The 55,432-nt window shown below is 63.7% G+C and carries 59 protein-coding genes and 3 pseudogenes (1 of these 62 cut by a window edge); 33 read left to right on the forward strand and 29 right to left on the reverse strand.

What is annotated here, in order from left to right; all coding sequences use genetic code 11:
- The first annotated feature begins 67 nt into the window (after positions 1-67).
- From D6860_RS15020 to D6860_RS15070, 11 genes are all read left to right on the forward strand, one after another.
- Positions 68-724 (forward strand): DUF6927 domain-containing protein, encoded by a 657-nt coding sequence (locus D6860_RS15020; RefSeq protein WP_076625853.1) that lies wholly within the window; start codon positions 68-70, stop codon positions 722-724.
- 112 nt (positions 725-836) lie between these two features.
- Positions 837-5,096, forward strand: coding sequence for a bifunctional class I SAM-dependent methyltransferase/DEAD/DEAH box helicase (locus D6860_RS15025; RefSeq protein ID WP_076625854.1), 4,260 nt, complete (start codon positions 837-839; stop codon positions 5,094-5,096).
- A gap of 124 nt (positions 5,097-5,220) precedes the next feature.
- Entirely contained in the window at positions 5,221-5,607 is a 387-nt protein-coding gene (locus D6860_RS15030; RefSeq protein WP_076625855.1) for a DUF6878 family protein, read from the forward strand.
- A 1-nt stretch (position 5,608) separates the two neighbouring features.
- Entirely contained in the window at positions 5,609-6,046 is a 438-nt protein-coding gene (locus D6860_RS15035) for a DUF6915 family protein (protein ID WP_076625856.1), read from the forward strand.
- A 2-nt stretch (positions 6,047-6,048) separates the two neighbouring features.
- Positions 6,049-6,327 (forward strand): DUF5983 family protein, encoded by a 279-nt coding sequence (locus D6860_RS15040; RefSeq protein ID WP_076625857.1) that lies wholly within the window; start codon positions 6,049-6,051, stop codon positions 6,325-6,327.
- Positions 6,328-6,408: 81 nt separating this feature from the next.
- Positions 6,409-6,687, forward strand: a complete 279-nt coding sequence (locus tag D6860_RS15045) for a hypothetical protein (RefSeq protein WP_076625873.1) — start codon at positions 6,409-6,411, stop codon at positions 6,685-6,687.
- A gap of 117 nt (positions 6,688-6,804) precedes the next feature.
- Entirely contained in the window at positions 6,805-7,533 is a 729-nt protein-coding gene (locus D6860_RS15050) for a DUF736 family protein (protein ID WP_076625858.1), read from the forward strand.
- 219 nt (positions 7,534-7,752) lie between these two features.
- Entirely contained in the window at positions 7,753-7,983 is a 231-nt protein-coding gene (locus D6860_RS15055) for a hypothetical protein (protein WP_076625859.1), read from the forward strand.
- A gap of 23 nt (positions 7,984-8,006) precedes the next feature.
- On the forward strand, positions 8,007-8,390 hold the full coding sequence (locus D6860_RS15060; protein ID WP_076625860.1) for a hypothetical protein: 384 nt from the start codon (positions 8,007-8,009) through the stop codon (positions 8,388-8,390).
- The gene (locus tag D6860_RS15065) at positions 8,374-9,126 is read left to right on the forward strand and encodes a phosphoadenosine phosphosulfate reductase domain-containing protein (protein WP_076625861.1); all 753 of its coding nucleotides are present in this window, start codon (positions 8,374-8,376) and stop codon (positions 9,124-9,126) included. The genes D6860_RS15060 and D6860_RS15065 overlap by 17 nt, the downstream gene beginning before the upstream one ends.
- On the forward strand, positions 9,123-9,629 hold the full coding sequence (locus D6860_RS15070; RefSeq protein ID WP_083697988.1) for a JAB domain-containing protein: 507 nt from the start codon (positions 9,123-9,125) through the stop codon (positions 9,627-9,629). Before D6860_RS15065 ends, D6860_RS15070 begins: the two co-directional genes overlap by 4 nt.
- Here D6860_RS15070 and D6860_RS15075 read toward each other — a convergent pair.
- Positions 9,626-9,961, reverse strand: coding sequence for a type II toxin-antitoxin system RelE/ParE family toxin (locus tag D6860_RS15075; protein WP_076625862.1), 336 nt, complete (start codon positions 9,959-9,961; stop codon positions 9,626-9,628). The genes D6860_RS15070 and D6860_RS15075 overlap by 4 nt on opposite strands.
- Entirely contained in the window at positions 9,961-10,236 is a 276-nt protein-coding gene (locus D6860_RS15080; protein WP_076625863.1) for a hypothetical protein, read from the reverse strand. The genes D6860_RS15075 and D6860_RS15080 overlap by 1 nt, the downstream gene beginning before the upstream one ends.
- Positions 10,237-10,859: 623 nt before the next feature.
- Between D6860_RS15080 and D6860_RS15085 the strand changes: the two genes are divergently transcribed.
- From D6860_RS15085 to D6860_RS15105, 5 genes are all read left to right on the forward strand, one after another.
- Positions 10,860-11,789 carry a DUF2493 domain-containing protein gene (locus D6860_RS15085; protein ID WP_076625784.1) on the forward strand — a complete coding sequence of 310 codons (930 nt, stop codon included), beginning with the start codon at positions 10,860-10,862 and terminating at the stop codon, positions 11,787-11,789.
- A 1,181-nt stretch (positions 11,790-12,970) separates the two neighbouring features.
- On the forward strand, positions 12,971-13,177 hold the full coding sequence (locus D6860_RS15090; RefSeq protein WP_068117809.1) for a hypothetical protein: 207 nt from the start codon (positions 12,971-12,973) through the stop codon (positions 13,175-13,177).
- Positions 13,178-13,744: 567 nt separating this feature from the next.
- The gene (locus D6860_RS15095) at positions 13,745-14,326 is read left to right on the forward strand and encodes a helix-turn-helix domain-containing protein (protein WP_076625785.1); all 582 of its coding nucleotides are present in this window, start codon (positions 13,745-13,747) and stop codon (positions 14,324-14,326) included.
- On the forward strand, positions 14,313-16,640 hold the full coding sequence (locus D6860_RS15100; RefSeq protein ID WP_076625786.1) for a relaxase/mobilization nuclease domain-containing protein: 2,328 nt from the start codon (positions 14,313-14,315) through the stop codon (positions 16,638-16,640). Before D6860_RS15095 ends, D6860_RS15100 begins: the two co-directional genes overlap by 14 nt.
- Positions 16,641-16,648: 8 nt before the next feature.
- A complete protein-coding gene (locus tag D6860_RS15105) occupies positions 16,649-18,664 on the forward strand; it encodes a type IV secretory system conjugative DNA transfer family protein (protein WP_076625864.1) in 2,016 nt (671 codons plus the stop codon).
- Between the two features lie 70 nt (positions 18,665-18,734).
- On the opposite strand, the gene D6860_RS15110 is transcribed toward D6860_RS15105, so the two are convergent.
- Entirely contained in the window at positions 18,735-19,298 is a 564-nt protein-coding gene (locus D6860_RS15110; protein ID WP_076625865.1) for a hypothetical protein, read from the reverse strand.
- 562 nt (positions 19,299-19,860) lie between these two features.
- On the opposite strand from D6860_RS15110, the gene D6860_RS15120 reads away from it, so the two are divergent.
- Together D6860_RS15120 and D6860_RS15125 are read left to right on the forward strand one after the other, a co-directional pair.
- Entirely contained in the window at positions 19,861-20,112 is a 252-nt protein-coding gene (locus D6860_RS15120; RefSeq protein WP_076625866.1) for a type II toxin-antitoxin system ParD family antitoxin, read from the forward strand.
- Positions 20,102-20,404: a type II toxin-antitoxin system RelE/ParE family toxin gene (locus D6860_RS15125; protein ID WP_076625788.1), complete on the forward strand. Its 303-nt coding sequence runs from the start codon at positions 20,102-20,104 to the stop codon at positions 20,402-20,404. Before D6860_RS15120 ends, D6860_RS15125 begins: the two co-directional genes overlap by 11 nt.
- An 89-nt stretch (positions 20,405-20,493) precedes the next feature.
- On the opposite strand, the gene D6860_RS15130 is transcribed toward D6860_RS15125, so the two are convergent.
- Both D6860_RS15130 and D6860_RS15135 read right to left on the reverse strand, forming a co-directional pair.
- A complete protein-coding gene (locus tag D6860_RS15130; protein WP_076625789.1) occupies positions 20,494-21,192 on the reverse strand; it encodes an RES family NAD+ phosphorylase in 699 nt (232 codons plus the stop codon).
- Positions 21,186-21,785 carry an MbcA/ParS/Xre antitoxin family protein gene (locus D6860_RS15135; RefSeq protein ID WP_229743336.1) on the reverse strand — a complete coding sequence of 200 codons (600 nt, stop codon included), beginning with the start codon at positions 21,783-21,785 and terminating at the stop codon, positions 21,186-21,188. The genes D6860_RS15130 and D6860_RS15135 overlap by 7 nt, the downstream gene beginning before the upstream one ends.
- Before the next feature lie 157 nt (positions 21,786-21,942).
- Here D6860_RS15135 and D6860_RS15140 point away from each other — a divergent pair, with 157 nt between their 5' ends.
- Positions 21,943-24,378: a TOTE conflict system archaeo-eukaryotic primase domain-containing protein gene (locus tag D6860_RS15140; protein ID WP_076625868.1), complete on the forward strand. Its 2,436-nt coding sequence runs from the start codon at positions 21,943-21,945 to the stop codon at positions 24,376-24,378.
- 24 nt (positions 24,379-24,402) lie between these two features.
- On the opposite strand, the gene D6860_RS15145 is transcribed toward D6860_RS15140, so the two are convergent.
- From D6860_RS15145 to D6860_RS15215, 16 genes are all read right to left on the reverse strand, one after another.
- Positions 24,403-24,585, reverse strand: a complete 183-nt coding sequence (locus tag D6860_RS15145; RefSeq protein WP_229743337.1) for a hypothetical protein — start codon at positions 24,583-24,585, stop codon at positions 24,403-24,405.
- A 260-nt stretch (positions 24,586-24,845) separates the two neighbouring features.
- Positions 24,846-25,925 carry a TrbL/VirB6 family protein gene (locus D6860_RS15150; protein WP_076625790.1) on the reverse strand — a complete coding sequence of 360 codons (1,080 nt, stop codon included), beginning with the start codon at positions 25,923-25,925 and terminating at the stop codon, positions 24,846-24,848.
- Positions 25,926-25,931: 6 nt separating this feature from the next.
- Complete coding sequence (locus D6860_RS15155; protein ID WP_076625791.1) at positions 25,932-26,336, reverse strand: hypothetical protein; 405 nt, start codon at positions 26,334-26,336, stop codon at positions 25,932-25,934.
- The gene (locus D6860_RS15160; RefSeq protein WP_076625792.1) at positions 26,333-26,524 is read right to left on the reverse strand and encodes a hypothetical protein; all 192 of its coding nucleotides are present in this window, start codon (positions 26,522-26,524) and stop codon (positions 26,333-26,335) included. The genes D6860_RS15155 and D6860_RS15160 overlap by 4 nt, the downstream gene beginning before the upstream one ends.
- A complete protein-coding gene (locus D6860_RS15165) occupies positions 26,521-27,510 on the reverse strand; it encodes an ATPase, T2SS/T4P/T4SS family (RefSeq protein WP_076625793.1) in 990 nt (329 codons plus the stop codon). Before D6860_RS15165 ends, D6860_RS15160 begins: the two co-directional genes overlap by 4 nt.
- 1 nt (position 27,511) lies before the next feature.
- Positions 27,512-28,906, reverse strand: coding sequence for a TraB/TrbI/VirB10 family type IV secretion system protein (locus D6860_RS15170; RefSeq protein WP_076625794.1), 1,395 nt, complete (start codon positions 28,904-28,906; stop codon positions 27,512-27,514).
- A complete protein-coding gene (locus tag D6860_RS15175) occupies positions 28,903-29,598 on the reverse strand; it encodes a TrbG/VirB9 family P-type conjugative transfer protein (RefSeq protein ID WP_128549246.1) in 696 nt (231 codons plus the stop codon). Before D6860_RS15175 ends, D6860_RS15170 begins: the two co-directional genes overlap by 4 nt.
- Complete coding sequence (locus D6860_RS15180) at positions 29,599-30,252, reverse strand: VirB8 family type IV secretion system protein (protein ID WP_229743338.1); 654 nt, start codon at positions 30,250-30,252, stop codon at positions 29,599-29,601.
- A 10-nt stretch (positions 30,253-30,262) separates the two neighbouring features.
- Positions 30,263-31,090 (reverse strand): type IV secretion system protein, encoded by an 828-nt coding sequence (locus D6860_RS15185; RefSeq protein ID WP_076625796.1) that lies wholly within the window; start codon positions 31,088-31,090, stop codon positions 30,263-30,265.
- Positions 31,090-32,178 (reverse strand): lytic transglycosylase domain-containing protein, encoded by a 1,089-nt coding sequence (locus D6860_RS15190; RefSeq protein WP_076625797.1) that lies wholly within the window; start codon positions 32,176-32,178, stop codon positions 31,090-31,092. The genes D6860_RS15185 and D6860_RS15190 overlap by 1 nt, the downstream gene beginning before the upstream one ends.
- 55 nt (positions 32,179-32,233) lie before the next feature.
- Positions 32,234-32,401, reverse strand: a complete 168-nt coding sequence (locus tag D6860_RS25280) for a hypothetical protein (protein WP_164845646.1) — start codon at positions 32,399-32,401, stop codon at positions 32,234-32,236.
- Positions 32,398-34,761 carry a VirB4 family type IV secretion/conjugal transfer ATPase gene (locus tag D6860_RS15195; RefSeq protein WP_076625798.1) on the reverse strand — a complete coding sequence of 788 codons (2,364 nt, stop codon included), beginning with the start codon at positions 34,759-34,761 and terminating at the stop codon, positions 32,398-32,400. Before D6860_RS15195 ends, D6860_RS25280 begins: the two co-directional genes overlap by 4 nt.
- Positions 34,751-35,029 carry a VirB3 family type IV secretion system protein gene (locus D6860_RS15200; protein WP_076625799.1) on the reverse strand — a complete coding sequence of 93 codons (279 nt, stop codon included), beginning with the start codon at positions 35,027-35,029 and terminating at the stop codon, positions 34,751-34,753. Before D6860_RS15200 ends, D6860_RS15195 begins: the two co-directional genes overlap by 11 nt.
- Before the next feature lie 12 nt (positions 35,030-35,041).
- A complete protein-coding gene (locus D6860_RS15205; protein ID WP_076625800.1) occupies positions 35,042-35,341 on the reverse strand; it encodes a TrbC/VirB2 family type IV secretion system protein in 300 nt (99 codons plus the stop codon).
- 5 nt (positions 35,342-35,346) lie between these two features.
- Complete coding sequence (locus tag D6860_RS15210) at positions 35,347-35,958, reverse strand: lytic transglycosylase domain-containing protein (RefSeq protein WP_076625801.1); 612 nt, start codon at positions 35,956-35,958, stop codon at positions 35,347-35,349.
- 43 nt (positions 35,959-36,001) lie between these two features.
- Positions 36,002-36,358, reverse strand: coding sequence for a hypothetical protein (locus D6860_RS15215; RefSeq protein WP_028288544.1), 357 nt, complete (start codon positions 36,356-36,358; stop codon positions 36,002-36,004).
- A gap of 144 nt (positions 36,359-36,502) precedes the next feature.
- Here D6860_RS15215 and D6860_RS15220 point away from each other — a divergent pair, with 144 nt between their 5' ends.
- A complete protein-coding gene (locus tag D6860_RS15220) occupies positions 36,503-36,823 on the forward strand; it encodes a hypothetical protein (protein ID WP_229743339.1) in 321 nt (106 codons plus the stop codon).
- A 157-nt stretch (positions 36,824-36,980) separates the two neighbouring features.
- Positions 36,981-37,238 (forward strand): helix-turn-helix domain-containing protein, encoded by a 258-nt coding sequence (locus tag D6860_RS15225; RefSeq protein WP_076625802.1) that lies wholly within the window; start codon positions 36,981-36,983, stop codon positions 37,236-37,238.
- Positions 37,239-37,479: 241 nt separating this feature from the next.
- Here D6860_RS15225 and D6860_RS15230 read toward each other — a convergent pair whose 3' ends face one another.
- From D6860_RS15230 to D6860_RS15255, 6 genes and pseudogenes are all read right to left on the reverse strand, one after another.
- Positions 37,480-38,226: a hypothetical protein gene (locus tag D6860_RS15230; protein ID WP_229743340.1), complete on the reverse strand. Its 747-nt coding sequence runs from the start codon at positions 38,224-38,226 to the stop codon at positions 37,480-37,482.
- Positions 38,227-38,337: 111 nt separating this feature from the next.
- Positions 38,338-38,586, reverse strand: a complete 249-nt coding sequence (locus D6860_RS15235) for a hypothetical protein (protein WP_076625803.1) — start codon at positions 38,584-38,586, stop codon at positions 38,338-38,340.
- Positions 38,587-38,825: 239 nt separating this feature from the next.
- Positions 38,826-39,920, reverse strand: a pseudogene (gene pcaF, locus D6860_RS15240) (3-oxoadipyl-CoA thiolase); the annotation flags it as partial.
- Between the two features lie 5 nt (positions 39,921-39,925).
- Positions 39,926-40,030, reverse strand: a pseudogene (locus tag D6860_RS15245) (electron transfer flavoprotein subunit beta/FixA family protein); the annotation flags it as partial.
- Positions 40,031-40,298: 268 nt separating this feature from the next.
- Positions 40,299-41,786, reverse strand: a complete 1,488-nt coding sequence (locus tag D6860_RS15250; protein WP_076625804.1) for an aldehyde dehydrogenase — start codon at positions 41,784-41,786, stop codon at positions 40,299-40,301.
- Positions 41,787-41,806: 20 nt separating this feature from the next.
- A complete protein-coding gene (locus D6860_RS15255; RefSeq protein ID WP_076625805.1) occupies positions 41,807-43,171 on the reverse strand; it encodes an MmgE/PrpD family protein in 1,365 nt (454 codons plus the stop codon).
- Between the two features lie 162 nt (positions 43,172-43,333).
- Here D6860_RS15255 and D6860_RS15260 point away from each other — a divergent pair, with 162 nt between their 5' ends.
- The 3 genes from D6860_RS15260 (at position 43,334) to gcvA (ending at position 47,445) form a co-directional block, all read left to right on the forward strand.
- Positions 43,334-44,485 carry an acyl-CoA dehydrogenase family protein gene (locus D6860_RS15260; protein ID WP_076625806.1) on the forward strand — a complete coding sequence of 384 codons (1,152 nt, stop codon included), beginning with the start codon at positions 43,334-43,336 and terminating at the stop codon, positions 44,483-44,485.
- Positions 44,486-44,500: 15 nt separating this feature from the next.
- Positions 44,501-46,192, forward strand: coding sequence for a CoA transferase (locus D6860_RS15265; RefSeq protein ID WP_076625807.1), 1,692 nt, complete (start codon positions 44,501-44,503; stop codon positions 46,190-46,192).
- 308 nt (positions 46,193-46,500) lie between these two features.
- Positions 46,501-47,445, forward strand: a complete 945-nt coding sequence (gene gcvA / locus D6860_RS15270) for a transcriptional regulator GcvA (RefSeq protein WP_076625808.1) — start codon at positions 46,501-46,503, stop codon at positions 47,443-47,445.
- Between the two features lie 29 nt (positions 47,446-47,474).
- Here the strand turns inward: gcvA and D6860_RS15275 are convergent, their stop codons facing one another.
- A complete protein-coding gene (locus D6860_RS15275) occupies positions 47,475-48,461 on the reverse strand; it encodes an MBL fold metallo-hydrolase (RefSeq protein ID WP_076625809.1) in 987 nt (328 codons plus the stop codon).
- A 148-nt stretch (positions 48,462-48,609) separates the two neighbouring features.
- Positions 48,610-48,777 (reverse strand): hypothetical protein, encoded by a 168-nt coding sequence (locus D6860_RS25285; protein WP_157895899.1) that lies wholly within the window; start codon positions 48,775-48,777, stop codon positions 48,610-48,612.
- On the opposite strand from D6860_RS25285, the pseudogene D6860_RS15280 reads away from it, so the two are divergent.
- The 9 genes and pseudogenes from D6860_RS15280 to D6860_RS15320 all read left to right on the forward strand — a co-directional run.
- Positions 48,767-48,889, forward strand: a pseudogene (locus tag D6860_RS15280) (IS5/IS1182 family transposase); the annotation flags it as partial. The gene D6860_RS25285 and the pseudogene D6860_RS15280 sit on opposite strands and share 11 nt — an antisense overlap.
- Before the next feature lie 207 nt (positions 48,890-49,096).
- Positions 49,097-50,308: an ABC transporter substrate-binding protein gene (locus tag D6860_RS15285; RefSeq protein WP_076625810.1), complete on the forward strand. Its 1,212-nt coding sequence runs from the start codon at positions 49,097-49,099 to the stop codon at positions 50,306-50,308.
- Positions 50,309-50,365: 57 nt separating this feature from the next.
- Positions 50,366-51,118: an ABC transporter ATP-binding protein gene (locus D6860_RS15290; RefSeq protein ID WP_076625811.1), complete on the forward strand. Its 753-nt coding sequence runs from the start codon at positions 50,366-50,368 to the stop codon at positions 51,116-51,118.
- A complete protein-coding gene (locus tag D6860_RS15295) occupies positions 51,111-51,827 on the forward strand; it encodes an ABC transporter ATP-binding protein (protein WP_076625812.1) in 717 nt (238 codons plus the stop codon). The genes D6860_RS15290 and D6860_RS15295 overlap by 8 nt, the downstream gene beginning before the upstream one ends.
- Before the next feature lie 15 nt (positions 51,828-51,842).
- Entirely contained in the window at positions 51,843-52,727 is an 885-nt protein-coding gene (locus tag D6860_RS15300) for a branched-chain amino acid ABC transporter permease (protein WP_076625813.1), read from the forward strand.
- 11 nt (positions 52,728-52,738) lie between these two features.
- Positions 52,739-53,728, forward strand: a complete 990-nt coding sequence (locus D6860_RS15305) for a branched-chain amino acid ABC transporter permease (protein WP_076625814.1) — start codon at positions 52,739-52,741, stop codon at positions 53,726-53,728.
- Between the two features lie 43 nt (positions 53,729-53,771).
- Positions 53,772-54,098 carry a Zn-ribbon domain-containing OB-fold protein gene (locus D6860_RS15310; protein WP_157895900.1) on the forward strand — a complete coding sequence of 109 codons (327 nt, stop codon included), beginning with the start codon at positions 53,772-53,774 and terminating at the stop codon, positions 54,096-54,098.
- 1 nt (position 54,099) lies between these two features.
- Positions 54,100-55,248, forward strand: a complete 1,149-nt coding sequence (locus tag D6860_RS15315) for a thiolase family protein (protein ID WP_076625816.1) — start codon at positions 54,100-54,102, stop codon at positions 55,246-55,248.
- Positions 55,249-55,255: 7 nt separating this feature from the next.
- Positions 55,256-55,432 carry the start of an SDR family NAD(P)-dependent oxidoreductase gene (locus tag D6860_RS15320; RefSeq protein ID WP_076625817.1) on the forward strand. Its footprint extends 570 nt past the window's final position, so only the first 177 of its 747 coding nucleotides appear in the window; its start codon is at positions 55,256-55,258; its stop codon lies off the right edge, out of view.

The raw sequence follows: 55,432 nt of genomic DNA on the forward strand, positions 1-55,432 counted from the left end.
CCCCGGGGGCGTCCATACACGGGACATTGGCGACACATGAAATCTCTCTAAGAGAAAGGACACTGAAATGGGCTGGCTCTTCTACACAGATCGCCGCGTCAAAACCTACGCAGACGAGAAGGCAGAAATCGCCCGGCTTTGCACGTTTGAGACGGATACGCGCAAGACAGTGCTGCTCAAGGCCTCCAAACTCGGGTCGACCTGGTATGCAGCTTTGAGGCTCACCAACATCGATGGCGCGCCGGTTGAAGACAGAACCTACGTGACCGATGCCGACGGGTCGATCACCTTCGGCGCCGTGTTCCTCACCCGCTATGACGAGGGCTGCTGGGGCTACAAGGACATGGAGGAGAGCGCCGGGCCCGTGGAGTCGCGCGCGCCGCTCAGCCTTCTGGCATTGCTCTCCGAGTTGAAGGATCCCGACAGCTATGCCCATGCCTGGCGTCAGCGCTGCCGCGACTGGGCGGCGATCCCGGACTACGACGAGGGTGACAAGATCAAACTGGCCGCACCGGTAACGCTGACCGATGGCAGCACCTGCCAGATCGTGACCGCCACCCATTACCGGCGCGGAGGGAAAAAGCGTCGCTGCTACCGCATCGAGGAGACAGGCGGCCTCGTGCGCCTGTCGAAAGCCTCGCTCGCCGGGTCCGAGCTCCTTGGTTCGGCGAAGGGCGCGGCAAGTCCGGTTCTGGCCGAGTTTTTCGCCGGGAAGGGTTCCTGACCGCGGGCAACATCGCCATCTGTTCAGCCTTGAGCCGCCTCCGCGCGTTTGAAAGCGCAGAGGCGGCTTTCTGTCCTGTCGGACCCGTAACCTGATTCAAAGGACAGACGACATGGACAACCGAAACCCGGACCTCGCACCCAAATTCCCATCGAAACCACACCTTCTGCAGGCTGTGGCTCTGATCGGCAGCGAGATTGAAAAGCAACCGCTCAAGAGCTCATCGCTCGCTCGGATCATGCGCGAGATCTTCGGCGGCAGCGATGCCGGCGGCGCGTGGTCCTGGCGCATGGCCTATGACCTGATGCAGGCCGCCGCGGTCGTGCAGCTTGTGCGGGACAGCGGTTCGGACGCGCTTGCGATGGCCAGATTGCTCGCTACACGGCTCCTGACGGAGACCCGGCGCTCCGAGCAGCAAATCCGCCTGCAGCAATTTTCCACCCCGCTGGCCTATGCGGCTCTGGTCACGTGTGCAGCTGCCATCCGCCCCGGCGAAGCTTTCCTCGAACCGTCGGCCGGCACCGGCGCGCTGGCCGGTTTTGCCCTACGCGCGGGTGGCAAGCCGATGCTCAACGAGATCGATCCCTTCCGCCGGGCGCTTCTCGAGGCGATCTTTGATGCGCAGGTGACCGATTTCGACGCCGAGCATATCGACGATCTCCTGACGGTGTCTGACCTCCCCGGTGTCATCGTGATGAATCCGCCATTCGCCTCCTCGGTCGACCGGTCGCGGGACAGGCATATCGCGGCCAAGCACCTGATCGGCGCCGCCAAGCGCCTGGCGCCCGGCGGGCGTCTCGTGGCGATCATGCCGATGGGATTTTCGCCAAAACGTGACGCGGCGCATTGGGCTCGGGCCTCGGCCATCGCAAAGCCTCGCCTCGCGCTGACGATCCCGGGCCATGTTTACGCCAAGCTCGGCACCACGGTTGAGACCCAGCTCATGGTCTTCGACAAGGTGCAGGAGGAGATTGAATGCGCCCGTGCCATGGTCGACGATCTGGATGCGGCGCGCCAAATCATCGATGACATCGCCGCAACCCGCACTGCCACTCCCTCGATCCAAACCGGTGCGCAGTTTCGGACTGGGTCGCGCCGGGTCGGTGTCCCTATTGCACGTAAGCACGCAAGCGCCCAAGCGGCGCCTGCCAAACCCAAATCCCATGCCGCCGTCCCGCTGGCCTTCACCTGCCTCGACACACCCCGCGAAAACACACCGGTCTCGGACATCTACGCTCGCTACCACCCGCAGCGGATTGAGATCACGGGGGCTCAGGAACATCCGACGCCGCTCGTCGAGAGTATTGCGATGGCATCTGTCGCGCCCCCGGTCCCGTCGAATGAAGTTGCCTCGGACCTGAGGCTGCCCGGTCGCCTGATCGAAGGGGGTCATCTCTCCGAGGCCCAGCTCGAGACCATCGTGATGGCGAACGACGCCCACGCACGCGACCTGCCGGGCCGGTTCACGATCGACGAGGACCAGACCCGGATGACCCGTGGCGACGAGGATCCGGAAGCACGGGCCTATCGCCTCGGATATTTCCTCGGCGACGGGACGGGGTGTGGCAAGGGGCGGGAATGTGCCGGACTGATCCTGGTGAACTGGCTTGCGGGACGGCGCAAGGCGGTCTGGATCTCCAAATCCGCCACGCTGATCGAGGACGCGATCCGCGACTGGACCGATCTCGGCGGTTCGCCCGCCGACATCCAGCCTCTCTCGAAATGGAAACCCGATCAGCAGATCCCCATGGGCGACGGCATCCTCTTCGTGACCTATGCCACGCTGCGCTCGGCCGGCAAATGCGGGACGACCCGCCTCAGCCAGGTTCTCGACTGGATGGGCGACGGGTTCGACGGCTTGCTGGCGTTCGACGAGGCACATGCCATGCAGAACGCCGCCGGGTCCGAGGCGGGCAGGGGCGTCAAACCCTCCCAGCAGGGCCTCGCCGGGCTGCGCCTGCAGCTCGCCGCGCCTCGGGCGCGGGTCTTCTATGTCTCGGCGACCGGGGCCACCAGCGTTCACAATCTCGCTTATTCCGCGCGTCTCGGCCTGTGGGGACAGGGCCCGGAATATCCCTTCGCCAGTCGCGAGAGTTTTTTCTCGGCGATGGAGGCCGGCGGCGTGGCGGCGATGGAGGTGGTGGCGCGCGACCTGAAAACGCTCGGCTTCTATACGGCGCGTGCGCTCAGCTTCGACGGCGTGGAATATGATGTCCTCGAACACGCGCTCACCCCGGCCCAGATCGAGATCTACGACGCATTCGCGTCGGCGTTTCGAACGATCCACCTGAACCTGGAAGCCGCGCTGACCGCGACAGGGATCAACGACGTCTCCGGCAAGACCAACGCCTCCGCCGCCAAGGCCGCGGCCAAATCGCGGTTCGAGAGCACCAAACAGAGGTTCTTCAATCACCTGCTTCTGGGTATGAAAGCTTCGACTGTGATCCGCGCCATCGAGGTGGATCTGGAGGCGGGTTATGCCTGCGTCATCCAGGTGGTCTCGACCGGCGAGAGCCTCTTGAAGCGACGGCTCGACGCGATGGACCCCGAGGACCAACTGACCGAGGGTGCCCTCACACCTCGGGACTATGTTCTGACCTACCTCGAACAGGCCTTCCCGATCCATGCCCAGAAACTCGTGGAAATCGACGGCAATGTCGTCGCCGAACCGCTGCGGGATGCGAATGGTGCCCTGGTTGTCTCGCGCGAGGCCGAGGCCCTGCGCGATGCGGCGATGATGGAGTTGATGGCGCTGGCGCCGATACCCTCGGCGCTCGACCAGATCCTCTGGGCCTTTGGCGACGAGGTGGTGGCAGAGGTGACGGGACGCTCCATCCGCCCGCTGAAATCCAGCGACGGCGCGTTCTTCATCGAAAAGCGGTCCGCCAGTAGTAATTCCTCGGAAACCCGTGCCTTCATGGAGGGCGAGAAGGACATCCTGATCTTTTCTGATGCCGGCGGGACCGGCCGCTCCTACCATGCCGCGCAGGCGGCAAAGAACCAGAAGCGGCGGCGGCACTACCTGCTCGAACCCGGCTGGCGGGCCGATGCGGCCATCCAGGGGCTCGGGCGAACGCATCGCTCGGCTCAAGTGTCAGCGCCGTTCTTCCGGGTCTGCACCTCGGACGTTCATGGCGAGAAGCGCTTCACCTCCACGATCGCCCGGCGGCTCGACCAGCTGGGCGCCCTCACCAAGGGCCAGCGCGAAACCGGCTCCCAGGGGATGTTCCGCGAGGAAGACAATCTCGAAAGCCCGATCGCAAGGGGTGCGCTGCGAGGCTACTATGCCGACCTGGCCGCCGGGCGTGCCGGGGCAATGAGCTATGAGCAGTTCACGGATTGGACCGCCTTACGGCTGATCGATCAGGACGGCGTGCTCCTGGAAGAGCTGCCGCCGATCCAGCGCTTCCTCAACCGGGTGCTGGCGCTGCCGATCCACATGCAGAACGCGCTCTTCGCCGAGTTCATGAGCCGGATCGCCGATCAGACCGAGCGCGCCCGGGCGGCAGGCACGCTCGATCTCGGCGTCGAGACGTTGCGCGGCGAAAAGATCGAGCAGGTCTCGACCGAGGATCTCTGGACCTGTCCGCGCTCCGGGGCGGTGACGCGGATCGTCGGACTCGAAGTGACGGACCCCGTCCATGTCCTCTCGGCCGAGGAGGTTTTGGATCGGAACCCCGACAAGCTGACCATGATCAACCGTGCCTCCGGTCGCGCGGCGCTGATCTCGTCCCGTCCGATGCAGATGTATGACGAGGAGATCGTCACGCTGATGCGCAAGGTCACGCGGCCGAGTGGATCCACCTATGCGGGGGAAGGGAAATTCCAGGCCTCCGCCTGGGAAGAGATCGAACCGTCCGAATTTCTGCGCCTCTGGGACGAGGAGGCCGACAGCCTCCCCAAAACCACCACGACGAAGCTCTATCTGCTGACCGGGCTGCTGCTGCCGATCTGGAAAGACATCCCCTCGGGCAACGAACGCATCTACCGGGTCACGCCCGAGGGGCAGGGGAGCATGATAGGCCGGACCGTCAGCGAGGACGGCGCCGCGGCCCTGCGTGCGCGGTTCATGGTCGGCACACCGAAAACCCCGCAGGAGATGCTGACGGCCGCGCTCGGGTCCACCGCACCGGTCGATCTGGGCCGCGGTCTCACGCTCACGCGCCGCCGCGTCGCCGGCGCGGCCCGCCTCGAGATCGATGGGGCCGACCGGAGCGCGATCGACGGGTTGAAAGCTTTGGGGTGCTTCACGGAAATCATCGCCTTCCAGCTCAGGGTCTTCGTGCCGCACGGGGAGGGCGTCGATACCGCCGCGATCCTGGGCAGGATCGTGGGGGATGGGGTTCAGAAGGCGGCAGATCGCGCGGCCTGAAAGGAAAAGTGGGCTTTGGGCCGGGGGAACGCGGATGGGGTTAGCCCGCTCGCGTTCCGGCGCCGTGGCGGGTCTCCGGACCCCTCGGCGCTTTCCCCCAATCCCAGACATGAGGACCAGACCCATGACCGATCCCCAGATCAACTTCGCCGAGACGCTGGCGAAGTGGCAGGCCGAACGCGAGGCCGCCAACAAGGCCGCTAGGGGCGAGTTGCTCCCGCTGCTGCGTGCCCTCGGCATTACCGAGGTGGTCGCCGAATACGAGGGTTACGGCGATTCCGGCAATATCGAAGACGTGACGGTGCAGCCTGCGGGCGTCGAGCTTTCCGACGAGCTCAATACGAAAGTCGAGGATTTCGCGTGGTCCGTCGCCTATCACCAGCATCCGGGCTTCGAGAACAACGAGGGCGGCTACGGCACCCTGACCTGGGATGTCATCGCCGACAGCATCGCGCTGGATCACGCCGACCGCTACGTCGAGTGTTCCCACAGCTTTGACGAGGGGCTCTGACATGGCCCATCCCCTGCACCATGCCGAAAGCTCGGCCCGGAAATACGGCGGCAAACCTTCGGACTATCAGGCGCTGCACGAGTTCTTCGACGTCTCCAAGGAACACCTCGCGCTCTTCGTCCACCGTGCTTACAGGCACAACACGCTCGGAATCTTCGAACTGGAACGCCAGTTCGGCAGAACGCTGACCAACAGCGCGGGCCAGGTCATTCCGACCCGCTGGATCGGCGAGCAGCATGTGCGTGAGGATTGCCAGGGCCGCATACCCTCGCTTGCCGACTGGCTCACCCGCATCCAGCCCGAGCCATGGATGGCCAATGGCCGGATCGACTTTGATCCGCCCGGCGACATCGGCGACCCGAAACTCGCATGGATGGCAGAGGTGGCAGCGGGCAGGACGATCCTTGGCCTCAAGGACTGGATGGAAGGGAGGGGTTGATCATGCGAAACGTCCGCAGGTTCTACGATTGCAGCACCACACATCTGCCCGGGCAAACCGCCCGGGCCATCGACGACGGGCTCTTCGCCGAATCGCCGAGCATGCAGAACGAGTATGGCTGGCTGTTCTCCGTCCCTGAAACCCTCGCCGATCTGCCGGAAGGCGTCGACTGCGACGCCTTCAAGGCGGTCATGGCGTTGGCGATGGATGCCGGGTGTGACTACGTCCTCTTCGATCGGGACGCCCCGCCAGTCCCCTATCTCAAGGTCTTCGACTGGTAGGTCAATCGCGGTTGCACAGAGGCCCGATCCACGGATCGGGCCTCTCTTGTTTCCAACACTAATACTGAAATGGAGATCCAGATGAACATCGCCGAGATCAAGGCCGCCGTGGATGCCGGCAAATCTGTCCATTGGGCGAACGAGGGTTACCGGGTTCACCGGGATGGTCTCGGCCAGTACCTGATCACCTTTGTGCGGAACGGCAGCACCATTGGCCTGACCGACCGGAGCGGCCAACGGTTGAACGGGGCCGAGGCCGACTTCTTCATATCGGAGCCGGGCCAGGATGCAGTGGAAGAGCAGGGGAGGGAAGTGGGCGTGGCGACGTGGGCCTCCCACTCGGGCGCCGGGCCGGGCTGACAGGCAGGAGAGAAAGGAAAGAGGGCTTTTGGTTTTTGCGATCCCATGAGGGGTCGAAAAGTAATCCCGCGTGTCCTGGCAGGAAGCCGGGCAGCGGCAAATCCAAGGAGAAGACCCATGTTCGCAGGAACCCTGACCAAAAACGCCGAGACCGCCAGCGCCGCCTACTCCGGCATGATTCATTCCACCCGGTTTGATGTCGGTATCCAACTCGAGACCCGGACGAAGATGTCCGAGCGGAGCCCGGACTATGATGTGACCGCGGTGAACAAGGCGGGCCGGAAGGTGCGCATCGGCACGGCCTGGAACGAGACCGGCAATACCACCGGCAATCCCTACATCTCGATGCAGATCGATGTCGGCCTCGGGCCGTTTCGCGTCAATGCCGTGCAGACGAAGGAAGCGCGCGAGGCGATGACGGGCGAATTCGAGATCATCCCGCTGGTGTCGAACGGCGCTATGAAATCGGGCTCGATCGCCGGCGAGCTCACCGCGATGGATGCCGACAACGCCTTCGCCGGTTACATCGCCAACATGATGTTCGATCTCGACTTCATGCTGATCGAGAACACGTACAAGACTGAGGAGACCCACCCTGACTACCGGATCGAGGTCAGCTCGCCCAAGGGCAAGGCGATCCGCGTGGGTTCGGCCTGGATGGCGAAGAGCAGCCGGACCGGGAACGACTACCTGTCACTGCTGATCAACACGCCCGATGGCGATCTGCGGGTCAACGCCGTGCAGAACGAGGAGCAGCGCGGCGGCCAGACCTTCTCGATCATTCCCTTCGTCGAGAGCGCCGGCCAGGAGCGGTCGGACAACACCGGCCTCGCGTTGGTGGGCTGAAACATAGCGTCACTGCAGCGAGAGGGCGTCTCGGGCAACCGGGGCGCCCTTCGGGCATACAGGCCTGATCCTCCTCCCAAGAACCAGGCCTGACGGGGCGGTGCCGACATGTCTCCGACTGGCCCGCGCCTCCTGTCCCCGAAAGGCAGGTCCCGTGAAGGGAGCCGCGGCAGCGCGGCTCCCCTCTTTTTGTTTCACCCCATCAGAAGGACGACAGCGATGTTCAATCTCACTCACCCCAAGCTGGTCACGCTGGCCGAAGCCGAAGGCTTCGGAGGCACGACGGACTTCCTGGAAGCCTATGCGCTCGACGGCATCGTGCCCGCGATCTGCATGGCGCCCGATTGCGACCACACCGCCGATCTCGAACCGGATCAGCGCGCCGGCTTCTGCGAGGCTTGCGGCCGTCCATCCATGAAATCCGGCCTTGTCATCGCCGGCGTGATCTGAGCGGCAAGGATCGACGGCTTCCCATGACACAGTATAGATACACCACGCCCGGCACGCGGCTTACCTGGTCCGACGTCAGCGAATGGGTCGATGCGGCCTACCGGATCGACGGGCGCCGTCTGGGCGCGGCACGGAACCGCGCATTGGCTGCCCACGGAGCGGTCACGCCTCGCGAGCTCATCAATCGCGAGACGGACGTGCCTTCACTCGAGGCCGCAATCCACCTCCTGAAGTATGGACCTCCCGGATTGGCCAGACCGTCCAAGGGCGCGCGCGCCAACCACCCGACGACGCCGGTCATCATGGATCTGATGAACCGTCTCGCCGTCCTGAAACGCCAAGACCAGATGCCCGCCGGGAACAACTGGACCGCCATGTTCGGAGGTTCCGATGCGCATTCCGGCTGACATCACCGACATGATCGACCGGGGCGGACTTGTGGCGATCAACCATTCCGGCGGCAAGGACAGCCAGGCGATGACGATCAGGCTGGTCGAGGCCGGAATCCCGCGCGGCCAGCTCCTCATCGTCCATGCCACCCTCGGCGACGTGGAATGGCCGGGAACGATCTGCCATATCCGGAAGACCACGTTCGGGCTGCCGCTGGTGATCGCAAGACCACGAAGATCATTCTTCGAGATGGTCCGGGCACGGGGCATGTTCCCGTCCCCACGATATCGACAATGCACCTCCGACCAGAAGCGCGGCCCGATCGAGCGGGAGTTGCGTCGCTATCTCGCGGCCAATCCCCGCTTCGCCGGACGCATCGTCAGTGCGATGGGGATGCGCGCCGAGGAGAGCGTCGCGCGTCGGTGCCGTCCCGTCGTCAGGCTGAACAACCGCAACAGCGTGGCGGGCCGAACCTGGATCGACTGGCTGCCAATTCATGAGCTGTCCCGGCGGGAGGTATTCGACACCATCGCCGCGGCAGGGCAGGAGCCGCATTGGGCCTATGGCCGCGGCATGTCGCGGCTGTCCTGCAGCTTCTGCATCATGTCTTCGCTCGCCGATCTGCGATGCGCGGCGCGGCTGCGACCGGACCTACTTTCCGCCTACATGGCTCTCGAAGACGAGATCGGCCACACCCTGCGTCCCGACGGGACGAGCCTCCGCGAAACCCTTAACCGATTGGAGGCAGCATGACCCTCTATGACCCCCATCAGATCACCGAACGGCGCGTGCCCGGCTTCTCGGAGGCCGAGATCGCGACCATCGACGCCGCCCGCGACATCCTGCGCAGGTATGCCCGGTCGACCACCGCGTTGCAATCCTGGACCATGCTGACCGACTACTTGGCGCTCACTTCCGTTCGCGAACGGGTCGAAGTGTTTCGGGTGCTGCTGCTGGACCGGAAGAACAAGCTGATCCGCGACAGGATCATGACCCGGGGCAGCATCGATCACGTCCCCGTCTATGTCAGCGAGGTGCTCCGGTCGGCTCTGGTTCTTGACGCCTCCGCCATCATCATGTGCCACAACCACCCCTCGGGCGATCCTGAGCCGAGCCAGGCGGACATCGAGTTGACCGGCAGGATCGTCGCGGCCTGCAAGGTGATGGAGATCGTTGTCCACGATCACATCATCGTCGGCTTCGGGCGGGAGAAGAACGCGTTCAGCATGCGGGCGGCGGGGATGATGGGTGACTAGAGATCCGGGAACATGTGCCGGGTGGACGCCAGCCTCATCCAGTTCCGTCCACCAAAGGCAACAAGTGCGAGGTAGATGATATCCGCCTCGACATCCGGCCTGAAGACGATTGTCAGGCGATGGCCGGACCCACCATGTCGCACGAGCCAGCCTTTGAGCTGTCCTTCAAGCCGCACGCCAGATGTCGGGTTGTCTGCAATGGATCGCAGCAAGGCATCGACCTCATCCAGGCGCCGAAGGGCTGATCCGGTATCGCCTTGGGTGATGCCGACAATATGGTCGACGATGCCGATGAGATCCCGCTCGAAGAACGGATGCCGGACGAACCGCATCAGGTCTTGCGGACCCTCGTGGCAAGATGCGCCCGTGCACCGGCCGTGACATCGGAGGCGTCGCCGACCGGTTCCCATTGGTCGAGCGGCAGGGACAGACGCCGTTCAAGTTCTGCTTCGAGCATCGCCCGTTCGCGCTCACGTTCTGCCTTGGCCTTTGCCAGTTCCCCCGAAACCGCCGCGCTCACATTGGGGTACTCCCCGGCTTCGACCAGCTCCCTGGCGAAAGCGTAGGCGGTATCGGTGAAGCTGACGGATTGCTTTTGAACGCTCATGGCGGACTCCTTGGTGCTCCAATAGACTACTGAAATCCGCGGCATCTGGCAAGCCGGTCAGCCCGACCGGGAAAACCGCCCCATGCCTGACGGCCTCCCCTGTTCGGTACGCCAAGTCGCAGGGGAGATATCGGCCGCTGGCCGATCGCGCATTCGGCCATGCGGCCTCACCGCGGCGTTGCGCCCGGCATCCCGGTTTGCCCGTCTCGCGAGCACGTCGCTCCCCGGCCGCTCCGCCGGATTGCGCTCCGGTCTGTTTCGGCCGGAGGCCAAAACGATCCCGCCGCTTCATCCGTCTCCCGCGTCCGGTCGCTCCGTTTGCCTGCTCGCGTCGGGCAAACCTACCGTCAAAACACACACATGAGCGTGGAAGCATATCCTCCGGATGGCCCCCAAATCAGCCCGCCTCAAGGATCGCAAAACTTTTCGGCGAGGGCGGTGCTTGAGGTGCAGGGCGGTCCAGTGCGCGGCGGCGCGCCCGTGGGGGCGCTCGCGCTTGGAAAACTTTTGCGCCCGGCAAGCCGGCGGCTCCGCCGTCCCTGACCCGGGCAGATTCGGAAACCGGACATTCGGCCATGCCACCACACTCCCGTGGTGGTCCCCGAACATCTGGAGACACCAACATGACTTACGAGAACGCGAACGCCTACGAGACCATCGAACTTTTCGGCCTGACGGAGAAAGACGCAGAACTGCCGATCCCCGAGGATCACATCCTGAAGGACAGCATTACCCGCGAAACCTTCGAGGCCCTGCTCGGCCAGCTGCGGGGCACCGGTCTCGAGACCGAGATCGAACCGCTGGCGCACGGGCTTGCCACGATCCTGCAGCGCCGCAAGGTCGCTCTCGGCAAGGAGCTTGACCGCACCGCCGACAAGATCGGTGCCCTGGCAAAATCCCATGACGGATCGGAGATCGCGGAGACCGCGCTGGAAGAAGCCCAGGCCCGCTTCCTGCACCTGCGGGAGATCGTCGGCGCCATCGAGGTGATGAGCGAGGCGGCGGCGGAATGCTACGAGGTCGAGACCGGCCATGCCTTCATCCCGGCGGCGGGGTCTCGCGCAAGCGCTCGCGCCCAGGAGACCGGGGCGGTCTTCGAGGCCCGGCAGTTGTTGGAACAGCATGATCGGGAGACGGCTGCGAAGTCGAAGGTCGAGGGGGTCCCTCTGATCGTCTCGGGCGCCACCGACTGGACCGATGTCGATGTCATCTTCTCGACACTCGACAAGGTTCGGGGGCGGATCCGGCAGAACCGCAACCAGGAGATCTTCCTCTGCCATAAGGGCGGCAAGCATGGCGCCGAGATGATCGCGGCCCGGTGGGCTCGCGCCCGCGGTGTGGCGCAGGCGCGGTTCGATCCGCGCTGGTCCGCACACGGGCGGGCGGCACCGTTCAAGTGCAACGACGAGATGCTAGACGACAAGTTCGCGGCGACGGGGGTTGTGCTCTTCGGCGGCAACGGGGTCGCGCTGAACCTCGGGCAGAAGGCGGAAGCGAAAGGCCTGACGGTCATGCGGGTTGCGGACCCGGCGAAGAAGGCGTCGCAGGATTGAAGAGAGAGGGTCGCCTTCGGGCGGCCCTTTCGTCGTTTTCATGAGCCTTTTTGCGATGGCATCCGGGTTTGTTCNATGAGCCTTTTTGCGATGGCATCCGGGTTTGTTCGTCGCGCGTGCAGGGCATCCCCTGGCCACTCGTCCGGATTGCGCTCCGGTCCGTTTTGCCAAAGGCAAAACGATCCCGCCGGTCCATCCGTCTGCCCTGCGTCCGGCCAGCCGGTGACGAAGACGCCTCGCGGACCGATTGGGAAACCATCGATGGCGGGGGCGTCAACTTCCACTGGGGGGAGGTCTTTGCACATTGTGGGCACGTCTGGGAGTCTCTCTTCGCCTGAACGTCACCTGCCACCGGGCGGCCCGTCGCCCGGCGACCCTTCTCTCGAAACCTTCCACGCTCGCGACGACTGCGACACCATCCACAAGAGCAGCCCCGCCCGGCCTTGGCCGGGCGGGGCTGCTTCACCTTTCAACTGGCCGTGGTCCCTCAGTCAGATGCAGATGACATGATGGTCGACGGTCATCGGGTTTCCGTCATGACGGGCCCCTGCCGGCGGTTGCACCGCCGTCACCGCGCTCGCAGGTTCCGGCCGTACCGGCCTCCACCCGGAACACGGGGCCTCTGGCCACGCTGAGCGGCATACCCCGGCGGCGGTCTCCTTGCGGAGCCAGCCGGCGGGGTTGCCCTCATGCGCGCCAGAAACCCCGCGATCCGCCCGTCCGGGTGCAGATCGCTGGGGCGGGCGCAGCGCAACGACCGCGCCGCCCGATGACGGCGACACATTCCCGTCGGACAACCTGCGGATCGAGCAAGGCTGGCATCGTCACCCCAGAGCGCGAGACCGGCGATGCGCCCGAGGCTGAAGACCGTGGGCGTGCCGATAGGGCGCACGCGAACCATCCCACCGGCACCTTGGATGAGAGCGGCACGGACCTTGTCACGTCTCACATAACTCGACAGGACCGATGGCGGCGTCATTAGCGAGATGCGCATCCGGGTTCCCCTCTTTGCTCCTAGATGTGGATCGCACGGGGTCGGGCCGTCCGTCCCCTCCGCTTCGCTCCGGCAAGCACAAATACGGCTTCCACGCGGCGAGCGCGCGGACCCTCCGCATTTGCCCTTGCGGCCTGCCCTTGTCCCCCGTGCCGGGTGATCCCCATCGCAAAAAGGAGAGACCCAAATGACCAACCACTACGTCGCCACCGTTCCCGTCAAGTTCACCGACAGCGACGGCAAGGAACGCACCCGCTTCCAGCGCGTCGGCGCGATGTTCCGCAACACCCGCAACGGGGACGGCTCGGAGTTCTTCAGCCTCAAGCTCGACTTCCCCGTCGCAGTCCAGGAGTTGGTGATGTTCCCGCCGAGCTCCAAGGAACCGCAGGAGTAATCCTCCCACGAGGATGGGCCGCCCTAGGGGCGGCCCTTTCCCTGTTCCAGGAAAGGCTGCGCCAGGACCGGGAACCCCTGCCTTCGGCCGGTGTTCCCGGGAAGGTGTCAGGACCGCAAGCGGTCCTGACGGGGGATATGAGAGATCGCCTGGGACAGGTCTGCCGGCCAGCCTCAAGGGGGCCATCCGGAATAACAGTCGGGCTGCGCCCGCCGGTTTTTCCGGCAGAGATTTGGGCCAAGCCAAATCTGGCCACCCTTGACCCTGTCTGTCAGCCCCGTCGGTGAAGAGATGCGCCGCCCCTCGCATCTGTCCGAACACGGGCCCGTGTTCGGACAGACCCTCGGGCGCGGGCATGACAAAAGGCGGCTGGTGTGCGGTTGGAGATGGTCGGTTTTCTTGGGCCTTGTGGGCCGGGCCTCGCACCTGCGGTGCTCGGCCAGAAGCGGAATTCAAGGTCGCCTGGGGGCATTCTACAATAATATTGGATTGACCGTGACATATAGTTTCGTATGATGGGGGCGACCTTGAATGAAGGTGGCAGGAAATAGGGAGGCTTTCTTCCGCATGTCCCGGACCAAAAGACTGACCATGCTCGAGAGAGCGGAGATCGTCCGTAAGGCCGCAGAGGGGGTCTCGACGTCGGAGCTGGCGGAACGGTTCGGCGTCACGGCGCGGGCGGTGCGCTACACCCTGAAAGCGGACGCGGATCGCCAGCGGGATGCGGCCGTGGCGACCGCCGCGGTGACGGTGAAGCTGACCCCGGAAGAGCTCGAGGCGCTGGATGAGGTCCTGGCCGCGGCGGGGATCGAGACCCGCACCGAGGGGGTCCGGCGGCTCATCCAGGCGGCGGGCGGAACCTTCGTGCCGGACGCGCAGCTGGCGGCTGAGATGGCGCGTTACCGGGCCTCCCTGCACGAGGTCGGCAACGGCGTCGCGCAGATCGCCAAGCAGATGACGCAGGCCAACCGGACGGGGCAGGGTGCGGGTGTCGAGTTCACCGAATTGCGCCTCGCGCAGATGCGCGGGCTGGCGCGGTTCATCCTTGATTCCGCTGACGAGATCGACCTGCTGCTGCGTCGCCGCCGGGACAGGGTGCAGCTCTCCGCCACCGCCGCTCTGAGGGAGTTCGCCCATGCGGCTGAATGATGCCGTCCATGACGTCACCGGAGAGATCTTCCGGGATGGCTGGAGCCGCATTAGGGGCTCGATGCAGGGGCTGCAAGCGTCCCGACAGAGGCAGCTCGTGCGAGCGGCCGCCGGTCACCGTGCGGCGGTCTTCAAGGCGATCCGGGGCGGGGGCACCCATACGAAGTCCCAGCTCATGAACCAGCTAGATTACCTCACCACGAAGTCGTCCCATATCGTCGACTCGAGCGGCTTTTTGGACGGGAAGACGAAACTCGAAGGGTCGGAGATCAAGGACCTGACCGAGCGGTTCGCCAAGCGCTGGAGTGCGGGGTTCAAACCCAAGCTCGGACAGACGACGCACATGCTCATGTCCTACCCGATCGGCACGCGGGGCGAGGACGTGCGCGACATTACGGCGAATGTCGCGGAGCGGTTCTTCCAGTCCGAGGAGGGGCATTTCGACTACATCATCGCGGTCCATGAGGACCGGGATCACCCGCACGCGCATATAGTTTTGAATCGCCGATCGCAGGAGGGCGAGTTCTTCTTCCTGGGCCGGGACCACCGGTTCAACTATGACGACTTTCGCCTCGCTATGGTCGAGGAGGCCGAGAGGTTCGGGGTGCGCCTGGAGGCCACGCGGCGGCTCGATCGGGGTGTCGAGCACTATCCGCCGCAGACCCGCGAGGTCTACGCGGCGAAGGAAGAGGGACGCGTCGCAGAGCCGCGCCCGCGGGTCGGAGCGGATCTCGACCGCGCGCTCGAAGAGATCGCCAACACCCGGATCATCTATCACTCCCTTGCTGCCGAAGCTTCCGCGGACAATCGCGAGGATATCGCCAACGCGCTCTTCCGGTCCGGAGAGCTCCTGGCGAAGGGCGGCAAGCTGCATTTGGAAGGAGGCGTCTACGTGGCAGAGGAGCAATCGTTCGAGGATCTGCGCACCCGCTATGCCGATCAGGTCGTGCGCGTTCAGGGCATGATCGCCGAGAAGCCGGAGGCCGAACGGCCGAAGCTCGAGCGCAGCCTCAATGAGATCCAATCGCGGCTCGCGCATATGCAGCCCTTGGGGCTGCGCTCCATGACATTGACCGAGAAGCCCTCGGAGGGCGGTGTCTATTCCGAGACCAATATCGATGCGGCCCGGCTCGACCGCTTGCGGGACCCCGAGGTGCGGGCGCAGGTCGACACGGCGCTGCGCGGGACCGGGATCAGTTCGTCCGTCGTCGTCGCGCGGATGGAGACGGGCGCACAGAACGCCGCGCTCGAGCGCCAATGGATCGCCGACGATCTGGCGCGGGTGGCTGAGAGGGACGGTCTCAACCTCGAGCGCCGCGCGGATCTGGAGACGGCGCGCGAGACCCTCAACCGGGCCCATGTCCAGCTCGGCGTCGCAATGGAGCGGGCGGGGGTCTTGCGTGAGGACGGTGTCGTGGAAGATCGCACCGTGACGGAGAGGGTCCATTATCACTCGGACGCCACTGAGGACATGGAACGCGCGATCCGTAAGGACATGCGCGCGGAAGGCCTGACCGGAGACCAGATCGAGGATCGGGAGTGGGAGATCGCCTCCCGGGCGGAGCGGCGTATCGAGGAAGAGCAGCGGGGCTACCTCGATGCGCATCCGGAACTGCTCGCGCGCCCCGGCGATGTGATCGACCGGTCCGAACCCTACCGGGAGCGTATCACCGACGAGGCCCGTGCCCGCGAGATCACCCGCGAGGTCGACCGGATCATGGACGGGCGTGACGCGCGAACATCGGTTGCGGATGCCGTCGCGGAGGCGTTCCGCGCGCGTTATCCCGATATGCCGTCGCATCTCGCCCGCGGGCTTGGCGCGACCTATGCCGCCGTTACCGAGCTGCGCGACACCGAGGCCATCGACCGGGTCCGCCGCGAAAACGAGTTGCGGGAGGTGGCGCTCGACCTGCGCGAAGGGCGGCTTTCGGGCGAGCGCGAGGGGGAAGCTGTCGAGGGCGCATCGATTGCCGATCCGGACATCCGGCGGGTCGTCGACCATGAACGGGCCGGCAATCTGCATTCGCCCTTCCAGGACGACGGCCAACGTCTGGCATACCGAGACGCCGTCGAGCGCGAGCTCGACGCGGCGCAGATCGAGCGGCTGCGGGACGGGGATGTCGACGTGCTGAAGACCCAGATCGAAGACCGTCTCGACCGGCTCTATGCCGCCAAGACCTATCTGCAATCCGACGCGGCGACCGCCAACAGCGAGGCGACCCGTGCCGTCGTCGAGGAGATCGCCGACCGCGAGTTCGAACTTCATCGCGCCGATCTGGTCTATGGCGAGAGCGAGCGCGGGGAGACCCACTGATGGGAGGGGTGGGGAAGGGCCGCCTCGCCCTCGGCGTGGCGCTGGTCACGCTCGTCGCCATCGCGATCGGCTATGTCATCGCCTCGGCAGTCGTGACCTTTCGCGATCTGGGTTTTCGGGCCGAGATCGATTTCTTCTACATCGCCCAGAACTACCGGGCCATCGGGGCCGCCCGCCCCGATGATTTCCGCCTGATCAACCTGATCATGGGCGGGGCCGGGGTGGCGGGCCTCATGATGAGCCTGGCGATGTCGGGCTCGGCCCTCACGCGGTTCGGCTATACCCATTGGCAGACCCGCCGGGAGATGAAGCGGAACGGCTTCTTTGGCGCGCCGGGCACGGGTTTCATCATCGGCAAGCTGGGCAAGCCCGGATCCCGTGCACCGTTCCTCTGCTCCCGGACCTTCCCGCACGCGCTGATCGTGGCCCCGACCGGGCGCGGCAAGACCACCGGCTTTGTCATTCCGAACCTCCTGACCTGGCAGGGCTCGGCGGTGGTGCTCGACGTGAAGGGCGAGTGCTTCGAGGCCTCGGCCCGCCACCGGGCGGCGCAGGGCGACGCGGTGTTCCGCTTCGCGCCGATCGACTGGGAAGACAAACGAACGCACCGCTACAACCCACTTCTGCGCATCTATGAGCTCAAAGACCCGGCCCGCCAGCAGATGGAGTTGCAGCTCCTGGCCACACTCTTCCTGCAGAACGACAATGACCGGGTGCAGGGCCTCCTGAAGGGCGGGATCGATCTCTTCGTCGCCGCAGGGCTCCTGGCCTTCCAGCGCCGCAGGCCGACGCTCGGCGAGATTTACCGCATCGCCGCCTCAGGTGGGCAGAAGCAGAAGGAATATCTCGCGCGCGCCCATGAGGTCCAGAACGCCGCGGCGCGGCTGATCTTCACGCGGCTGGCCTCGACCAACAACGACACGCTGACCTCCTATGTCTCGCTCCTGATGACCTCTGGCCTCGATCAGTGGCAGAACCCCGCGATCGACGACGCGACGGCGGTGTCGGACTTCGATTTCCGGACGATCCGCAAGAAACCTTTCAGCGTCTATCTCGTCGTCCAGCCCCTCATGGTGAAGCCGCTGGCACCGCTGATCCGGCTCTTCTTCTCGGACCTGCTTTCGGCGCTTCAGGACAAGGAGCCGGGTCCGGACGAGCCCTGGCCGGTCATGATCATGCTCGACGAGTTCAACCGGCTCGGAAAGATGCCGATCGTGGCCGAGAGCATCGAGGTGCTGCGCGCCTATCGCGGGCATCTGGCGGTGGTCACCCAGACCATCCCGGCCATCGACGAGATCTACGGCGAGAACACGCGGCGCGCCTTGCAAGGCAACGCCGGGATCAAGCTCTACCTGACGCCTTCAGACGAGAAGACGGTCGAGGAGCTGAGCAAGGCCGTGGGCAAGACTACCAAGACCGTGGTCACACGCTCCCGCGCGGTCGGCAAGAACCCGTTCGAAGGGCGCAGCCAGTCTGAACGGACGGAGGAGGTCGCGCTCCTGCCGGAAGACGAGGCGCGACGTTTGCCGCTTGATGAGATCGTGGTGGTTGTGGACGCGCAGATGCCGGTCCGGGCGAAGCGGGTCGTTTACTACGAGGATCCGTTTTTCAAAGGCATCCACGCGGCGCAGGAGGGGGAATTGCCGTTTCCGAAAGGCCCAGTTCCTCCGATGGGGGAGTTGCCCCTGAGTGTCCGGGCGATGCCTTCAGCTCCGCGTGGGTCAGGTCTGACAGAGCGCGATTTAGAGGCCAGGATGGGGCTGACAGACTCCGGAGGGAGTGCACCCATTGAGCCCAGCCCGGCTCAAGCGCCTCGGCGTGGTCGTGCCGCAGTTCTCGCGGACGATCAGCGGCAGTTCGAGATGGAGTTCGGGCGGCAGGCAGATCTGGAGGTGGAGGCTGCGACAGAAGACGACGTCGTCCGGGTACGGGACGCCGTGAGTGATCTGGAGCGGTTGGAGGCGGAGATTTCCGGTTCGGAAGCAAAAATCAGCGAGGCGGGCGAGAAGTTCGGGATCGGCTAAACCGCCATGCGGGCGACTCGAAAGAATGTCGCGATGGCGTCTTGTGGCCCCGCCCTTGAGCCGACCATTGTCACGGGTGAAGAAAGCCAGGGTCTTCGCGCTCTGGTCGAGGGGCTCGCTCAATCGTCGCAGGGTCGATCTCACGCATCGTCAACTGAGCGTTCACCCTGCGGGCCGCGGGGCCCGCACGAAACCACTTCGCGGCGGAAGCCAGGTTAAAGCGCGGACGACGCTGCCCCTTCGCCGGCTTTGAGGCTTCCATCAGCACCTCGATCATCTCATCGATGCGGTAGAGGCCGCCGGCTACGGGAAGGGGCATCTTGCGCTGCTGCAGCGCCTGTCGCTTAACCTCGAGTTTCTCGGCAACATCCGCAAGAGACACCAGGTCGGGACGGACCTCGCGCAGGACTGTGCCCGCCGGCAGCGCCTTGATCAGCGCCCGCGCCGCTTCAAGGATCGCGCTTTCGGCCTCATCCCCCTCAATCTCCAGTTCCACACCCAGCAGACCGGCATGGCCAGTGCCCACGAGCGCATCTTCAAAGCCCGCCTCGAAGACCGCGTCAGAGAGCGCGAACGCATCGTGCTCCCCGTCGGGGAGCGCAAAGACCAGCTCGAATTCGAGTTCTTCAGCCATCGGCATTACCTTCGTCGTTCTTCTGAAGCTTCACGCAGGCCAGAGCCTTCTGTCGGATCCTTTTCGCGAACTGTTGTGGATTCTTTGGGGTCGACCAGACAGACATCTGACAAAACTCGCCACAGCGGCAATCCTTATCGTTGGTCGGGCATCGGAGGATCCCCCACGCGTGCCCCTTGCCCTCGATAAGGTCCCATCCCAGCTCTTCGAGCTCCTGAATGACGGCCTCGATTTCCTTTGATGTGTGCTTCTTCCTTGGCACCTTAGATACCCCACTTTCTTAAATTGTCAAGTGACAAGTTAATGACTCGGCAAAAACATCGCTGCAATCTGCTGCCCGCCAAGCGCACACCCCCATGGAAAGCGTCCGGCGGGCTCTTTAGATTTGAGATGCGAACACAGTACAGGCGTGCCAGATAGCAACACCAGCGCTGATGGCGATCGGATGCGTCGCAAGTATCATACGTAGCGGTTTTTTGGGGGGCGGGTACTTCTCAATCACCAACGGTTGAATTCTAAGGAATACGCATATATCGTCTTTGTGCATATTTCGGAGGTGAGCATGGCAAGCACCAGCGTTACACTCGGCCCGCATTGGGACCAATTCATCGCCCTGATGCTGAAGGAGGGTCGGTACGGGTCGACCAGCGAGTTGATCCGTGCCTCGCTGCGGCTCATGGAAGAGCAGGAGGGCCAACGCGCTCGGCTCCGGGTCGCCCTGATGGAGGGCAAGGATTCCGGCGATGCGGGACCGCTGGACATGGCCACGATCAAACGCGAGGCGCGGGCCAGGTCTGGTGCCAATGACGCGTGAGATCCGGCTCAGCGAAGCCGCCGGAACCGATCTCATCGACATCTGGGCGCAGACATCCCGTAAATGGGGACCCGACCAGGCAGACAGATATCTCGACGACATCGAACATTCCCTGAACGGATTGCTCGACAATCCGCTGATCGGAACGGACTGTTCGGATCTCTTGCCGGGATGCAGGCAACTGATCACAGGCCGCCATCTTGCGTTCTACGAGGTCGATGGGGCCGCGATCTTCGTGATCCGGGTCCTGCATCAGTCCATGGATGTGCCGCGACATTTGAGGGATCGGTGACGGCAGAGGCATTCCGGTTGGTTGAGGGAGGTTCGCGGCACCCCATCTGGGAGCTATACCCGTTTCCCCTGTCTCTGTTCGCCGTGGCGTCAAGCCGAGATAGCGTAGACTGACCCGTCGCCCAGGTCCTTGAACATATCAACCTTCGCGCCATCCCAATGGTAGTTGATGTGGCGCCCTTGGACGGGAGTGGAAACGACATCCGGATAAAAAGTCGCGAAACATGTGCCGCCAGGGTTTCGGACGGACGGGTAGACGATACCATGCGCTCCATGAGCACGTTGCTCTCGCGCGAAGGCCTGGGAGCTGGTGTAATCTTCCGGGTTGAGAAGATCGTCAAACCCCTTCCGGACGTCGACAAGGACCGCATCGAGTTTCCCGATCAGTTCGCGCTTGTCCGCGATCCATCCCGGCGCTTCGTCGGTTGCGGCACAAAACAGCTGGGTGTGATGGACGGTCTCAAAAAGGGCCGTTTCGAAATCGTCCGCTCCATAGAAGGCGCCGAAGGTGCCGTCGTGGAACCGCCCCTGGTGATCGGGTGTCACATGCACGAATGGGGCCATCAGATAGGATGCTCCAGGCCCTCCGACGCGCCGTTCCTCGGGGACGAGGTCCAGGTTTCCGATGGTCAGGGCGAGCCTGGGGTTGGTCTTGCTCTCCCCCGAGCCGAGAAGCAACCAGTCGGCTGGGTCTGCGATATCCTCGAAGAGATCGATCGGTGGGTAGGCCGAGTTTACCAGGCGATGGTACCTGTCCCAGATGACCCTGGTCTCAGATGCTGTCACCATGGTCCCCGCATCGCGTCAAGGTAGCGCCTGACCCGCATAATGTCGGTGATCTGCCCGCCAAGCATGACGTCAAGAGCCGTCGAGCCGCCGAATGCCGTATTGGGTCGCTTGATCCAGCCATACCCGCGTGCCGGTTCCTTGAATAGCAGTCGAAGCGCCTTGTGGATCCCCATGATGTTCGAGAGGCGTGCGGCCGTATCGATCCCGGCACGGCCGAATTCCCCGGCTTTCCAACGCCGGAACGTCCGCACCGAAATATCGCCCATGAGGACGGAGGCCTGCTCGTCGGTCATGCCCCAAAGCTCGGCGAGCTTGATGAACGCGCGCTGCATAGCTTGAATCTCTTCATCGGAGAATTGCGGCGCGGGCGCGGCGACGTGCGGTTCGATCCGTCTGAGTTCCGGCATCTTGGCCTCCATCTGGATATTTGGCAGATATATGGATATTGACTGCCATTTGTCAATGGGGGCGTGGCTACCCGCGCCTGGCAGAATTTTCCGGATGTGATATACCGCGTCACCATTATGCGGTGTTCGTGGTTTCAAGTTGTTGTTCTGGTGATTCATTTTCCGGTTTCCGCTTTGGATAATCATGATGCCTCTGCTCTCAACTGCAGAAGGACATCCCCCATGAACGCCCCCTCGAACTCTCCGCGCGGCGGATATGCCGACGGGCGGCCGGACCTGCTTACGCCTGTCGCTTTTGCGCTTTATGCTGGACGGTGCGGAAAGTTCTGGGTGGAAATTGCAGGTGGCTGACAAAGGCGATATCGAGGCGGAGCTGGCGCGGGTCAGAGGCCGTCTGGCCGATCTGGATATTGAACGAGCGCAGCTTCAGCGTGAAATGGCGGCACTTGAGGCCCGCCTCGCTGCAGGGCCCACGGTGAAACAACCCCCATGTGAGAAAGCCCCTGTCACGAATGCCTCGCCGTCGCACCAAAAGGTCGAATTGTTCCGGCTCCTGTTCGCGGGGCGGCCTGATGTTTTCCCGGTGCGGTGGGACAATAGGAAGACCGGTCGCTCAGGGTATTCGCCCGCCTGCGCCAACGAATGGGTGAAAGGGATCTGCGGCAAGCCAAAGGTCAAATGCGGTGAGTGTCCCCACCAAAAGTTTATCTCGCCGGATGAAGGCGTCATTGAGAGACACCTGCGCGGCGACGATGGTCGGGGCGGGGATTTTGTCGCCGGCGTCTACCCGCTCCTGCTCGGTGACACATGCTGGTTCCTGGCGGCGGATTTTGACAAGGCATCCTGGGCGCAAGACGCCAATGCGCTGCTCGAAACCTGCCGGGTGAAGGGCGTGCCCGCAGCGTTGGAACGGTCGAGGTCGGGAAACGGGGGGCATGTCTGGATCTTCTTTGCTGAGCCGGTCTCCGCTCGTCTGGCACGCCAGCTTGGATCCGTCCTGATCACGGAAACGATGGAACGACGGCCTGAAATCGGCTTCGCCTCCTATGATCGGCTGTTTCCGAACCAGGACACCATGCCGCTCGGCGGCTTCGGCAACCTGATCGCGCTGCCGCTCCAAAACACCGCACGCAAAGTGGGCAACAGCGTCTTTGTGGACACGGACATGCAGCCACATGATGATCAGTGGGCCTTTTTGTCTTCCTTGCCGAGAATGACGATGGCGGCGGTGACCGACCTCGTCGAAGCGGCAGAGCATTCCGGGCGGGTGCTTGGCGTACGCATGCCGGTGGAAGACGAGCAGGCAGACGAACCTTGGAAAATGTCCCCATCACGCCGTAGCACGCCGCATCGACTGGAAGTGCCCATCTCGCAGACCATCAAGGTGACGGTCGCGGATCAGATTTACATTGACCGGTCCGATCTGCCGCCGGCCATGATTGCCCAACTGGCGCGACTGGCCGCGTTCCAGAACCCCGAATTTTACCGCGCACAAGCGATGCGGCTGCCGACATTTGGAAAGCCGCGCATTGTGTCCTGCGCCGAGTTGCATCCCCGGCACGTCGCGTTGCCGCGTGGCTGCTTTGACGAGGTGGCCGGGTTCCTCTCCGATCACGGTGCGGCAGTCGAAGTGGACGATTTGCGCGAGGACGGAGCCCCATTGCCGGAGGCTGTGCGGTTCCGCGGTGATCTCCGCCACCAGCAGACGCGGGCATTCGATGCCCTGATCAAACACGATACCGGCGTGCTTGCCGCCACCACCGCCTTCGGTAAGACGGTCGTGGCCTCGGCGCTGATCGCGCATCGCGCCCGCAACACGCTGGTTCTGGTTCATCGCCGGGAATTACTGATTCAGTGGGTCGAACGGCTCGGCTCATTTTTGCAGATCGATCCCAAGCTGATCGGCACCATCGGCGCCGGAAAGCGCAAACCCACCGGTGTGATCGACGTGGCGCTGATCCAGAGCCTGGTTCGCAAGGGTGAGGTTGACGATATCGTTGCCGATTACGGCCATCTTGTCGTCGATGAATGCCATCACCTGTCCGCCGCAAGCTTTGAACTCGTCGCCCGCAGATCGAAGGCACGCTATGTCACCGGATTGTCGGCAACCGTCGCCCGAAAAGACGGGCATCACCCGATTATCTTCATGCAATGCGGTCCGGTGCGCCATCAGGTGAGCGCCAAATCGCAGGCCGCAGAAAGTGGCCTTCGCCATCGGGCACGGGAACGTCACACGAGATTCCGGTTGCCGGAGGCGCTCGCCATGGCCGAACGCCCGTCCATGCCTGCAATCTATGCAGCACTGGCGGCGGACGAGAGCCGAAACGACCTGATCTTCGACGATGTGCTGAAATCGCTTGAGGCCAATCGCTCGCCGATTGTCCTGACCGAGCGAAAGGATCACCTCGAATATCTCCAGCAGCGGTTCTCCAGGTTCGCCAGGAATATCGCCGTGCTCCGTGGCGGCATGTCGGCAAAGGACCGGAAAGCCGCGCAGATGGCGTTGAACGTTGCCGATGATGAAGAGCGGCTGATCCTCGCTACAGGGCGCTACATTGGCGAAGGCTTTGATGATGCGCGGCTCGATACCCTGTTTCTGACGATGCCGATCGCCTGGAAGGGCACGCTGGCGCAGTACGTCGGCAGATTGCACCGGCGACATGACGACAAGAAAGACGTGCTGGTGGTCGACTATGTCGACAGTTCGGTTCCGGTTCTCGCGAGAATGGCGGCGAAGCGACGAACCGGTTACCGAGCCCTCGGCTATGTCATGGAATAGCGCCCCGCAGAAAGCGGGACACCACTATTGCCCGAGCGTTCTGGGACGTCGTGCAGCGACGGCCAGGATCTGCATCAGCTTGTCCGAGGGCTCCCGGAACTTGCCTGGCTTGATCAGCGGTGCATGATGCGCCTCGAGAAGCGCGAGCTTCTCGGTCGGGTCCGCGCGCAGATACATCTCGGTCGTCTGGATACTGGCATGGTGCAAGCCAGAGCGCGACCTTGCGGATATCACTGGTGGCCTGAAGGGTGTGCATGGCTACGGCTGTTCAGGCATCACGACGAATTCGGGGATGGCCGCAGGCTGTGCTTCGACCGGGAGTTTGGATTGGCCCTCGTACCCTGACGCGGCTCGACGGTACCAATCCAGACCCGTTCAGACTCTTCGCCGCGATCGCTGCCAGCGGAAAAGGTTTGGGAATGCGGGGGAAACTTTCTCCCGGCAGAAATACCTCGTTTTGGTCGGTGCTACCGGCGGCCCAACCTGCTCAGCCGTGCCAGTTGGGCCAACATGCGGGCGCCGGTGCCGGACGAGCCACCGGATGATGCCGTTGGTGCGCCGCCTGCGGCATTCGGGCGGGCCGGGAGAGCCTGTACCCCAACGAGCTGCCGTGCCCGAAGCGCGGCATACTCGGCACCGGTCGCGCCACCGATGGCGTATCGGTTGTAGACCTGCTGGCTTCCTGCCAGGCCCCGGGCAAAAGCATAGCTCCCGCCAAAGCCGGCCGAAAGCGCAGGCATCATGATGTTTCCTGAGACAGACCGGACGATGAAGGGCGTGGCGATGAGGAACCCCTTGGCCATAAGCACCATCATGAAGAACGGCAGAAGTGCGCCGATGTTCGAAGCCCCCTCCGGATCACCAAGCTCGGCGAGCAGCGCACGAGAGACGCCGGTAATGGTCGCGAAGACGCCGGCGATGACGATGGGGTAGATTGCGAAAGAGATCAGCGCCGAGAGCCAGCGCGCGAAATAATCCTTGGTCACCTCGAAGAGGGTCAGGAAGATCATGACCGGCGCGATCCCGATCAGAAGCGTGATCATGAGCCTGGAGGCGACAACGATGAAGGCCGCCAGCCCCCCGAGGATCGAGAGCAGGAGAACGCCGAGCGTGTCGAGGAGCGCGCCGGCCATCCAGTTCAGCTCGGACCCCGCGGCGTTCAGGTAATCCCCGAGCGCCGCGATGAGTTGATCGAACTCCTCTGCGAAGGTGCCCGACGGGCCGGGCGTGCCGCCGCCGACCGAGGCGACCAGCGATCCGGCGATGCTGTCTATCCCGTTCAGGATGGCGGATGCGAGGGCGTTGAACTGGACCCAGTTGGTCGCGAATATCCCGATCAGACCGATTTTCACGGCGAGCCAGAAGGCGGTCCGGCCGTCCATGGATCGGTACTGGTAGATCATGTTGAGGCAGACGAGGATGACCACGAGCGTCGTTCCGAGGACCAGCATTGTGCCTACTGTGGAGGCCACGGCCCCGAACTGGGTTTCGGCCGCCGAGTCCAGATAGCCTTCGGCCGTTTCCACGAAATACGCGACAACGCTCATGACTCGCTACCAGTTGCCCACCGCTTCACAGATCGGCATGGCCTGCTTCCGGAGATCGTTCGCCTGTCGTCGAAAGTCTGATGTCGCCTCGACCACGCCCCAATAGTCTGCCGATGAGTAGCGATCGAAATAGACCGCCTCTGCGGCCTCCCAGGACGGATACCGGGTGGTGCAGGTGCAGCTTTGCGCGTCGACGATGCGTCCCATGCTCTGAAACCGGTAGATTTGCTGGACCAGGAGCCGCTTGTAGGCGTCGCGCGCCTCTGTGTTTCGCATCCACTCCGGCTCGGGCGGCTGATCGGGGCAGACATCGGGTTGATTGTCGAGCGTCGGGACCAGGTCACGCTCGGCCAATGCGATACTGCCCGAAAAAAGAAGGAATGAGTAGACGAGAATGGTGACTCGTGTCATGTCGCCGTCTCCGTCGGCCGGTCCGCGACCTCACGCTTGAGGAGCGCGGTATAGCCATAGTCGCCCGCTTCGGCCGAGATCACCTCCCAGCCTTCGGCGCCCCGTTCGTTCAGGGCGCGCCGCATCTCTTCATAGTCCTTCTGCTTCTTCACCTTGCAGAACAGGATGTCGTACTCAAACCGCTTCATGCCTTGTGCCTTTCCTGCAATTCGGTCCCGGGGAGATAAAACTCGGTGATGCCGCGTTCGCCGTCCTCGCGGCCGGCCTGGATAATCACGTCGATCGAGCTCTCGATGTACTGGACCATGTCCTGGTAGGTCATCGGGATTTCGGTTTTGAGCGCGGCGATGGCGAGACGTTGGACGGCGAGTTGCGGGGTCTCGGCGTGGAGCGTTGTCATCGAGCCGCCATGGCCGGTGTTGATCGCCTCGAGGAAGGTCATGGCCTCCTGGCCGCGCACCTCGCCGAGGATGATGCGGTCGGGCCGCATGCGCAGCGTCGCGGTCAGGAGCACGTCGGCGGACTGGAACTCCGCGTCGCGGTTGGCGATGAGTGTGACGGCGTTTGGCTGGGCGGGCAGCAGTTCCGCCGCCTCTTCGATGGTGACGATTCGTTCTTCGCCCGGAACGTAGGAGAGGATCTTGCGCGCCGCGACGGTCTTGCCGGTCGAGGTGCCGCCGGAGACGATCATGTTGAGCTTGTTTTCGACGCAGAAGCGGATGGCCGCGTAGATGTCACCGGAGGCGACGACCTCGCGCAGCGCGCGGTTCTTCTCCTGGCGCAGTTCCTCGAGCTTGCGCTCTTCGCCGTAGAGGAAGCTGAGTTCGATCCGGTCGAGCGGCAGGTTGGAGAAGAACCGCAGCGAGATCGACATGCCCGCGAGGACGGCCGGCGGGGTCACGACCTGGGCACGGATGGGGCGGCCCCGATAGGTGATCGAGACCGAGACGATCGGCTTGTCCTTGCTCATCGTCGTATTGGCCGACGACGCGATCTGGTTGCCGAGATCGCGCAGTTCGGTGAGGCTCAGGCGCTGGTCCAGCGCGCGCATGAAGTGATCGCCCTGGAATTCGCCCCAGCAGGTGCCATCCGGATTGATGCAGATCTCGATCACGTCATCGCGGGCGGCGTCAGGGAGCTTGTCGAGCGAGGCCTGGAGATAGGAGAGCGTCATCTCAGAAGATCTCCAGATCACGGTCGACCATCACGGTGACGCTGGCGCCCTGGTCGACATAGATGACGGGACCGATGGAGAGGTAGTCGCCGATCACGGAATCGGTGGCATCCGCCAGGTCGTCTCCCACATCCTGCAAGACCTCGGCGGTGGCCTCATCCTCGACCTGCGCCGACGCCGCGTTCGGCGCGGCCGAGATGATGGAGATCAGCGCGGCGGAGCCGAAACGCTCGTCAAAGCGCGTGTCCACGAAGCCGGTGACGCCAGAGCGCCCGAGCTCATCGCCGCCGAAGGAACTGATCTGCACGGTCTGACTGTTGGGCAGGATGATCCGGTCCCAGGCGATGGTGACACGGCGCTGCGCGATCTCTAGGCGCGCGCGATAGCGCCCGATCAGGCGCGACCCGCGCGGGATCAGAAGCCGTGTGCCGTCATAGCTGAACACATCCTCCGAGATGATGGCGCGGGTCTGGCCGGGGAGAGCGCTGTCGAGCGCGGTCTCCATCACGGCCTGGATCATCGTGCCCTGGATGACGGTGTTCGAGGGGTTGGCGATGACCTCGGCCTGCGTGACCGTGACCGGCAGCGCGCCGTTCAGCACGAAGTCTGTCACCTCGCCAAAGGTGCGCTCGGTGAGTTCTGTCTCACCTGCATTGGCGCCGCCTGTGCCGCCGAAAGCGATGACGGGCGAAGCGATCCGCCGTTCCTGGAACGCGCGCTCCTCCTCGGCCCGGCGCTTAAGCTCCGCCAGCCGCCGTGCCTCTTCCTCGCGCCGGAGCCGTTCCTCTTCGCGGGCGCGGAGCTCCTCGTCACTGGGTCCGAGCGGGGCGGGCGACGGCTTGTTGACCTCCAGGAGCGCAAGGTCCAGGTCCATGCGTAGTTGCTGGAGTTCGCGATCTCGGGCGGCGAGTTCTTCCCGGAACAGCGCCTGGGCGCTCTCGGACGCCGCCTGCAGTGCTGCGATCCGTGCGGTCAGCGCCTCGATCGCCTCGGCGGCTGCGCTGTCGCCCTCGACCACCGGTTGCGGCGCGTTTTTCAGCTCTTCGATTTGCGCCTGCAAGGCTTCGATCTGTGCCAGCAATTCGGCATTGGGCTCGGCCGGTTCGGTTTCGACGAGGACGATTTCCGGGTCGGGGGCGGGGGGCGGCACGAAGGGTTCGATCTCTCCGAAGCCGTCGCCCTCGAGCTGGAACTCGTCCGGTGTCGCCGTCGGCAGGGTGACTTCGGTTTCCGGCCGCGAGAACAGGTAGAGCACCACGCCGCCCACAAGGATGAGGCCCATCATCAGGAATGCGAGGAGCGGGGACCGCCGCCTCATGGATGCGCCCGGGCGTCGGTTGCCTTGCTCGAGGGCGGCCAGACGTTTCTCGAGATCGGGGTTCGGGCTGTCGGTCATGAGGAGCCTCCCTGGGGCGGGGCCGCCTCGATGCAGACGACCTCCTCGCCCAGGCGCAGCACCCATTGGCGGCTGACACCGGAGACGCGGATCACGCCGTCCTCCACGGCACCTGTGTTCACCGTGCGCTCGCGCCCACCCGCAAAGCGGAAGATGGCCGGAACCGGCGCGTTCCGGGGGAAGGCGAAATAGGTGAAAGTGCCGTCATCCCAGACCCGGGTCGGGGTGAACTCGGTCCGCGCGCTGGCCCCGTAGTTGTAGTTCGGGGCGGCCTGCGCGATGGCGTTCGCCGGGCGCCGGCTGTCCTCGGGGTACCGGAACTGGACCACGTAGAAAGTCGGGCTCGAGACCTCGGCGACGTTGAAATAATAGCTCCGCCGATTGGTGTAGACGGTCACATTGGTATGGACGCCGCGGGCGAGGGGTTTGATCGCGAAGGCGCGGCCGCCCGGCACGCCGTCGATCTCGAAGCCCTCCGTGTCGCCGGCGATGATCGAGCGGATGCTCTCGCCTGTCCCGAACTCGATGGTCGTGACATGGGTGAGAGAGACGCTGAGCCGGTAGACCTGGCCCTCCTGGTAGGTGGCGATCCGGACGCGGGCATCGTTCGGCCCGCCGCGCGGGATCGCCTCGGCAAGGGCGAGCTCGGTCGAGAACAGGACGGACAGGAGTGCTGTGAGGCAAATCTTCAACTAGTTCTCCAATCTGTCCGAGCGGATCGAATATTCGACGACGGTGAAGCCGAACGGGTTGGTCCAGACCTCGTCGATGGTGCGACGCGTCTCGGGGCGGAACTCGAAGAGCAGCGTCGCGGTGAAGAGGCCCGCCTGCACGCCCTGGATCGAGGTCAGGCGTTTGCGCAGCCGCACGGTCGCCCGGTTGCCGCCGATCAGGTTGATGCTGAGGACCTCGACGTCGAGGCGGGCGTTCGGCCCGTAGACCTTCGGCGGATAGTCCGCATTGGCCGAATTCCAGATCTGGCGCAGCGAGGCCCCGGCCGCGCGGTCCGACCGGCGCAAGACGCCGCGGATACGCAGATCGTTGTCGAGCTGGTTATAGATCTCGCGGTCGGTCACGTAACGGAAGACCTCCGCCTCGATGATCGCCCGGTTTTCGGTGACGGTGGTGGCGCCGACCGAGGCTTCAGGCAGGGCGAAGCCGGTCTCGGGATCGTAAGGCACGACGACGGGCGGCGGATCGACATCGAGGATCGCAACGGCCGCCGCGCTCAGACAGCCAAGGATACCGAAGACCATGCCGAGGAGGCCCAGGCGCTGCCAGAGCCGTTCCCGTCTCAGCGCGCCGTAAACCAGTTCCTCCTCGATGATGGCCGTTTCTTCGTCCAAAGCCTTCGCCTCATTCCGCATTCAGTTCCGGGAGGGTGAACTCCATGAACCGCTGTTCCTCGGCGATGGTCGCGGCATCGATGACGCCCCCCGTGCCGTCGCCGACGGTCTGGATCGCTTCGAGCTGCCACATGGCCACGAGCGCGATGGCCAGCTCGGCTGTCACGCGGGTGTTGAGATCGACGCTCTCCTTCAGCTCGTCCATGTCGTCGATGAGGCCGACGAGGCGATCCACGCGTTCGAGGGACTGCCCGGCATCCTCGTAGCTGTTCTGCGCCGCCGCCGAGACCAGCGCGCCGGTCGTGGCCATGGTCGCAACGCGGCCGGCGCCGGGATTGCCGCTCCGGGCCATCTCCGAGAGCGTGTCCTCGTCGAAGCCGAGATCGGCAAGGACCCGGTCCATCTGGGTTTCGATCTCGTCGGCGCCGGATCCGGTGAGCCTGGAGAAGTCCCCGGTCTTGATCGCCTCGATGGTGGCCAAGATATCCCCGAATTCCTGATCGAGGAGGCCGTTCAGCTCGTCTTCCATCTGAGTGCGGATGATCTCCGGGAGTTCGGCAAGGCGCGTCAGCGCCTCATAGGTCCGCTGCAACTCCGCGAGCTGGTCCGTGAGTGTCGCGAGTTGCTCGCGGAGTTGGGTGAGCTGCTCGTTCTGAAGGATCTCGTCCTCGATCATCTGGCGGAGCTGCTGGATGTTCTGTGCGATGTTCTGGGTGTCGACGACCGGCACACCCTGGGCTTGGGCCGGGGTGATGGCCGAAACTGACAGGCTGAGCGCCAGGGCGCCGGCAAGGGCCAGGGCGCGGAGCGTTTCTGCCGTGGCAAATCTGCGGGGCATCAATCCAGGTCCTCCAATGTGAATTCCATGTACTCGTTCTCGGCCAGGCGTGCCGCGGCCTGGGCCAGCTGGGCGGCGCTCAGCGGCCGGGTCCGTGCGGCCTTGAGGCGAATGCGCGCGGCCATGAGGCGGACCAGCTCGGCGCGGGCATAGGTGTTGAGCGCCATGCTCTCCTGGATGTCCCGGGTCGTGCCGATCCGGGTGACGATGTCCTGGATGCGCAGTGCCGCCTGCCGGATCGCGGCGGGGGAGTTGTTGCCGTAGAAGGCCGCGCCGTGACCGGCGAGCGAGAGCTGCGCATTGGCGAGGAGCGCCGGATCGATCGTGCCGAGCGCCTCGATGCCCCCGATCCGGGCGAGGTAGAGGTTGTAGCGTTCGGGGATGACCCTGACGTAGTGCCGGGTTTCCTTGAAGGGAGGCACGCCGCCGTATTCGAACACCCGGCCCGGGCCCGCGTTATAGGCCGCGAGCGCGTTGATGATATTGCCATCGAAGGTGGCGAGCTGCGCCGCGAGGTAGCGCGCGCCGCCCGTCACCTGCAGATAGGGGCTATCGTAATATTCCGGATTGATCCCGAGATCGCTGGCCGTGCCCGGCATGATCTGGGTGAGGCCGAAGGCCCCGACCGGAGAGCGCGCGCCGATGGAGAACCGGCTCTCCTGCCAGATCAGCGCCTGCAGGAGCGCGCGCCACTGCACCACTGACAGACCCGCGCGCCCGACGCCGGCGAGGCCCGAGGTCTCCCGGGCGACCCGTATGATCAGCTGTTCGATGTTCTCCGCCGCATCCCCGAACATGCGCGCACCGCCCGGATTGGGATCGACATCGCCGGAGCCGTAGACCGCCTCTGCGGATCGGTCGGCGTCGCCGCTGCCGGCCTCCAGGTCAGAGACCATGCCCGTTACCTGCCCGCCGCCGAAGCTGGTCTGGGCGTCGAGGATGTCGCGCAGAACCGCGAGTTGCTCCTGCTCGATCGTGGTCAGCAGTTCCTTCACCGCCAGTTTGTCGCGCTGCCGGGCGAGGTCGGCGTCCCGGTCGCCGGTCTCGACGATGTCGCGCGCGGTCAGACCGGAATCGTTGACAGGCACGCCCTGGGCGAGCGCGGCTGCCGGCAGGAGAGCCGCCAGGAGGATATGGGCAGTCCTAGACCTCAACACCGTCTTCCGGGTTTCCGATGGGGATGAAGACGCAATCGGGCTCGGCCTCATCGAGCGAGGCGCGGAAGGCGAAGCAATTGGCCTGTGGCTCGCGGTAGTGCGCGCAGGAGGCCAATGCGCCGAATGCGGCGAACAGGGCGAGAATGCGGATCATGAGAGCCTCCAGAAATCGGGTCGGCTGCGGTAGTCGGCCCCGACGAGGGCCTCGCCCTTCTCCATGCCGCCGAGGATGGTGAGGAGGGGGCCGAGCGCCGAGAGGTCGGCGTCGACGACGACCGATCTGCTATCGTCGCGGATGAGCGCGAGACGGCTGTCGCTGCCGGTGTTCAAAAGCACGTCGAGCTCCTTCTCGAAGAGGTTGAGCATCGCGTAATCCGATGCATGGGCCCGGATGTTGGGGAGCAGGATCTGCGTCGGCACCGCCTCGATGATGGTCTTGCCGGTCCGCGTGCGCTCTAACTGGCTCGCGTATTGCGTCATCATCACCGCGACCGTGTTCTGTTTCCGGGCAGTCACCAGCCAGTTCGACAGACGCTCGGCAAAGTATGGGTTGTCGAGCGCCTTCCAGGCCTCGTCGATGACGATGATCGTGGGCCGCCGCTCCTCTATCTCGCGCTCGATCCGGCGGAAGAGGTAGGAGAGGACCGCCATGCGTTCCCTCTCGCTCTCGCTGTCGAGGATGCCGGTCAGGTCGAAGCCCACGACATCGCCCTCGAGCGAGAACGTATCTTCGAGGCTCTGGCCGAAGATCCAGCCGTAGCGACCGTCTTCGGTCCATTCGAGCAGACGCTGATGCAGATCGCCGCTGTCATCGGTCGAGACGAAGAGTGAGGCGAAGTCCCGCCAGTTCCGCAAGGCGGGATCGGTGGCGGTGGCGTTCTGACGGACGACCTCCTGGATGCGGTTCGTCTGGGCCGGGGTGAGGGGCTTGTCCGGGCGATAGAGGAGCGAGGCGAGCCAATCCGAGAGCCAGGCCGTCCCGCGCTCATCGATCTCGGTCCAGAGCGGGTTGAGGCCCGTCGCCTGTCCCGCCTTGATCGACGCGTAGCGCCCCCCATTAGCACGGACGGCCATTTCCATGCCGAGCCGGTAGTCAAAGACGAAGATGCGGGCGCCGACGCGCCGGGCTTGCGTCATCAGAAAGGCCGAGAGGACGGACTTGCCGGAGCCGGGCCGGCCCAGGATCAGGGTGTGGCCGCTGGTGGGTTCTTTTTCCGGCGATCCCTGCTCGTGGTAGGAGAAGCGGTAGGCGCTCTGTTCCGGGGTCGGGAAGAGCGTGATCTCCTGGCCCCAGGGCAGCTGATGTTTTTCCTTGCCGAGCTGGGTGCGATGCAGTGCTGCGAAATCCGCGAAATTGCGGTTGGTGACCGCACTGGCGCGGACGCGCTTTGGCTGGTTGCCCGGATGCTGGCTGAAGTAATGCGATTTGGCCGCCATGCGCTCGCCGATCATCTTCACGCCCTCGGCCGCGGCGGCGTTGACGATCTCGGCCCCGAGGGACTGGAGCTCGTCAAGACTGTCGCAAAAGACCGTCACCACCATGTGGTGCTCGCCGAAGCTCTGGCGTTTGGCTTCGAGGTCGTCATGCGCGATGTCGAGCGCTTCGAGGAGCGAGAGCGCGGCATCCTGGGAGGCCTGCATCTGACGCTTCTGCCGCTTGATCCGGCCCGCCATCAGGTTGGAATTGATCGGTGTGAAGGAGTGCGTGACGATCATGTCGACGGGCAGGTTCAGCATGTCGAACATGGTGCAGGTCGTAGCCTCTGCATATTCGCCGATGGTGAAGCTCTTGCCGAACCGGTGACCGACCACACCACCCGACAGCTCGAAATGATCCTCGAGAAAGGTCACGCGGGTGTTGGCGACGTTGGTGGCGAGGAACCCGTAGCGCCCCGCCGGATAGAGCGGCAGCTCACGGCCGGTGTTGAGCGCGCCGAGGAACCCGACCAACTCGCCAGAGGCCGCCGACAGGATACGGGGCTTGAGTTCCGCCAGGCCGGAGGTGAAGACCCCGACCGCCTCCCTGAGACGCCGGACCCGCTTCGCCGTCTCCTCCTTGAACCGCTCCGGGGCGGAACGATTCACGAAGCCGAGAAAACTCCTCGGCGGCGGGCGGTGGATGACGGTCAGCGTCAGGGTCTTGTCCCGAAGACCTGCCGTGGCGAGCTTTGCGCGCCAGGCCTCATCCACGGCGTGAGCGAAGCCGTCGCCCTGGACCGGGAGCAGGTCCGGCGTGATCGACTTCGAGACCTTGTGCACGTAGTAGCTGAACTCTGGCCCGAGCTGCGCGATGATCCGGGCAAAGAGCGCCGTCACCTTGTCGAGATAGGCGTCGTCCGTGGTGTAGCTGTTCACGCCGCCGAGGCGGATACACTGGAAGATCTCGTTGACCCGGGTTCGGACCGTCTGGTCATTGACCAGGCTGACATAGGGCAACATATGTGCGAGGCGTTTCTCGCGCTGATACCAGTCGGGCATGAGGGTGCGTTCATCCATGGTCTCATCACGGGGCATAACTGTCACCCCCGTGAATGGTCCGGTTCCGCGTTGGCGGTGTTTCCTGCAGCGATGTCATCATCACGTCGATGAAACGCGGATCCCAGTCCGCCGCCTTCCAGAGCACCGGATAGAGCACCGCCGCCACCGCCAGCACCACCATGTGCTGCACCCAGACGAAGAGCAGCACCGAGCCGAAGAGCCAGACCATAGCATACATGATCGGCAGGCCGAGGAGCTTCGGCGGGCGGACAAGGCCCAGGAAGAGGGGGGATCGCTCTGCCACGTTGCCGACCCTTTACGGCGTACCACCACCAAAGACGGCGGCAACGATCGTCGGCGCGGCGGCAACGCCCGCGATGCCCACCAGCACCCAGAGCGCCTGGCGCAGGTCGATGATGTTGAAGAACCAGCTCAGGAAGACGCCCAGAACGGCGAGCGTGGCGATGACCACGCCCAAAGGTCCGGTCAACGCGTCGACGATCCCCTGCAACAGGCTCTGGATCGGCGAGAGGTCGATGCTTTGTGCGAGCGCCGGTTCGGCGAGGACGAAAAGGAATGTGGCAAGCGCGCCAAGGGTTGCGATGGGGTTTTTCATAACATCTATCCTTCCAGCCGGGTGAAGACGGCCAGCACCCGCTGGACGTGGAATTGGGTTTCCTGAAACGGGGGAATGCCGCCGTGGTCTCGCACGGCGTCGGGGCCGGCATTGTAGGCGGCCAGCGCGAGGCGTATGTCGCCGAACTCGGACAGCATCAGCGCGAGATAACGGGCCGATCCGTCGAGGTTCTGCCGCCAATCATGAGGATCGACCCCGAGCGCACGGGCGGTGTCTGGCATGAGCTGCCCGAGCCCGATGGCCCCGGCATGGGAGACGGCGCGCGGATCGTAGGCGCTCTCGATCTCGATATTGGCGCGATAGAGGTTCAGCCAGTCCGTGACGGTGATGTCAGCCGCGCGAAGACCGGGGTGGCCGGCATAGCGCAGCCCGGTGTCCTGGATCGCCGCGAGGATGTCCGGACGAGGCGCAGAGGCATTCGGCGCGATAGCCGCGACCCGCAACTGATCGTCCTCTGCAGCATTTTTGTCCTCACCAAAGATGCGCAGCCCGTCCGAAGTGGAACCTTGCCCCATCCCGTCGTTGTAGGTGCGGGCAAAGCTTGACTGCGCGGCCGACGGGGAGAGCGAACCGTCGCCTCCCATCACCAGCACCATTTCGGCTGACGCCGGAAAGCTCAGGACGGCAAAAAGAAGGGCGCTAACCCCGGCTGGCAGCGATCTCCTCGCCGGACAGTTTCTGGACCGTCCGCTTGCCTTCCTCGAGCGGGATGTCGGCATGGGAGAAGCCGATGCCCTGCAGGAAGGAGATGACGCCGGTGACGGTTCTGATCTCGCGGATCTTGATGTCGTTACGCGAGGTGCGGGTCCGGGCGGTGACGAGGAGTTTCTCGACGCCTTCGTCGCTGACAGCGCGCAGAATCCAGACTCCGTGCCAGTTGGGGCCCTTCTTGAAGGCGTCCTCCTTGCAGACAACTTCGACGCGATAGCCGCTGGCGACCAGATCGCGGAATCTGGGTTCGGTGACCACATTCGGGGCTTCTTTTTCTAGGTCCATCACCCGGATCATGTTCTCCATAAAGGCGAATGACCGGGCCAAAGATGTTGAAGCCCAGACATACAATGATATAGCTTTGACGCACAAGATATATTATCAGCGCGACAAGCGGATTCTCGCTCACGCACTGGATAGACCGGGCGCATGCAACTGATCAAGAAAATAGGGGACTTACGTAACTTCCGGTTGAGTGGGGCCGGTGTATCGCAAGCTATACTTCTGTTCCTTCTATCCACCGGGAATGCCTCGGCCGAATCCTGTCTCGCCCCGATTCGTCCCTATGTGCCGGGCGACGCCCAGGCCGCGCGGGACTACGCCGATCTCATCCGGCGCGACTTCGAGCTCTACATCCGCGACATCCAGAGCTACTTTCGCTGCCTTGAGGCGGAGCGTGCGCGCGCCTTCGAGGAAGCGCGCGAGGTGAGCGAGGAATATGGGCGCTTCCTGGAGACGATCGATCAGTGACGCCCGGAAGCGCGAACCCGTCGCGGATCTATTGGCAGGGCCCAAGAAGTCATACGAAAGAACAGATTTAACCGCAGAATCCATGATACGCACACAATATCCACTTTTTAGATAATCTACAAACTGGATTAGCCCGTTCACAAGAGGTTTGTGACGCGTGGCTAAGACGATCAGGAGTTCGGGACATGAGGCGCTGCGCGATGCATTGATCGCGGCGAGAAAGACTGCTGCGCTGACGCAGGAGGAACTCGCCGGGAGGCTAAAGTGTCATCAGTCCTTCGTCGCGCGGGTCGAGAGCGGGGAGCGCCGGATCGATGTCATCGAGCTGATCGTGCTGGCGCGGGCCCTGGAGATAGAGGCTGTCGAATTGTTGTCGGTTGCCGAGGGCGCGACGGAGCCGGATCATAGGATCTGAAGCGGGAAATGGGCGTCAGTCGATGGGATGCTGGCGCAGGGTTTGCGGCAGAGGCATCACAGGCAAAGAGCTGTCGGGACTGCGAACTCGCGGAGTGCTTTAGAGACGCCCCTATTGTATTATACTGGTTTTGGGCGCGATTGACGATGCAAGCACACCAACACCTCCGTCAGGCGGGGTGGGGTCACCTCGAAAAGGTGCTTCGTATATTCTCACGTGACGTGCGGACTGGACCTGGCGCCTAGTAGTTCACCTGTTCATAGCCGTAGTTGCCCTCGTAGTCGCGCCAGTCGACGAAGACCGACCGATGAAAGATGCCCGGGCAATGCTCGCCCCAACGTTCAAGACCCACGTGCGCTTCGGGTAGGGCCGTCAGTGAGGTCGGGGCCCAGGCGAAATCGCCCTGAACCCCGTAGGTTCCGAGGCGGACCGCAGCGGTTCGATTGCAATCCCCATCGCGGCCGGATTCATGCTGTCGTGCGTATCGCACGTCGTAGACACGTATCGAGCGCACGAAATTGAACTCGGGGCCACTGATATCGATGTCCGCCCGGTCCTGTGCCAGGAGCAGCGCGAGCCCATTTGGCAGATCACGGCTTCGATCGGCGTCCAGAGATAGCATCGCCGGCGTTGCCTCTGATCCAATCGGTGGCCGACTCTCGGGTAGACTTCGGGGCAGGGGGGCATTGTCGAAGAGAATGTCGTAGAGGCGATCGCCGCGGCCACCGTCGCCGTTTGGGTGGTACGACGCGCCCATCGGGCAGCGCCAGATCTGCAACGGCGGCTCAACGGGCCAGGGCGTGATCCGCCGGATGAACTCGGCGCGCGCCCGAGCGCAGGGCACGGATGCCGGCCATCCGCCGGACAGGCACAGCAGAATAGCGCAATCGATCGGGTAGGATTGTGCCGAGGCGTGTTTTGTGCCGCCCAGGATAGGGAGAGCACCGATGACGGCGGCGACAATGAAGCGGGTGGGTGAGCGAAGCATGGGCGGGGTCCATCACAATGGAGGTTTCCCGCATCATTCATCAATAATATAGCTATGTCACTCTAAATATATCAATGATGGATCGAGCTATCGACCGACAACCCCTTCAATCTACTTGGGCGTCCCACTCGCCGTGAGTCTATCAAGAAGCGCAGTGATTTCGTCGGTGGTTACAGATTTGGCCATGGCAAGCACCTCCGGGTCCAAGGGCGGCTCGATGCGCTCCGGCGTCAGATCGCGTCGCAGCCAAAGGATGCCAAGCTCGAGCGTGTTCCAGAGATAAACCCAGCCGACCGTCAGGTTCGATCTGCCGCCGACCAATCGGGCAATCGCCGCGCCTTCGTCCCGTTTGGTGTTCATCGTGACCTGCCTTTCTGCCCGCGCTTGCGCTGGTGACCCGATGAGTTCGGGTCAATGTCGCGTTCGGTGTTTGGCTGGGCTCCTCATGCCTTGCTGGGAAAAGAGGCGGCGCCGAGAATCCGGCGCCGCCAGGTGGTCGCCCACAGGGAGGTAAAGGGAGAATTCTTGCGTGAAAACAATTACTTAATAAAACACGCATAAGAGAACTTATGTAAATTATGTGGTGAATTGTAACACCTTTAAACCGCTTCCAATGCGATCGCGATCCCCTGACCCACACCGATACACATGGTGGACAGGGATTTCTCGCCCGGCTTCAGCTCGAGCACCGCCGTGCCAGTGATCCGCGCCCCAGACATGCCAAGCGGGTGCCCCAAAGCGATTGCCCCGCCATTGGGGTTCACACGCGGGTCATCGTCGGCGATCCCCAGATCCCGAAGTGTCGCCAAACCTTGCGAGGCAAACGCCTCGTTCAACTCGATTACGGCAAAATCGCTCTGGCTCAGCCCCAACCGCGCCATAAGCTTTTTCGACGCAGGCGCAGGGCCAAACCCCATGATCCGCGGCGCCACACCGGCCGTCATCCCGCCAAGAACCCGGGCAATCGGTTTCAGCCCGTGTTTCTTGGCGGCTTCTTCGCTTGCTAGGATTAGGGCCGCAGCCCCGTCATTGACACCCGAAGCATTGCCCGCCGTCACCGTACCATCGGCTTTGACAAAGGTCTTGAGCTTTTGCAGATTGGCAAGCGTCGTTGAGGCACGCGGATGCTCGTCAGTATCGACGATGATAGGATCGTCTTTACGCTGCGGCAGCACGACCGGCACAATCTCTTGCGCCAAACGACCATTTGCCTGCGCCTCGGCCGCCTTTTTCTGCGATCGGAGCGCGAAGAGGTCCTGATCCTCGCGGGAGATGTTGAAATCCTCGGCCACGTTCTCGGCGGTCTCAGGCATGCTGTCGACGCCGTATTGCGCCTTCATCAGCTTGTTGACAAAGCGCCAACCGATGGTGGTGTCATACACCTCGTTGGCCCGCGCGAAAGCCGTGGTCGCCTTGGGCATGACGAAGGGCGCGCGCGACATGCTCTCGACGCCACCAGCTATGACCAGATCGGCTTCGCCCGATTTGATCGCGCGGGCGGCGGTAATAATCGCATCCATGCCCGAGCCGCACAGACGGTTCATCGTGGTTCCCGGAACGGATTCGGGATACCCGGCAAGCAGGAGCGACATGCGCGCGACGTTGCGGTTGTCCTCTCCGGCCTGGTTCGCGCAGCCGAAGATCATCTCGTCGATATCGATGAGGTCCAACGTCGGGTTGCGCTCGGCCAGCGCCCCTTCATCGACATTTTCACATTGGCGAGATCGACACCGCTGCCATCCGCCTTCACGCGGACCTTAACGTTGTAGTCGATCACGCGTTTGACGGGGACCAGAACCTTCATCAGTGTCTTCCTTCTGTCTGTATCAAGATAAACAGGCTCCGCACCCGGTGGGCGGTTGCGGGGGGCCGCTCGGAGCCGCCAATCACCCGCCCTCCTGTTTGGGTTGCCACCGGACGGAGACAACCGGGCAGCAAACGTACGCGAGCAGTCCCGAGGATGCGGCGCGCCCGCGCGCCAGGCAGAGCTTCCGACCGACGCGGCGGCGGCCTGACATCGGTCCGATGCAGTGGCACGGGGGACCGGACACCCGGCCTCCCTTGCCTACCATTCAGCGCATGACGAAGGGATTAGCGGGCGTCTCGCCCCATGACATCCAGACCGTCTTGGTCTCCAGATACTGATTGATCGCCTCCACCCCGTTTTCGCGTCCCAGGCCCGAGGTCTTCATCCCGCCGAAGGGGGCCAGATAGCTGACCGCTCGGTAGGTGTTCACCCAGACAGTGCCCGCCTGCAGTCGCTTCGGCGCCTCGAAGGCACGGGCGAAGGATTGCGTCCAAACCCCGGCGGCCAAGCCGTAGTCGGTGTCATTGGCAATGGCGAAAGCCTCTTCATCGTCATGGAACGGGATGATTGAGACGACAGGGCCGAAGACCTCTTCCCGGGCGATGCGCATAGCATTGCTTACCTCGCCGAACACAGTGGGTTCGATGAACCAGCCCTGTCCACATTCCGGCCGCTGCGCCGCGGCCCCGCCCAGCAGACAATCTGCGCCTTCGCCTTTGGCGATGTCTATGTACGACAGGATCCGGTCAAACTGCGGGCGGGTGGTGACCGGGCCGACCTGGGTTCTGGGGTCCATCGGATCGCCCATCCTCGCACTGCGGGCCAGGTCCACGAACCGTGCCGAGAATTCATCCAGTAGGCTGTCGTGCACCAGAAGTCGCGATCCGGCGATGCAGGTCTGTCCGGTGGCCGCGAAAATACCCGAGACGGCGCCAGAAACCGCACTGCCAAGGTCGGCATCGGGAAAGACGATCTGCGCCGATTTGCCACCCAGCTCCAGCGTCAGGTGTTTGAACGTGCTGGCCGAGGCCTCGACGATCCTGCGCCCCGTTGCCTCGCCGCCGGTGAAGGCCACCTTGGCGACCTTGGGGTGTCGTGTCAGCGGATCGCCCACATCGGCGCCAAACCCCGTCACTACATTCACCACCCCGGGCGGGAACCCTGCCTCAGCCACAAGCGCCGCGAAGTCTAGCATCGAGGCGGAGGTGTGTTCCGAGGGCTTGATGACCAGCGTGCAGCCCGCCGCTAGCGCGGGCGCCAGCTTCCAGGCGGTCAGCATCAGGGGAGAGTTCCAGGGGGTGATCGCCGCTACCACGCCCACCGGCTCGCGCCGCGTGTAGGTGAACATCTGCGGTTTATCGATCGGAGGGACCGAACCGTCGATCTTGTCCGCGAGACCCGCGTAAAAATACAGCCACTGCGGCAGATAGCGCAGCTGCGCCCCCATCTCGGCGATGAGCTTACCATTGTCGCGCACCTCGGTTGCGGCCAGCTTTTCGGCATCGCGGGCGATCAGATCGCCCAGGCGCCGCAGGAGATGCCCGCGCTCGGTGGCGGTCATCTGCGGCCAGGGGCCGGAATGGAAAGCGCGATGCGCCGCCTCGACTGCGTCGTCCACATCACGCATATCGCATTTGGGGATCAGGGCCCACGGCTTGTCGGTGAAGGGGTTCCAGCTTTCGAATACCTCTCCGGAGGCACTGTTGCGCCATTCGTTGTCGATAAAAATCCGATAGGATTTAAGTTCGGTCATTCTGTCCTCCCAAACATATATCAGCGAAACAATTCGGCCAGGCTCGGAGCCTGCGGCAGACGGGTGAGCCGATCCAGCCAGACCAGCCGCGCCTCGGCCTCTTGCGGACGGTAATAGCGGATCAGGCCATCGGCCTTCGCCAGCAATTCGTTCCAGGTCAGCGGATTGCCGGGATCCCCCTTGGGGTCATCCGTGGACCCCGACAGAAAGCGACCGTCGCGCGTCTTGACCGTCACCCGGCCCAGCCATTTGCGCGGATAGACCGCCTCGACCTCGGGCGAGTGAACCATGGTCACCCGATCGCGGAAGGCAGCCACATCCGGGCAGGCCAACGCCAGTCGGTCGAACTCCTCCACGCCGGCCCGGCCATGAACCGCGACGAGGCCGAGCACAGTTCCCATGCTGAACTTGGACTGATGCACCGTTTCCGGCACGATCACTGCGCCCAGAACGTCGATGGCGGCGCGGTGGACATGGGCCGTCACGCGTTCGATGTCATCGGCCCTCAGCCCTTCGCGCGCCATCACCTCGGCCAGTGCATCGGCGGCGGGATGGGTGTGGCGGCAGGAAGCGTGCCATTTGTAGGAGGTCTCGCAGATCGCCCAACGTTGGCCAAGCCCCTCGGTCAGGCGGGCAGGCTCGGCATCCTGAGACAGAGCCGCCCCCATGCCATGCGTCCCGCCGAAGATATCGGACGCGCCGGTCAGCCCTTCCGCTGCGGAAAAGGCCGCGAATAACCCGTTGGCGCTTGCCCGGGCCGTATGAAGCTGCTTGGAATCCGCGGCATCAGCGAGGAACTCCCAGAGACCTGCCGCCTGCGTCCCCGCGCTGCCGAAGGCGTGGAGCATCTGCTTCGTGTCCAGGCCCAGCAGCCGCCCCACCGCTGCTGCTGCCGCGATGGCACCCACGGTGGCCGTGGTGTGGAAATGGACATAGTGGGACCGGCCTAGGAACTCGCCGACGCGGATGCCGGTTTCATATCCCGCCACCACCGCCTCGATCACCGCCGGGCCGCCCAGATTCCGGGCCTCGGCCACGGCGAAGACCGCCGGGAAAACGACCGCTGCGGGATGGAAGACCGATCCGTTGTGAACATCGTCCTGCTCCACGACATGGCAGGCGGCGGCGTTCAGCATGGCGGCGACGTAAATCCCAGCCTTCTCGCCCGTGGGCAGGACAGTGCAGGGTCCCTGCCCCGGCATCAGCGCGGCGCAGGTTCGATGTAGGGCTTCCACGGCTCGCGCCCCGCCGCCCGCGATGCAGGAGCCATACCAGTCGATCGCCAAATCACGGGCCATGTCGATCACCCGGGGCGGCAGGTCCTCAAATCGGACAGATGCGACGAAATTGGCCAATTGGCACGTGGGTGCTGCGTTTTGCAGCATGGTGTCTTCCTCCCCTAAGTAAAGTTGACCACAGCGTGAAGCGTGAGCAGCGCTCAAAGCAAGCGACAAAACCTCAACCTCTTTCGCCGGTAATCTCAATTGCACGGAGCCAGCTCTGGTTTGTATCCAATAGTGAAAACCGACGTCGCAAAGGAGGGTGGTATGGATTTCGATCCGACAGAGGATCAGAAAATGATGGTCGAGGCGGTGGCCCGGCTTTCGGCAGATGCGTTGGCCCCGATCCTGGCGCGAGAGCCTGCGAGCCAACCTCTTTCCAAAGCGGTGATGGCGGAGATCTACGGCCATCTGGCAGGGTTCGGCCTGACAGCGATGCGTCTCCCGGTTGAGTTGGGTGGAAGCGGCATGTCGATGGTGGACTACGGTCTGATGATCGGCGAGCTGCCCCCGGCGGTGGCCCTGTCGCTTGTCTCGCATGACGGATCGACGGTGCGTATGGCCACCGGCGCGCCCGAGGATCTGCGGCAACGCCACCTGAACGAACTGATCGCCGGGCGGAAGATCATCTGCACGGCAACCTCGGAGCCTGAAGCCGGGTCGAACTCCAACGCCATCCGCACCCGGGTGACATTCGATGGCGAGACCGCCCGGATCTCGGGCCGGAAGATGTGGATCACCAATGCCTCGGTCGCGGATCTGTTCATCGTGACCTGTACGTCCGGCACGGATGCGGCGGGCAAGCCGCTGAACCACCGAATGCTGGTCGAACGCGACCGCCCCGGCGTGACCGTGACCGAGATCCCGCTGACCGGGCTGCGCCAGGGCCATCTGAGCGAAGTGAACTTCGAGGATGTCGTGGTTCCCGCCGATCATGCTATCGGTGAGCCGGGGGATGCCGGCAAGCTGATGACGCTGGTCTGGAACGGCAACCGCCCGCTTCTGGGCCTGATCGCCCTCGGGATCGCTCGCCGCGCCTTGGCCCTTGCGCAGGAGCATTGCGCCACGCGCCGCCAGTTCGGGCGCCCGCTGGCGGCGATGCAGTTAGTCCAGCAGGACCTGTCCGAGATCGAGATGCTGATCGAAAGCGCCCGGCTGACATGCCTTTCTGCGCTGCATGCGATGGACATGGGTCGCCGCGCCAATGGCGCCTCTGCCATGGCCAAGCGGCTGGCTACGGGCAATGCGGTGCGGGCCATCGATTTGGCCATGCAACTGCATGGCGCCCTGGGGATCACCGAGGAGATGGGGCTGGAGCAGATGTGGCGCGACGCCCGCATCTTCCAGGTGCCGGACGGAACGATGGGGATCCTGTCACTGATCCACGGGCGCGAAATGACGGGCATGGCGGCCTTCTAGAACAAGGAGGGTAGGATGAAGATACTGATCACCGGCCAGACGGCTGAACTGCGGCTCTTGGCCGATCTTCTGCGCAAGCTGGGCAATGACGTCAGCGAAGGTGCCCCGGCGCCGGGTCATGATGTGCTGGTCTGGTCATCCGAGGTGGCCGATGAGGCCACAGCGACCCAGATTGCGGCGCTTGACCCGGCCCGCATCTGTGACATTTCCGGCGGGACCGACCCCTTGGCCCCCGGGGGCGTGCTCGACGAACAGGCGCTGCAGGCGGTGGCCGGGCTGGTGGACACCACCGGCTTTCCCGGCGGGCCCCCAACCCGCACACCTGTGCCCTTCGTCGCGATCTCCACGGCTCTGCACGCCGCTTGCGCGATCCTGGCCCAGCATCTGGGTGGCGACGGCGGGCGGGTTGAGGTTTCGCGCTACCTCGCGGCCGTCACAGCGCTGACGACCTTCCTGCCCGCCGGATTGCTGGGGCGTGAGGCCTCGCGCATCGGCAATGCGCATCCGGCCTCCTCGCCATGGAACGGTTATCCCGCATCGGATGGCTGGGTGCTGATTTGCACGAGCAAGGATGACCAATGGCGCAAGCTGTGCCAGGTTGCCGACTATGCGCCTCTGAACGACCCCGGCTTTGCGGTGCAATCGGACCGGATTGCCCGCCGCGCTGAGGTCGACGGGCTGCTGTCCGACTGGACCCGCGGCCTGACCGCCGCCGAATGCGCCCGTCGTCTGGGTGCCGTGGGCGTGCCGTCTGGTCCGATCCTGACCCTGCTGGGCCTGGCGAACGAACCGAATGTCGCCCTCCGCCAGCCCGAGGTGGTGCGGCAACTCGGCATGGGCGGTGATCCCTTCGGTGCGGCGCAGCTGTTCCAATCGACACCTTGGCCGGAAACGAAGCCAACCCGGGGCTGGGAAACGGGGACCAAGGGTCCGCTATCGGGGCTGAAGGTGGTCGAGATCGGTCAGTTCACCACGGTGCCCCTGGCGGGCCGCCATCTGGTGCATCTTGGTGCCGATGTGCTGAAGATCGAACCGCCGGGCGGCGAACCGGCCCGCAGCTGGGCCCCGCTTCTGGACGGGCTGAGCCATTATTACACCATCACGAATTCCGGCAAACAGGTGGTCCAGCTGGACATGCGCGATCCCGACCGTATGGCCTGGCTGCGCGACCGGATCGCTGAGGCCGATGTGCTGGTCGAGAACATGCGTCCCGGCGTGCTAGCACAGTTTGGCCTGACGCCCGAGGCGCTCTCTCGGTTGAACCCCCGCCTCGTCGCTGTAAGCGTCTCGGGCTTTGGCGCGCACTCGGCCTATCCCGGTCGTGCGGCCTTCGACACGGTCATTCAGGGCATGTCCGGCATCATGGACCTGACCCGGGCCGAGGGCCAGCCGGTGAAACTGGGCATCTCGGCTGCCGATATCTTGGGTGCGCAGGTCGCGCTTCTGGCTGTGCTCTCTGCCTTGACCCAGGGAGAAGGCTGCTTCGTCGATCTGGCGATGCAAGATGTGGGCGTTTACGCAGCCCTGGCTTCCGATGGGTCGGCGGTCGCGACGGTAGATGTGCCTATCCGCACCGTGCGCGAAATCGCGCAGAACCCGGCTTTCCAAGCGGAATGCCTGACCACCATCCCAGATGAACAGGGCCTTCCCCGCGCCGCCGTGCGGATGCCCTACCAGTTGCACCCGGGCCCCGCCCGAATGGCGTGATCGGATGTAACGCTTGCCGCCTTGCCAACGCGACAGCGGCAAGGCGGCGACCATGCGGAACAGGTCGTTCCGGACGGACAGGGTTCATCGGCCTTGGTCACATGGTGGGCATGCGCTGCGCCGCATTCCGGCCGCGCGGTATCCGTCTTGGCACCGACCATCACATCATTCTGGCGGCAACAGGGGCAGGGCGTGCTGGCCCGGCACACCGAGGCCAGATCTGTAATTATTTGTTTAAGATTACTCCCTTGCGTGATTTAATGGCGCGCGACAGGCGCTCGGCGCAGGTCTTTTCTAAGGATACGTTCATGAGGAACCTTCCACCGCTCAACCCACTGCGCGCCTTCGAGGCCGCAGCGCGCCATTCCAGTGTACGTCTGGCCGCTGAGGAGACGAACGTGACGCCGGGTGCGGTCAGCCGGCAGATCAAGGTCTTGGAGGACCATCTGGGCGTCGTCCTCTTCCGCCGCTCCCCCAGCGAGATCACCCTCACTGCGGAGGGCGAGCAGTATTTCAATTCGATCTCTCCGCATCTCTGGGGGCTGTCGGATGCGACGGTGAACCTGACCGGCAGCAAGGGTGGGCAGATCGTGCATATCCGCGCATACACGACTTTTGCCGGCAAATGGCTGATCCCGCGCCTTTCCAGCTTTTCCGACGCCTATCCGAACATCGAGATACGACTGACCACATCTTTGGAAGCGGTGGACTTCCAGCGTGAGAATGTGGATGCGGCGATCCGGTTGGGGGATGGCGATTATCCGCTGTTCGAGGTGGACAAGCTGATCGAGAACCACCTCGCCCCTCTCTGCACCCCGGAATACGCCAAGCGCGAACAGATCCGCATAGCACAGGACCTCGCGGGCAAGCAGCTTTTGCACACATTGGCCCGTCCCGAAGACTGGCGAATCTGGATCGAGACGGTTGGGCTGCAGGGGCGGCTCGATTGGCATTCCGGCCCGAAATACGCCAGTTCCATTCTGGCCTATCAGGCGACGCTGGAACACCAGGGGCTGATGATGGCACAGAAGGCTCTGTTCGAAGAGGATCTGCGCAAAGGCCGTCTGATGCAGCCGGTGGGGCCGACGGTCACGCGGGGAAAGTTCACCTATTACCTGATCCTTCCCCGCAGCCGGATGCGCAACCCCGCGTTGCGGCGGTTCCGGGAATGGTTGCAGAATGAATGCCAGGCTGTGCAAGAGGATGAGCCGGTCATTCCCACGGCGCCCCGCTGGAGCGGGACGCCGGGTTAGGCCGGCCCGATCAGGCCGACCTGGTGTCGTCAGGCATGCACCATCGGGATCGGCACATAGGCATAGGCAGAGCCCTCGCGCCGGATATTGCCAAGTCCCGGGAACGGGAAGTGATAGCCGATCATCGGCATCTCCTCGCTTGCGGCCATGTCGAACAGTTTCAGCCGGGTTTCGGCCGCCATGCCCGGATCGCTGTCGAAGGCAAAGCGCCAGCCGGGATTCTCGAACAGCAGCGCATAGTGATGCACCACGTCGCCCACGTTCAGGAACGTTTGCCCGCCCGAGGCGATGACATAGGAAATGTGCCCCGGTGTATGACCGGGCGTGGAGATCGCGGTGACGCCGGGCATCACCTCCTTGCCATCGGCCACGAAGCTCAGCCGGTCACGATAGGGCAACAGGTTCTTGCGCGCCCCGGCAACGAAAAAAGGTATGAAGCCCGGACCGGACAGGTTCGCCTCATCCGTCCAATAGTCGAAATCCACCTGACTGATGTGGACGGTGGCATTGGGGAAGTTCAGCGCACCATCATCAGCGACCAGTCCCCAGCAATGATCGCAATGGGCATGGGTCAGGACAACGTCATCGACCTGCCCGGGCTCGATCCCTGCTGCCTGGAGATTGCGCAGCATGCGGCCCGCCTTATCACCGAAGGTCTGATCCGAGCCGATACCCGAATCGAACAGCACCACACGGTTGGCGATGTTCAGGACCAGGCAGTTCTGCTCCAGCATCATCGGATCGGCGGGCAGGAACTCCTCCTTCATGATCCGGGCGATATCGTCCTGCGGGGCATTGGGGAATTGGTCATTGGCCGAGCCGAGGTTCAGCAGCCCGTCCGAGATGATCGTGGCTTCGATGTCACCGATCCCGAAGCGATACCACCCCGGTACAGTGCCACCCAGAGGCGGCGCTTCGGCCAGGGCGGTGCGGGGCATCAGCCCCCCGGCCAGAGTTGCGGCTCCGGCCAGCAACAGGTGGCGTCGGCTCAGATAGGGTGAATAAATTTGGGTCATCTCTCGTCCTCCTCCAAGGTCAGTCAATTGCGGGAACCAATCCCTGTGAGGCAGGCTAAGGGCAACCGGCAGACCAGCAGGCAGGACAATATCTCAATGAGCGCGGACATTTTGTAAGCTTCTGCCCGAACCCTAGCAATTGTATTTCTCAAGTCGTCGCGGTGGTTGATTTCTGACGGCTCTTGCACAGGGCGTTCGCGATGGTGACGAGCTTTCTCGCAACGGCGATGATGAACTTGTGCGGTTTTCCGGCCTTGCGGATGCGATCTGTGAAGGATTTCAGGCTTGGGTTATGATGTGCCGCGACCAGTGCCACCTGGAACACCAAGCTGCACGCCATCTGCGACAGTCAGGGACGAGTGACCGGCCTGTTCGTCACCGCTGGACAGGTCGGCGATTACATCGGCGCACCCGCACAGCCCGGCGGCCCCGGCAAGGTTCTGCCGGGGGCCGTTGCCCAGTCGGCGCTGGTTGAGAAAATGTAAATTTACTTCGGCCTTATTGTGCTTTGCGTCGCAGCCACTCTTTCCCGAAACTTGACTGGCAAGGTAGGTGTGTCTGTCCAAGAGGGTCAGATGTCTCTTCTGCGCAGGCGGGTTCGGAGGAGCTCGTGCAAACATGTTTTGGGAGGAATCATGAAGATCATTAGTATGGGGCTATCAGTCTGCCTGTCTGCTTTTGCGGGTCTGGCGCAGGCGCAAACTGAAATAAACGTGGGCCTGATCTCGGATATGAGCGGGGTCTACTCAGATTTTGCTGGAAAGGGGTCGGTCGAGGCGATGAATCTCGCCATCGAAGATTTCACCGCCGCGCATCCCGAGGTGAAGATCACGCTGGAGACGGCGGATCACCAGAACAAGCCGGACCTCGCGTCGAACATCGCCCGGGAATGGTATGATCAGCGCGGGGTCGATGCGGTGTTCGATGTGACCGCCTCTTCCGCTGCCCTCGCCGTCTCGGCCATCACGCGCGAGAAGAACAAGGTTTTCATGGCCACCAATGCAGCCACTAATGCGCTGACTGGCGCGGAATGCTCGCCCAACACCGTGCAATGGACCTATGACAGCTGGGGCATGGCGCGTGGCACCGTCGCTCCCACCCTGGATGGCGGCGCGAAGTCCTGGTATCTGATCGTTGTCGACTATGCCTTCGGCCACAACGCTCGCGACGTTGCTCGCGACCTGATCGAAACGGGCGGCGGCGAGGTCGTGGGCGAGGTGATGCACCCGCTGAATTCGGCCGATTTTTCGTCCTACCTGCTGCAGGCCCAGGCCTCGGGCGCCGATGCCATCGCGCTTCTGAACGCGGGCGGCGACACGATCAATTCGATTAAGCAGGCCGGCGAGTTCGGCATCACCCAATCGGGTCAGAAGCTCGTCACTCTGGCGATCTTCCTGACCGACGTCCGCGCCATGGGTTTGGAGGTCGCGCAGGGTCTCACCTTCCCGACCTGGTTCTACTGGGACCTGAACGACCAGACCCGCGCCTTCTCGGAGCGCTTTGCCGAACGCATGGATGGGGCGCGACCCACGATGGGACAGGCGGCCAACTATTCTGCCGCGATGCTGTATTTCGAGTCAGTGCTTGCCGCAGGCAGCCCCGATGACGGCGCTGCTGTGGTCACGGCGATGCGGGACAAGGGCGCTTATGAGGACCCGCTGTTCGGCGAGACCGAGATCCGCATCGACGGCCGCGCCACCCACCCGATCTATCTGGCCCGTGCGAAGACACCCGACCAGTCCAGCGGCGATTGGGATTTCTACGAAATCCTGCGCACCGTGCCGCCCGCCGAAGGCAACATGCCGTTGGAAGCGTCGAAGGCGGCAGGCTGCACTCTGGTGCCCTGAGCCATCTCGGGGCCGCGGGACCTGCGGCCCCCCCCCTCTTTCCAATCAGGTGACCCGGTGGCTGATTTCGTACTTGAAACCCGTAATCTGACAAAAAGCTTCGGTGGCTTCAAAGCCGTGTCCGATGTTTCGCTTCAGGTGAAGCGGGGCAATATCCATGCGCTGATCGGACCCAATGGAGCGGGCAAGACCACCTGCTTTAATCTGATCACCAATTTCCTCACCCCGACCTCTGGCCAAATCCTGCTGGATGGGCGCAACGTGACAGGGATCGGCGCCTCGCAGATCGCGCGGATGGGCATGGTGCGGTCCTTCCAGATCTCGGCGACCTTCGGGTCGATGACCGTGCTGGAGAATGTTCGCATCGCGCTACAGCGCCGAGAGGTGAACACATTCAATTTCTGGAGCTCGGAACGGGGGCTGGACCGGCTGAACGGGCGCGCGATGGAGCTTCTGGACTGGGTGGGCCTGGCCGATCTGGCGCAGCGCAGCGCCTCGGAACTGTCCTACGGCCGCCGCCGCGCACTGGAGATTGCCGCGACGCTGGCCCAGGAGCCCTCGGTTCTGCTGCTGGATGAGCCGATGGCCGGCATGGGGCGGGAGGATATCCGCACCATCGCCGACCTGATCCGCCGCATCTCGGCCAGCCGGACCATTCTGATGGTCGAACACAATCTTTCAGTCGTGGCCGATCTCAGTGACCGGATCACCGTGCTGGCCCGCGGTCAGGTCCTTGCAGAAGGTGTCTATGCCGAGGTGTCGAAAAATCCCGACGTGATTGATGCCTATATGGGAGGTCAACATGCTTGACGCCGCGTCCGAACCCCTGCTCCGCGTGTCCAACCTGCAAGGTCACTATGGCGACAGCCATGTGCTGCACGGCATGAATTTCGAAGTCCGCGAAGGCGAGCTGGTCACGCTTCTGGGCCGCAACGGCGCGGGCAAGACCACCACCATGCGGGCACTGATGGGCCTTCTGAACAAGCGCACAGGGTCGATCACCTTCCAGGGTCGCGAGACCATCAGCCTGCTGCCCGAGGCCATCGGTCGCTTGGGCTTGGCCATCTGCCCGGAAGAACGTGGCATCTTTGCCTCGCTTTCCGTGGCCGAGAACCTGGAACTGCCTCCTGTTCTGCGGCCCGGCGGGCTGACGCTGGCCGAGGTGCATGACATCTTCCCTAGGCTCAAGGAACGCGCCCGCAGCAGAGGCAACCAGCTTTCGGGGGGCGAGCAGCAGATGCTGGCCATTGCGCGCATCCTGCGGACCGGCGCCAAATTCCTGCTGCTGGACGAGCCGACAGAGGGCCTGGCGCCGGTGATCGTCGAGCAGATCGGCGCCGTGATCACCGATCTTAAGCGGCGTGGCTTCACCATCCTGCTGGTCGAGCAGAACTTCCACTTCGCAGCCACGATCGCCGACCGCCATTACGTGGTCGAGGACGGCACGGTCGTGGACATGATCCCCAATGACCAGATCGAGGCCAATGCCGGACGGTTGGCCACATTTCTTGGCGTCTGATCGAAGGAGCTTATCATGTTTGCCGATCTTTTTGGAATACCGCCGCAGGCACTTTTGGGTCAGCTTCTGCTGGGTCTGATCAACGGTGCCTTCTATGCGCTGCTCAGCCTGGGCCTGGCGCTGATCTTCGGGTTGCTGCACCTCATCAACTTCGCCCATGGAGCGATCTACATGCTCGGCGCCCTCGGCGCATGGGTCGCCGTCAGTGGCCTAGGCCTCTCGTTTTGGGCCGCATTGATCATCGTTCCCCTGGCCGTGGGTCTGATCGGTATAGTCCTGGAACGTGTGCTCATCAGCCGCCTCGCGGGTCTTGATCCCCTCTACGGTCTTCTCCTGACTTTCGGTCTGGCGCTGTTGATCGAGGGACTGACGAGGGTTCAGTTTGGTGCCTCGGGTCTTCCCTTCAACTCTCCCATCAAGGGGGGGATCAACCTGGGCTTCATGTATTTGCCCTGGTATCGCGGCTTCGTCGTCCTCGCCTCGGTTGTCGTATGCCTTGCCACCTGGTTCGCGATCGAGCGTACGAAGCTCGGCGCGCTACTCCGCGCCGCGACCGAAAACCCCGATCTCTTGCGAACCTTCGGTGTCCGGGTGCCAGTGCTGGTGACCCTGACCTTCGGCGCGGGGGTGGCCCTGGCCGCGCTGGCGGGGGTTCTGGCGGCTCCGATCTACCTGATCAACCCCTATATGGGCACGCAACTGATCATCGTCGTCTTCGCGGTGGTGGTGATCGGCGGCATGGGCTCGATCGGCGGCGCGATTCTCACGGGCTTCGGCCTGGGGGTGCTGGAAGGCCTCACCAAGGCCTTCTGGCCACCTGCCTCCTCGACCGTGATCTTCTTCGTCATGGCGGTCGTGTTGATGGTCAAGCCCGCCGGCTTGTTCGGGACAACGAAATGAGGAGCTTCATCATGTCCAACCATCCGAAACTGCTGATCGGTGCGGCGATCCTTGTGGTCATGGCCCTGTTGCCACTGGCTGTTTATCCGGTGCTGCTGATGAAAGTGATGTGCTTCGCCATCTTCGCCTGCGCCTTCAATCTTCTTCTAGGCTTCACGGGCTTGCTGTCCTTTGGCCATGCCATGTTCTTTGGCGGCGGTGCCTATGTCGCGGGCTATCTGATGAAGGCCCATGCCGTGCCGCCGGAACTCGCCTGGCTTGCAGCCCTTGTGGCCGGGGCCGTGGCGGGGGGGGCGGTCGGCTGGCTGGCGATCAGGCGCACGGGGATCTACTTCTCGATGGTCACGCTGGCCCTTGCGCAGATGGCTTATTTCTATTTCGTCACTTCGCCCCTGACAGGTGGCGAGGACGGGATCCAGAGCATCCCGCGCCAGCCCGTCCTTGGGTTTATCAATGGCGCTGATGACCACATCCTCTATTACGTCATCATGGCGATGTTCGTCTGTCTCTGGCTGCTGATCTGGCGCATCGTCCACTCGCCCTTCGGCCAGTCCCTGAAAGCCATTCGTGACAACGAGGCGCGGGCGATCTCGCTCGGCTACCGGGCCAGCCGCTACAAGCTACTTGCCTTCGTGATCTCGGCCGCTATAGCGGCGCTCGCGGGGGGCATGAAATCCTATATCTTCCAGCTGGCCTCGCTCACCGACGTCGGCTGGCACATGTCGGGCGAGGTGGTGCTGATGGCGCTGATCGGCGGCATCGGAACGCTCACCGGCCCGGTGGTGGGGGCGGCCTTCCTGATCCTGCTCAGCGACGCGCTGGCCTCTTACGGCGAGTGGGTCGTCGTGATCCAGGGCGCGATCTTCGTCGCGGTGGTGCTGCTGTTCCGCAAGGGCCTGGTCGGCACCTTATCCGAACTGCCCGGCCTGATAACTCGCCTGCGCCGCCCGAAGGCGAAGTCCGCAGAAAAACTCAACAAAGACAAGATCATCACGGAGTGAGAAAATCATGGAACCAGTGTTCGTACATGGCGAGAGTGGGAGTTTGACCCTGCTCGCCTCTCGCAGCCGTAGGGACGGCCAGGCTGTCTTCCCGCGTCTTCCCGCCACCTCCCCCGCGGCGGCGCTGTATGATGATGTCGAGTTGACCGGACCGGCAAAGCTTTACAGCTACACCGTCATTCACCCCAATCCCAAGTCCGGGCAGAAACCCTTTGTCCTTGCTCTGGTGGATTTCGCCCAGGGCGCGCGCGTCTTCGGAAGGCTCGACATGGCCCCTGATCAGGTGCGTATCGGCATGGCCGTGGGGGCCGTGCCTGCCGAGGGGCCTGAGGGCCAGACTTATCGTTTCGCTCCGCTGAAAGGGAACTAAGATGGCAACCGAAGTCTACATCGCCGGTGCAGCTATGACGCAATTCGCCCGGCACGATCAGAAATCCATGCAGGACCTGGTCCAGGAAGCCGCGTTGGGGGCCCTGTCCGATGCCGGGCTGATGTCGGGCGACGTTCAGGCCATGTACAGTGCCAATGTCTATGGCGGGATGATCCTGGGTCAGGTCCTGGTCCGCGACCTTCAGATCACCGGACCCGCGCTCTACAATGTCGAGAATGCCTGTGCCAGCGGCGCCACCGCCGTCCAACTGGCGAAACAGGCGTTGGAGTTGGGCATTTATGACACCGTCCTCGTCTGGGGCGTCGAGGCGCTGACCCAACTGGGCGGCGGCACGATCCCGCTGCAGCGCAATGACTACAAGACCACGCTCTACGCCGCCCAAGGGATGACCCTTCCCTCGGTCTACGCCATGCGCGGGATGCGCTACCTGCACGAACGGGACGAAACCCCCGAGATCCTGGCCCGTGTTGCCGTGAAGAACCGGGCCGCTGGGGCGCGCAACCCCTACGCCCAGCAGCAGAAGGAGGTCACGCTGGAAGAGGTGCTGACCTCGCGCCCGGTTGCCGAACCCCTGACCCTGCTTCAATGCTGTCCCTCGATGGTGGACGGGGCTGCAGCGGTGGTGCTGACGACGAAGCGGCCCGCAAGCGCCAAGCCGGTCAGGATCCGCGCGTCGGCAGTGCAATCTGGCCATCAGGAACTGGGATGCGACGACATCCTGGATGCAGAGATCACCGCAAGAACGGCTCAGCTGGCCTATGATCAGGCAGGGATCTCGCCATCCGAGGTTAATGTGGTCGAGCTCCATGACGCATTCACTATCGCAGAGCTTCTGTATTACGAGGCACTGCAACTTGCCCCGCACGGCGAAGGCGCCGCGCTTCTTCGCAGTGGCAGCACGGCGCTGGGTGGGCGTGTGCCGGTCAACCCCAGCGGCGGACTTCTGGCCAAGGGCCACCCGTTGGGTGCCACCGGCGTCGCCCAGATGGTCGAGATGGTCTGGCAGTTGCAGGGCCGTGCCACCGGGCGGCAGGTGGAAGGCGCTCGCGTGGCCCTGACTCAATGCACCGGCGGCGGCATCGCGGGGGTGGATCACGCCGCCTCTTCCGTCCACATTCTTTCGGTGTGAGGCAAGCATGCGCACTGCAATCGTCACCGGCGGAGCACGGGGCATCGGGTTCGGCATTGCCCGGGCTCTCATGGGGGCCGGCTATGCCACCGCCCTGTTTGACCTGAACGAAACCGCCTTGGCCGAGGCCCGGGACGCGCTGACCCGCGAATTCCCGGATGTCCAGGTCATGCCCGTCACCGTC

The organism is Salipiger sp. D13 (assembly GCF_003703915.1).
GTDB classification, from domain to species: Bacteria; Pseudomonadota; Alphaproteobacteria; order Rhodobacterales; family Rhodobacteraceae; genus Salipiger; species Salipiger profundus.

What these genes read in the sequence shown, in the direction of transcription:
- D6860_RS15020 (WP_076625853.1), top strand. Translation starts at nt 68, where the DNA reads ATGGGCTGGCTCTTCTACACAGATCGCCGCGTCAAAACCTACGCAGAC.
- D6860_RS15025 (WP_076625854.1), top strand. Translation starts at nt 837, where the DNA reads ATGGACAACCGAAACCCGGACCTCGCACCCAAATTCCCATCGAAACCA.
- D6860_RS15030 (WP_076625855.1), top strand. Translation starts at nt 5,221, where the DNA reads ATGACCGATCCCCAGATCAACTTCGCCGAGACGCTGGCGAAGTGGCAG.
- D6860_RS15035 (WP_076625856.1), top strand. Translation starts at nt 5,609, where the DNA reads ATGGCCCATCCCCTGCACCATGCCGAAAGCTCGGCCCGGAAATACGGC.
- D6860_RS15040 (WP_076625857.1), top strand. Translation starts at nt 6,049, where the DNA reads ATGCGAAACGTCCGCAGGTTCTACGATTGCAGCACCACACATCTGCCC.
- D6860_RS15045 (WP_076625873.1), top strand. Translation starts at nt 6,409, where the DNA reads ATGAACATCGCCGAGATCAAGGCCGCCGTGGATGCCGGCAAATCTGTC.
- D6860_RS15050 (WP_076625858.1), top strand. Translation starts at nt 6,805, where the DNA reads ATGTTCGCAGGAACCCTGACCAAAAACGCCGAGACCGCCAGCGCCGCC.
- D6860_RS15055 (WP_076625859.1), top strand. Translation starts at nt 7,753, where the DNA reads ATGTTCAATCTCACTCACCCCAAGCTGGTCACGCTGGCCGAAGCCGAA.
- D6860_RS15060 (WP_076625860.1), top strand. Translation starts at nt 8,007, where the DNA reads ATGACACAGTATAGATACACCACGCCCGGCACGCGGCTTACCTGGTCC.
- D6860_RS15065 (WP_076625861.1), top strand. Translation starts at nt 8,374, where the DNA reads ATGCGCATTCCGGCTGACATCACCGACATGATCGACCGGGGCGGACTT.
- D6860_RS15070 (WP_083697988.1), top strand. Translation starts at nt 9,123, where the DNA reads ATGACCCTCTATGACCCCCATCAGATCACCGAACGGCGCGTGCCCGGC.
- D6860_RS15075 (WP_076625862.1), bottom strand. Translation starts at nt 9,961, where the DNA reads ATGCGGTTCGTCCGGCATCCGTTCTTCGAGCGGGATCTCATCGGCATC.
- D6860_RS15080 (WP_076625863.1), bottom strand. Translation starts at nt 10,236, where the DNA reads ATGAGCGTTCAAAAGCAATCCGTCAGCTTCACCGATACCGCCTACGCT.
- D6860_RS15085 (WP_076625784.1), top strand. Translation starts at nt 10,860, where the DNA reads ATGACTTACGAGAACGCGAACGCCTACGAGACCATCGAACTTTTCGGC.
- D6860_RS15090 (WP_068117809.1), top strand. Translation starts at nt 12,971, where the DNA reads ATGACCAACCACTACGTCGCCACCGTTCCCGTCAAGTTCACCGACAGC.
- D6860_RS15095 (WP_076625785.1), top strand. Translation starts at nt 13,745, where the DNA reads ATGTCCCGGACCAAAAGACTGACCATGCTCGAGAGAGCGGAGATCGTC.
- D6860_RS15100 (WP_076625786.1), top strand. Translation starts at nt 14,313, where the DNA reads ATGCGGCTGAATGATGCCGTCCATGACGTCACCGGAGAGATCTTCCGG.
- D6860_RS15110 (WP_076625865.1), bottom strand. Translation starts at nt 19,298, where the DNA reads ATGGCTGAAGAACTCGAATTCGAGCTGGTCTTTGCGCTCCCCGACGGG.
- D6860_RS15120 (WP_076625866.1), top strand. Translation starts at nt 19,861, where the DNA reads ATGGCAAGCACCAGCGTTACACTCGGCCCGCATTGGGACCAATTCATC.
- D6860_RS15125 (WP_076625788.1), top strand. Translation starts at nt 20,102, where the DNA reads ATGACGCGTGAGATCCGGCTCAGCGAAGCCGCCGGAACCGATCTCATC.
- D6860_RS15130 (WP_076625789.1), bottom strand. Translation starts at nt 21,192, where the DNA reads ATGGTGACAGCATCTGAGACCAGGGTCATCTGGGACAGGTACCATCGC.
- D6860_RS15135 (WP_229743336.1), bottom strand. Translation starts at nt 21,785, where the DNA reads ATGATTATCCAAAGCGGAAACCGGAAAATGAATCACCAGAACAACAAC.
- D6860_RS15150 (WP_076625790.1), bottom strand. Translation starts at nt 25,925, where the DNA reads ATGAGCGTTGTCGCGTATTTCGTGGAAACGGCCGAAGGCTATCTGGAC.
- D6860_RS15155 (WP_076625791.1), bottom strand. Translation starts at nt 26,336, where the DNA reads ATGACACGAGTCACCATTCTCGTCTACTCATTCCTTCTTTTTTCGGGC.
- D6860_RS15160 (WP_076625792.1), bottom strand. Translation starts at nt 26,524, where the DNA reads ATGAAGCGGTTTGAGTACGACATCCTGTTCTGCAAGGTGAAGAAGCAG.
- D6860_RS15165 (WP_076625793.1), bottom strand. Translation starts at nt 27,510, where the DNA reads ATGACGCTCTCCTATCTCCAGGCCTCGCTCGACAAGCTCCCTGACGCC.
- D6860_RS15170 (WP_076625794.1), bottom strand. Translation starts at nt 28,906, where the DNA reads ATGACCGACAGCCCGAACCCCGATCTCGAGAAACGTCTGGCCGCCCTC.
- D6860_RS15185 (WP_076625796.1), bottom strand. Translation starts at nt 31,090, where the DNA reads ATGCCCCGCAGATTTGCCACGGCAGAAACGCTCCGCGCCCTGGCCCTT.
- D6860_RS25280 (WP_164845646.1), bottom strand. Translation starts at nt 32,401, where the DNA reads ATGATCCGCATTCTCGCCCTGTTCGCCGCATTCGGCGCATTGGCCTCC.
- D6860_RS15195 (WP_076625798.1), bottom strand. Translation starts at nt 34,761, where the DNA reads ATGCCCCGTGATGAGACCATGGATGAACGCACCCTCATGCCCGACTGG.
- D6860_RS15205 (WP_076625800.1), bottom strand. Translation starts at nt 35,341, where the DNA reads ATGAAAAACCCCATCGCAACCCTTGGCGCGCTTGCCACATTCCTTTTC.
- D6860_RS15210 (WP_076625801.1), bottom strand. Translation starts at nt 35,958, where the DNA reads ATGGTGCTGGTGATGGGAGGCGACGGTTCGCTCTCCCCGTCGGCCGCG.
- D6860_RS15215 (WP_028288544.1), bottom strand. Translation starts at nt 36,358, where the DNA reads ATGGACCTAGAAAAAGAAGCCCCGAATGTGGTCACCGAACCCAGATTC.
- D6860_RS15220 (WP_229743339.1), top strand. Translation starts at nt 36,503, where the DNA reads ATGCAACTGATCAAGAAAATAGGGGACTTACGTAACTTCCGGTTGAGT.
- D6860_RS15230 (WP_229743340.1), bottom strand. Translation starts at nt 38,226, where the DNA reads ATGCTTCGCTCACCCACCCGCTTCATTGTCGCCGCCGTCATCGGTGCT.
- D6860_RS15235 (WP_076625803.1), bottom strand. Translation starts at nt 38,586, where the DNA reads ATGAACACCAAACGGGACGAAGGCGCGGCGATTGCCCGATTGGTCGGC.
- D6860_RS15250 (WP_076625804.1), bottom strand. Translation starts at nt 41,786, where the DNA reads ATGACCGAACTTAAATCCTATCGGATTTTTATCGACAACGAATGGCGC.
- D6860_RS15255 (WP_076625805.1), bottom strand. Translation starts at nt 43,171, where the DNA reads ATGCTGCAAAACGCAGCACCCACGTGCCAATTGGCCAATTTCGTCGCA.
- D6860_RS15260 (WP_076625806.1), top strand. Translation starts at nt 43,334, where the DNA reads ATGGATTTCGATCCGACAGAGGATCAGAAAATGATGGTCGAGGCGGTG.
- D6860_RS15265 (WP_076625807.1), top strand. Translation starts at nt 44,501, where the DNA reads ATGAAGATACTGATCACCGGCCAGACGGCTGAACTGCGGCTCTTGGCC.
- gcvA (WP_076625808.1), top strand. Translation starts at nt 46,501, where the DNA reads ATGAGGAACCTTCCACCGCTCAACCCACTGCGCGCCTTCGAGGCCGCA.
- D6860_RS15275 (WP_076625809.1), bottom strand. Translation starts at nt 48,461, where the DNA reads ATGACCCAAATTTATTCACCCTATCTGAGCCGACGCCACCTGTTGCTG.
- D6860_RS15285 (WP_076625810.1), top strand. Translation starts at nt 49,097, where the DNA reads ATGAAGATCATTAGTATGGGGCTATCAGTCTGCCTGTCTGCTTTTGCG.
- D6860_RS15295 (WP_076625812.1), top strand. Translation starts at nt 51,111, where the DNA reads ATGCTTGACGCCGCGTCCGAACCCCTGCTCCGCGTGTCCAACCTGCAA.
- D6860_RS15300 (WP_076625813.1), top strand. Translation starts at nt 51,843, where the DNA reads ATGTTTGCCGATCTTTTTGGAATACCGCCGCAGGCACTTTTGGGTCAG.
- D6860_RS15305 (WP_076625814.1), top strand. Translation starts at nt 52,739, where the DNA reads ATGTCCAACCATCCGAAACTGCTGATCGGTGCGGCGATCCTTGTGGTC.
- D6860_RS15315 (WP_076625816.1), top strand. Translation starts at nt 54,100, where the DNA reads ATGGCAACCGAAGTCTACATCGCCGGTGCAGCTATGACGCAATTCGCC.